Raw genomic sequence first — 54,891 nt, 5'->3', positions numbered from 1 at the left:
CCCATGCTGGGCAAACATGGTGGCGATGGCGGCTCCGATACCGTCGCCCCCACCCGTGATCACCGCCACCTTGCCGAGGAGCAACGCCGTCCACTCGTCGATCGGTGGGACGTCGGCGGGTCGTTGGGTCATGGAGGTTTGGTAGCACATGACGATGGCATCAGCGGGATCCACGAAGGAGGCCCAGAAGGATGAAGAGCGAGAGCGAACAGATCCGTTCGTTGGCCATTGAGTACGCCGAGGGCGTGGACCGTCGTCGCTTCGATGCGGTGGCGGAACTGTTCTTGGAGTCGGGCACCCTGGAGCCTCCGGGGGCGTTGCGCAGCGGCCGGCGCGACATCGCAGCGGCGCTGGAGGGGCTGCGTCGCTACTCCGGCACGTTCCACCATCTCGGCCAGCGCCGAGTGGACCTCGATGGCGACGAAGCGACCGGAGAGGTCTACTGCCAGGCGCATCATTTCGTTGAGACCGATGGTCGACGCGAAGATCGAGTGGTGTTCATTCGGTATCAGGACGCCTACGTGCGCCGCCTTGAAGGGTGGCGGTTTGCGTCCAGGCGCCTCGAGGTCGACTGGGTGGAGGAGCGCATGAGCGGCTGACGGCGACGGAACCGTGAAATTCGTGCAGACTGATCCCCATGATCACGGTGGTTGCAGGAGACCTCACCCGACAGGACACCCAGGTGGTGGTTAACGCCGCCAACCGGCAGCTGGCGCACGGCGGGGGAGTGGCAGCCGCACTCGTCCGGGCGGGCGGGCCGTCCGTTCAGTCCGAGTCTGATTCGTGGGTGGCCGAACACGGACCGCTGGCCGACGGTCAGGCGGCGGTCACCACCGCCGGGGACATGGTCGCCACCTGGATCGTGCATGTTGCCGGGCCGATCTACTCGGGATCCGACGACGACCCGACCAAGCTGGCCGCAACGGTCACGGCAGCGTTGGACGCGGTTGTGTCGCTCGACGCCCGTTCGGTGGCCATGCCCGCCATCTCGGCCGGGATCTACGGCTATCCGATCGATGAGGCGCTGGCGGTCATCACCGATGCTGCAACCAGGTGGGAGGCCGATCACCCCGAGTGGGGTGGGGAAATCCGCTTCGTGGCCTTTGAGGCCGAAGTCGCCGAGCGCTGGCACAAGCTGGTTGGAGCGGCGTCGTGACGCTGTTGCCCTTCGACGTCGAGCTCAGCCGGGCCATCGAGCGGAACACCTCCCACTCCCGCCTCAAGGTGCTCGCTGCGACCGGTGTCGTCCGGCTGCGGAACGCGCCGGACGTCTGTCCAGAGGGGGAGTGGCTCGCACTGGACTATCTCGACTGGAAGTCCGGGGGCGACACGCACTTCGCCCCGCTGGCCTCGGTGGACGGCGAAATGAACTGCGTCGGTTTCTCCAGCCGTCGACGAGCCGACAAGGACGGTCTCTGGACGGCCAACGCGAGGAAGGCGCCGGCCCTCAAGCGCTACGTCGAAGGCGTGGGTGCCAACTTCGGTCGTGTTCGGGTGATTCGCCTCGAACCGCAGGACAGGCGAGTGGCCAAAGCCATGCTGCACCGTGACCAGAACAACCGCTACAACCCCGACGGTGCCGGATGGATCGTGCGGTCCTGGCTCGAGCTCAGCGACAATCCCGACAGCTACATGATGCTGATGGACAGCGACGCTGACGGGTACCCCGATCCGACCACCGAGATCCGGATTCCCTTGCACCGCGGATCGCGCTTCGTTGTGGACACGCAGCGGCTGTGGCACGTGGTGGTGCACCGGGGCGATCAACCCCGCCACGCGTTGATCTCCAGTTTCGAGTCCGGGCCGGCACTCGATTCTTGGATCCGTCGAAACCGTTCACTGCCGGCTCGCGTTGCGACCGCCTACCCGGGGATGGGAGAGCCGCTCAAGGCGCTGCGCTCGGTCGCTCGCCGAAGAGTGGGAAGCTGAGCTTTCGACACTACTTGACATAACGAGGATTTCCGGCGGTCGGGGCGAGGATGCCGAGAGGCCACACCACCGAATCGCCCCTGTCGTTCTTCTCACACCCACCGACCGGTAGGTTGGGCCGTTACGACGAGTAGGTGGCACCTTCCAGGTGGCGCGGCCGGTGTCGCCGCAATTGCCTGGAGAACCTATGCGTAAGCCCAACCTCGAAGATGTGGTCGCTCACGGAAGCGACTACCCGGTGCCGCAGGTGGCGGTGCCCGACCATCACGACCGGCGTCGCCCGTTGACCGTGTGCCTCTGGGATGCGCCCAACATGGACGCGTCGCTGTTCTCGGTGACCGGAGCCGACCATCACACCATCGTGCGACCCCAATACGACGCGTTCAGTCGCTGGTTGGTCAACCAGAGGCCGCCGTCACCTTCGAAAAATGAACCTGGCTCGCCCTACGATGTCGAGGCGCTGCTGTTCCTTTCGGTGGTGTCCGCTCGTTCCACCCAGGTCGCCCCGTTCGTGACCGCCGCCCGGCAGAGCGGCTTCACCGTGTTCTGCCGGGACCGGGACGAGGGCGACATCGACGACGCGATCGTCGCCGTGGCCGGGCAGCGGCTCGCCGAGCGGAACCGGCCGGGAACGCTGCTCGTGTGCTCGGCCGACCAGGACCTGGCACGGGTGGCCGGCGACCCGGCCAAGGCCGCCGGCTGGCGCGTGATCGTTGTCGCCTATCGCGAGCTGTGCGGGTGGACCGAGGAGGCCGGCTACGACTTCATCGACCCAGAAGACATCCCCAACCTGTTCCCGAAGCCGCTCGACCGTTTCGACCTGTCCCACCTCCCCACCGGCGGCGTCTTCGCACCCTCGCTTCGCCCGCTTTCCCCCGGCAGCGGCACCGGTCGCTGAGCATCGGCCCACGTCCCTTACAGGGCGGACGCGAACATGCCCTCCAGGATGATCCTGGAGGGCATGTCCGATTGCACTTCTCGGTTGTGAACCTGGCTCCTCGATGAGGAGCCGTCGTCAGGGGCTATTAGCTGCCCGGCTGAGCGAAGCTCACCAGGACCCGACCGGCGTCCTGGGCTGCCGTGCCGAAGAGCGTGCTCCCCGAATTGGCGATCCACGACGAGCCGCCACCGCCGCCGCCGCCTGCGTGACACAGGGCCGAGGCAGTGAGGAAGTCGTACTGGAACATGCCGCCGGGCGAGCCGCCTCGGTAGCCGGCGCCGCCGCCGCCGCCGGAACTCGACGTTCCGATGCCGCTCTGGCTGGTGTCAGGGCTCGACACGCCGTTCGGGCCAGGAGTCGAGTTGGTGTTGGCGCCACCTGCACCGCCACCTGGGGTGGGGCCAATGCCCGTCTTCGATCCGACACCACCGTCGGCCCCGGACGGACCTGAACCTCCGCCGGCAGCGGTCGAGCCGGCGTTGCCGCCGGCGCCGCCAATGCCGCCGTTCTGGAAGGCACACGTGGACATGCCGCCGCCGCCGCCGCCGCCGGCAACCACGAGGGTCGACGCCACAGCGCTGGAGTCACAGGTATCCCCGATGCACACACCCGAGGAGGCGCCGCCGCCACCGCTGGCCGCACCACCACCGGTTGCCCGGTGGCCACGACCAGCGCCACCACCGCTGCTCCAGCCGGCTGAGGGATCCACCTTGGGCGCAGGAGCGTTCTCGCCGTTACCGCCCTCGCAGCCCACCGTGGCCGAGATGGTTTGGCCCGGCGTGACCGTAAACGTCGACGTTGCGGAGCCGCCGCGGGAACCAAGGCCGGAGTCGGGTGAGCCACCCTGTGCCCCAGCATTGCCACCCTTCGCACCCTCGACCGTGACGGTCATCGAGGTCACGCCGGCAGGCACCACCGTGGAATCGGTCGTCCCGCACGGACCGGTCGGCGACCAGTACTCCGCCGGGGCGGCCGTACACGAGAGCGTCGCCGCCCCCAAGGGTGCAGCGACCAGAGCGAACAGCGCCGCCCGGCGAAGCGGCAGGCGCTTTGCGTTGGGCCGACGTGACGTACCAGGACTTAATGACATGTGGTGCTCCTCCAAGAGTTTGCGGCTCTCCCCGCTGAGGAGCCGTATTCCACGAGGGGCAACCTAGTACACGGTCCCGACACATACGCCATTCAACTTCGTTCGGGTCAACTCTGTTCGGGACCGGGCAGTTCCTGGTCGTCCTCGATCACCTCGGCCTCCCACACCCGCCCGCCAGCGGGCGCCCCCGACCCGAATGACGATTCACCTTGGCCACCCATGGATCCTCCCATGGAGGTGGAGGAGGAGACAAACTGAAACCCTCGGCCCATCCGAACGGTGAAGCGGCGCTTCAGCGCGGCGCGTAGTGGAGCCCGGGTGAACGGCAACAGCAGGAGGAAGCCGGCGGCGTCGGTGATGAAGCCGGGCGTGAGCATGAGCGCACCGGCAAACAGGATCAGCACGCCGTCGACCAGCTCGTCGGTGGGCAACTGATTCGCCCTCAGCCGTGCGTCCACCTTGGCGAGCACTCCCCTGCCCTGGCGCTTCAGCAACCAGGCGCCGAGCAGGCTGTCGAACAACAACAGCCCGATCGTCGGCCAGCCACCGATGATGTCGGACACGGCGATGATGGCCCACAGCTCGGCCAACGGCACCACGATGAAAAGCACGACGAACAGCCAGAGCATGTCGGCCCATCGTACCGGCGTCGGCGTCGGCGCTGGTGCGGCGCCGCGCCCGGTCAGGCCTCCCCGGCGGCGATCAGCTTGCCCAGAGCGACCAGGCTGCGGCTGGTGCCGCCCAGTTGCAGCTCGTGCTCCTTCATCTGAAGGAAGTAGCGGTGCACCGGATAGTCGCGGTCGACGCCCATGCCCCCGTGCAGGTGCATGGCGGCATGCACCACCCGCTGGCCGGCGTCGGCTGCCCAGTACTTGGCGATCGCCACCTCGGCCGCTGCGGGCATGCCCGCTTCAAGGCGCCACAGCGCCTGGGCGGCGGTCAGGCGGATGCCCTCTGTGTCGACGAACGCGTCGGCGGCCCGGTGGGCCACCGCCTGAAAGGCGGCGATCGGCTGGTCGAACTGCTTGCGATCCTTGGTGTACTGCGCGGTGACTGCCATGGCCTGTGCCACCCCGCCGGTGATCAGGGCGCACTGGGTTGCCAGCGCCCGCTGCCAGGCCCAGGTGAGGGCTTCGTCGCCGCTTGCGATCAGCTCGGCCGGGGTATCTGCGAAGTCCAGGTTGGCGTCCGGGCTGGCCGCCGTCGTTTGCAACGACGTGCGGGTGACCGATGGGTGGTCGAGCTCGACGAGGACCAGCGCCACCCCGCCGTCCTCGGCGGTCACCGGCACGACGGCGGCATCGGCGATCCACCCGGCGGGCACGGCCACTTTCGACCCGCTGATCAGCGGCGCCTCGTCCCTGCCGGTGAGGGCACACCCCGGGGCGTCGGGTTCGCCGCCGTCCTCGTGCCAGGCGGCGGTCAGCACCGCGTCGCCGGCGGCCACGCGATCCAACCAACGGTCGCGCGCCTCGCCCTCGGCCAGCCCGGCCAGCGGCAGTGCGCCCAGCGCCATCGTCTCCCACAGCGGAACAGCCGCCGCAGTGGCACCCTGGGCTTCACAGATGCGGCCGAGCGCCACCAAACCGAGCCCCGCTCCCCCGCCGCCGGGCAGGTCGTCGGGCAGGCAGGCGCCCAGGATGCCGGTGTCGGCCAGCGTGGCCCACAGGGCCCGGTCGAAGCGCGGGCCGGGCGCGGTTCCGTCCGTTGGTCGCTCCAGCTCCCGCAGCTGGGCCGGATCACTGCCATCGGTCAGCACCTGTAGCGCCAGGTCGCCGATCGCCTGTTCGGATTCGTCGTAGGCAAAGTCCACGTGGGTACCCCTTCCCTAGGCCCGCAGCGGCCGGGGCATCCCCAGGCCGAACATGGCGATCAGGTCTCGTTGGATCTCGTTGGTGCCGCCCCCGAACGTGAGGATGAGCAACGATCGGTAGTTCATCTCCAGGCGTCCGGCCAACAGGTCGCCGGCGGAACCTCGGGCAACGTACCCACGCGGCCCGAGCACCTCCATCAGCAGCCGGAACGACTCGAGGTACCACTCGGTGCCGAACACCTTGATCGTCGAAGCGTCGGCCACGTCGAGGGTGCCCTGGGTGCCGGTCCAGGCCACCTTCCAGTTGATCAGCCGCAGATAGTCGAGGCCGGCCCGCACCCGGGCGAGGTTCATCTGCACCCATTCGTCGTCGACCACCCGGCGCCCGTCGGCGTTGCGGGTGGACAGCGCCCAGTCCCGCACCTCGGTGTAGGCCTGCTCGAGCAACCCGGAGGAGCACAGCGTGACCCGCTCGTGGTTCAACTGGTCGACGATCAGCGACCAGCCGTTGTTCTCACCGCCGACCAGGTTGTCGGCCCGGACTCTCACGTCGTCGTAATACACCTGGTTGATGTCGTGCTGGCTGAGCAGGTGCAACGGCTCGATCGTGATGCCGTCGGCGTCCATCGGCACGACGACCATCGAGATGCCCTTGTGTTTGGCCGCCTCGGCGTTGGTGCGAACCGCCAGCCAGCAGTAGTCGGCATCCGATGCCAGCGACGTCCACATCTTCTGCCCGGAAATCACGTACTCGTCGCCGTCACGGGTGGCCTTGGTCGTCAGCGATGCCAGGTCGGTCCCGGCCTCGGACTCGCTGTAGCCGATGCAGAACAGGATCTCCCCCGCCAGGATGCGGGGCAGGAAGCGTCGCTTCTGCTCGTCGGTGCCGTTCTTCATGATCGTCGGCCCGACCGTGTTGATCGTGAGCATCGGCACGGGGGCACCCGAGCGCATCGACTCGTCGTAGAAGATGAACTGCTCGATCTGGCTTCGACCCTGTCCGCCGTACTCGGTGGGCCAACCGATGCCCATCCAGCCGTCCCGGGCCATCTGGCCGATGATCTCGCGGTGGACCCGACCGACGCCCTCCTCCTCGTGGAGCGCCTCGCGCACCTCGGGGGTGAGGAGCCGGTCGTAGTAGTCGCGCAGCTCCGAGCGAAGCGCTTCCTGCTCGTCGGTGTAGGCCAGCTGCATCAATCCCCCCAGAGGTACCGTCACGGTGCAAGTGCGAGCACGATAACGCGTTCTCGTTCGCGCACCGCCTGGTTGGTCGGGATCAGGAGGCGAGCGCCCCGGCGAACACCTGCCAGGCCAGCAACGACTTGGCCACGAGCGACAACACCACATAGGCCGTCTCGCCGAACAGGTAGCTGCGCCAGCGGCCCACCCGGCGGTACTGGAGCCAGAAGTTGACGGCGAAGCTATCGAAGAAGACGAAGATCGTGACGAAGATGACGTACACGAACGTCGGTGCGGACGAATCCTGGCCCGGCGCCCACAGATTTATGGCGATGATGATCCACGGCACGGCACCGAACAGCGTGCCCAGCCAGAAGGGCAGCTGCCAGCCCGAGCCGCCGGGCTGGCCCGATCGTTCGGCGATCAGCCCAAAGAGGATCATGGCGGCATTGACCCCAAACAGCCCGAGCAGCGCAGCGAAGTCGCTGGCGCCGGTGAGCATGGCGATCAGCACGATCATCCACGAGGCGCTCAGCGCATATTCAATCCATCGGAAGTCGTTGCGTCCCTGGCGAAGCTGGCGGGAGTAGGCACCGAACAGCGGCCCGGCGATCAGGAAGTGGGCGATCGCCGAGAGGAACACAAAGGCGGCGACGCCCCAACCGAACGGGATGGAGAACAGCTCGGTCAATTGCGTCGGTGTACCGGGCGGTCCGTCGAGAAACGAGCCGGTGACCGGGGCCCGGAAGTTGTTGGACAGCGCGACGATGGCGATGCCCTGGAGAAGGTGAAGCCCACCCATCGCCAGGTTGAACCACCGCAGCTTGGCGATCGACTCGTCCGGGTGGGGGCCGAGGTCGAGCGACGAAGCCTTCGGTTGATCGTGCGCATTGGTCATGGGTGGTTCCTGTCGTCGGGCCGGGTCGGCAGCCAGGCGGTACCCGTCGCTGGCCGCGCTCAACCCACCAGGTGATCGCCGATCGCCGGAGATCACCTGGCAGGATGAGGGGGTGACCCCCGATGCCCCCTCAACCGCCTCCGCGCCGAACCACCACGACCTGATGGTGATCGGCTCCGGGTCGGGCAACACGTTTCTCGACGAGCGCTTCGAACACCTCTCGGTAGCGATGGTCGAGCGAGACGCGTTCGGCGGCACCTGCTTGAACCGGGGCTGCATCCCCTCGAAGATGCTGATCTACCCGGCGACGGTGATCCGCCTGGCCGAGGAGGCCAAGGCGCTCGGGGTCGACCTCAGCCTGGATGGGGTGCGGTGGCGTGAGATCCGCGACCGCACCTTCGGCCGCATCGACCCGATCGCCGCCGGCGGTGAGGAGTACCGCCGGGGGCAGAACCACGTCACCGTCTACGGCGGCACCGCCACCTTCGTCGGCGACCGCACCGTCGAGGTGACCGACCCGTCGGGATTGAGCCAACTGGTCAGCGCCGACCGGGTGGTTCTCGCCGCCGGGGCTCGCCCGCGTAGGCCACGGGTCGAGGGCCTCGACGGCGTGCCCTTCCACACCTCGGACACGATCATGCGGATCGACGAGGTGCCCGAGCACCTCGTGATCATCGGGGGCGGGTTCATCGCCGCCGAGATGGCTCACGCCTTCGGCACGTTCGGCGCCAGGGTGACGATCATCGGACGGTCGCCGCGCCTGCTGGGGCACGAGGACTGGGAGATCGGCAGGCGCTTCACCCAGGCGCTCGGTCACCGCTACGACCTCCGGCTGAACGTGACCGTCCAGTCGGTGCGCCGCAGCGACGCCGGCATCGCCGTCGAGTGTTCCGACGGGCAAACGGTCGAGGGGGACGTGGTGTTGGTGGCCGCTGGGCGCGTGCCCAACGCTGACGAACTGTGCGTCGAGCGCACCGGGGTGACCGTCGATCCCTACGGGTATGTCATCACCGACGACACCCTGGCGACCGAGGCGGAGGGCATCTGGGCGCTGGGCGACATCCGCAACCCGCTGCAGCTCAAGCACCTGGCCAACCGGGAGGCCGACATCGTCGGGCACAACCTCACCCACCCCGACGACCTGCGCCGCATCGACGAGTCGGCGGTGCCCCACGTGGTGTTCAGCCATCCGGAGGTGGCCCAGGTGGGCCGTTCCGAAGAAGCGCTTCAGGCGCTTGGCCATCCCTATCTGGTCGGCCGCCGCGACTACGGCGCCACCGCCTACGGCTGGGCGATGGAGGACCAAGTCGGGTTTGCCAAGGTGCTGGTCGACCCGGACACACGCCTGATCCTGGGCGCCCACATCATCGGCCATGAGGCCTCGCTGCTGATCCAGCCGCTCGCTCAGGCGATGGCGCTGGGCAACACCGCCGACGACGTGGCCCGCACGGTGATCTATCCCCATCCGGCGCTCAGCGAGGTCGTCGAACAGTTGCTGCTCGAGGTGCCGTACACGCCGAGCAGGGGCGGCGAGTTCGAACCCTGGGAGTAGGCGGTCACGCCACGTCTTCAGTGCTGATCTGCTGGTCCGATACGCTGCTTTGTCGGCTCTGGGCCCCGTACAGAGCGACGACCCCGAGCAACCCATCCCGTGTGGATGTGCTCCGTCGACCGGATGATCTGCGTCCGGCACCCCCAACCCCGTGGGTTCGCCCCACCGCCACGAGAGGCCACGCCATGTCACGCCGACTCGACATCGAGATCACCAGCCTGAGCGACGAACGCTTTACCTGGAGGGTCTCCGGCGCCAAGCAACCAAAGGGCGAAGCTGCGGCGTCGCTGCTGCCCGAGGGCACGAAGATCGGCGATGAGCTGAAGGCCGACGCCGACTTCACGATCGACGGCATCGACGTGCTGGCGATCGCTACCCCCAAGCGCGATCGCAAGGAGCCACAGCGTTTGGAGCTGATCGCCAAGGATCCCACCGACCTGGTCACCACCAAGCTGGCAGCCAAGGGCGGTGGCGGCCGACGCGACCGGGACGAGCGCGGCGGGGGCCGACGCCGTGACCGCGACGGTCGGGGCGCCAGGCGCGAGGGCGGACGCGACGGCGAGGGCCCACGCGGCCGAGGGCGTGGCGATCGCCCGCACCGTCCGGCGCCCCCGGAGGTGCCGACCCGTCCCAAGGCCAAACGGCTTCGCGCCGGCAAGACGCATCGCAACGCGGTGCTGGCCGCTCTCCCCGACGAGCAGCGACCCGTCGCCGACCAGCTGGTCGCCGGTGGCCTCCCTGCCGTTCGCACTGCGATCAAGGAACAGAACGAGACCAACAAGGCCGAGGGACGCCCCGAGGTGAAGCCCGGACCGCTGATCGGTCTGGCCGAACAGCTCCAGGAGCAACTGCGCACCGCGGAGTGGCGAGACCGTGCCGAGGCTGCCGTGGCCCAGGCCGACGAGGTCGATCTGCGTGATCTGCGATCGGTCGTCGTCGCCGGCGACACCGCCGCCAACGACGAGGAGACCCGTGCGCTCGCCGGGCAGCTGCGCGACGCGCTCAACAGCCGGGTGGAGACAGAGCAGGCCGCCTGGGCCGAAGAGATCTCGGCGCTGATACAGGCCGGGCGCGTGATCCGTGCGCTGCGGGTGTCGAGCAGGTCGCCGAAGGCCGGCGCACCCCTTCCCGGTGACTTGGCCACCCGTCTCGCCACCGCTGTCGTCGACTCGGTCGACGAGAACATGACCGACGACCGTTGGGGCGCCCTGCTCGACGCGCTGGCGTTCTCGCCGGTTCGCGCGCTGGTCGAGCTCGACCACATCCCGGAGAAGCCCAGCGAGGAACTGCTCAACACCCTTCGTGCGGTGGCAGCCCGCCTGCCCGAGCTGGCACGGAAGTTCGGCGTTGATCCGTCCACTGCGCCGAAGAACCCGCCCCGGCGGCGCCGTCCCGGCGGCGACAAGCCCAAGAAGGGCCCCCGCGACGGCGGCGGTCGCGGCGACCAGCCCAAGGGCGGGCGGCCAACGGGCGACCAGGCGAAGGGCGGCCAGCCGAAGCGGGATGCGTCGAAGGGCGCCAAGCCCGCCCCGGCAACCGGCGAGACGGCTACCGCTCCCGAGCCGACCCCCAAGGATGGTCCTGAAGCGGCTCCCGAGGCGGCGACTACCGAGATGTCTACGCCCAGCGAGACGGCTGCGGCAGCATCCGAGGCGGCAGCATCCGAGGCGGCAGCACCCGAAGCGGCGACACCCGAAGCTCCTACTTCCGAGGCCCCGGCATCAGAGCCGTCCGCCGCTGATTCGCCCACCGAGGACACCGCAGGCGATCCGTCACCTGCCCCGGATACCGCCGCCAACGAGTAACTCGCCTCGAGCGTCGCGCACCCCCTAACTTGGGCTGATGACGAACGAGGAAACAACAGCCGCTCCGGTGATCGAGGGCAACGAGAAGGTGCTCCTGGAGCGCCGCGGCCATGTGGCGATCATCACGATCAACCGCCCCGAGGCCCGCAACGCGGTCAACGGTGACGTCGCCCAAGGCGTCGAGGCGGCGATCGACCTGTTGGAGTCCGACGACGACCTGTGGGTGGGCGTGCTCACCGGCGCCCGCACCGAAAAGGGCTGGATCTTTTCGGCCGGTGCCGACCTGAAGGCGATGAGCACCGACCCCGGTGCCATGATGACCGAAAAGGGCGGCTTCGCCGGGTTCGCCGCCCGTGAACGCACCAAGCCGGTGATCGCTGCGGTCGACGGACCGGCGCTGGCCGGTGGCACCGAGATCGTCCTGGCCTGCGACCTGGTCGTCGCCTCGAAGACCGCCGTGTTCGGCGTCCCCGAGGTGTTGCGCAACCTGGTCGCCGCCGGCGGCGGGCTGTTCCGCCTGCCCCGTGTGTTGCCCCGCAACATCGCCATGGAGCTGGTGCTGACCGGCCGTCTCGACTTCTCCGCCGAGCGAGCTCATCACTTCGGCTGGGTCAACGCCCTCACCGAGGAGAGCGGGGCCCTCGAAGGCGCCGTTGCGCTGGCCGCCCAGATCGAAAAGGCGGCCCCGCTGGCCGTTCGCGAGAGCCGCAAGATCGTTCTGGAGGCCGCCGAGGCCGACGAGGCGACCGGTTGGAAGCTGTCCAACGACGGCATCGCCAAGATGTTTGGCGCCGAGGACTTCGGCGAGGGCCTCACGGCCTTCTTCGAGAAGCGCGACCCGGTCTGGAAGGGCCGCTAAGGCTCCCCGTTCGTTTTGACGGTCCCCGTTCGGCGGTCGACCTTCGGGTGGGCCGCCGGGCGGGTGATCGTCGGATCAGGCGATCGTGTCAATGATGCGGTGCTCGGAGAGAAACTCCGCCAGTCCGGGTGTCAGGTCCATCTCGGCGACATCCCACACCGGCACCCAGGCGACGTCGGACGCGTCCGAGCCGGCGATCGGGCGCTGATCCGGGTCGAGCAACGTGATCACGAAGTTGGCGACCACAAAGTGGTTGTTTCCCGGTCGGGCAACACCCTGCTGATCGTCGTGAGGATCATCGTCGTTTCCAAACCCGGGGAGCAGCTCGGCGAGACCCAACAGGTCGCTACACACACCGACCACTCCGGTTTCCTCGCGAAGCTCTCGGATCACCGCTTCGGCCAAGAGCTCGCCCCGCTCCACCCGTCCCCCCGGCAGGGTCCAACGCCCGATGTGAGGCTCGGTTCCCCGACGAACCAACAACAGCTCATCGCTGCTCTGCACAACGGCGCCGACGGCCAGCTGGGGGCGGCCGACAGGATCGACAACTCCGTCGCCCGCAGCCAGGCCGATCATCGGGTTGGTTCGAAGCTGCGGTGCACCACGATTGCGCGAGCGATCAGCCCGGCCGCTTCGAAGAAGTTTTTGGTGTCACGATCGCCGGGCAGCGCCATCGATTCAATGCCTATGCAACCCGTGGCTCTCGCCCAGAGCTCCACCGCCTGAATCAGCCGACGACCGACGCCCACCCCTCTGGCCTCGGGTTCGGTGTACAGCTCTTCGATCAGCGCCAGGCGTTTGTCCGACACGACCTCGTGGCGCGCCACAACGACGCCGACCGGGACGCCGAGGACCGTACCGACCAGCACCAGGCCGTGCTCCGCCCGGTGACGAACGCGTTCCTCGGTCACCGGAACGGCGTTGACCGTGGCCCACATCTCGCCGTCGCGCTGTTCGAGTTGATGGCGATGGGCCTGCTCGAGCAGATCGACAACCCCGGCGACGTCGGCGTCACCGATGGGACGGACCTGGAGCGCGTCGGTCACTGGGTGGACTGCAGCTGTCGGATCCGGGTCAGGATCGTTCGCCGTCCACGGTGCGCGCGCTCGTAGGTGCCTATCGCTGCCAGCTCGGCGGCGTCGAGGCCCGGAAGTCGCTTGACCACCTGGGAGGCCGCCAGCTCGTCGTAGGACGGGATGGCCAGCTCGTCGCTCGTCGGGACCGGCGGCTGTTCCGACGCTGCAGGCTCCTCGGCGACGGCGACCTGGGCAGCGCCCACGTCCGAGGAGGGACCAACCGCCGAGAGGCGATCGGTAGGCCGCAACGGGGTGACGTTCGAGCTGCGGGCCATCGAGCGCACCGGGTGCAGGCGGGGACGGTCGAGCATGGCCACCACCGGGGCATGCACGGGCAACCCCGCCTTGGCCCCGACCAGGCGTCCCAACGTCAACCCGAGCGCCACCTGGCCCTGGGTGCGCGTGATCAGCCGGTCGACGACGCCGGCGGAGCCGATCGCCAGCCGGGCGAGCGGAGTGTCGAAGAGCACGTCGCCGGAGCTGTCCTCCGAGCCGGACGGTCCCACCGGGCTCACGACGTCCCGAAGGCGATCTCGATACCGGGGCAGTCCTCCTCGCCGGACGGACACACCGGATTGGACCGGCGGCCGAACTGGCGGGGGTGGACGACCATGAAACAGCCGGGGCAGGAAAACTCCCCTTCCTGTCGGGCGGTGACGCCATCGGCCTGTTCGGCGACCGTCTTCTTCACCGGGACGACGAGGGCTTCGTCCTCATCCTCGTCGTCGTCGTCGAGGTCGTCCTCCGAGGCGATCTTACCCTTGAGGATCGTGTCGAGGTCGGCCTCAACGTCGTCGGGCCCGAGATCCTCCTCGTCCTCCTCGTCATCGTCGGTCGAAGGCTTGGCCGCCTTCGAGGCGCCCTCGGCCTTCTCGTCCTCGTCATCGATTTCGTCGTCGACGGTGCCGATGACGGCATCGTCATCCTCGTCGACATGGAGGTCGTCGCTCAGGTCTTCTTCGTCGAGTTCCTCTTCGTCAACGTCGTCGACGGCGCCGGCGTCGTCGTCAAGCTCGTCGATTTCATCGATGTCATCGGCAGCCATGGGGATTGCATCCTCGAAACGTCAGCGGGTCATCGGGCGGCATACTAGACAGCTCTGGCGTCGTCGCCGACCCGGGCTCCGGTCGGAGCCGCTGCATTGCCTACAACCTGGGAACGGCGGCGTCCACCTCAGCGGGAAAAATCCGCCCTGCGGCAATCCTGCGACGCTCAGGATGTGGGCCGTTCGCGCCGTGCCTCGGCCCGACGTTCGGCCTCCAAGCGCTCCAGCTCCACGCCCGAACCGTGATCGACAAAGCTCATCATGTCGGCGACGAGGCGGTGGCCGGCGACCTCCGCGATCGCCCGATGCATGTCCTGGGCCACCGTTCGGTAACTGGCATGCCCCTGGGGAGCCGAACGCAGCTCGGTGAGGTGCATCGCCTCGCGTGCGTTCAGGTTCATCGTGAAGCGGACCCGGTAACCCAGCGCCACCGCATAGCTGGCCCGATCCGGAAACTGGCGTGCGAGCACATCGTGGAGGCCGGCCGACGTCGCCATCGCCTGGTCGTAGGCCGCAGCCGCACCGGCGTCATCCACCTCGGTCGGGCGGAGGTACCCGTGATGGGGCGTGAGGTTCTGCCACTCGATCGTCATCATCCGGTGCCGCTGGAGGTCCCGGAACGCTCCGTAGTCGGCGACGATCTCGAAGCGATAGTTGACCCGTTCCAGGCCTCGGCCGGGTTTGTGACGACGGTTGGAGCGCTGACCGACATAGGCGGCGACGACCGACTTACGGTCGGCGGCACCCATCGCCGCCACCTCGTCGAGCAGGGTGGTGTCGCTCAGGTGGGTGTGGGGCGCCAGCATGGCGGCGATCATCTTCACCTCGGCGTCGGGGTCCCAGTCCACCAGCCGCACCGATGCCTCTGGCACGGCGTCCACGCGCCCGTCGAAGAGCCGCTGGGCCACCCCGCTCATCGCTGAGCGGTTGGTGGACAGGTAGTCGCTCCAGGCCCCGCCCCGATCCGGCACGTCCACACGCTTGAGGAACGACGGGATCACCTTGCGCAGCTCGAAGAGCATCTCGTCCGCATAGGCCCGCGCCTCGGGCAGAGGGTGGGCCCGCATGCGCAACAACATCGCTTCGTAGGCCTGGCCGCTGCCGTAGATCCCCACGTTGGACTGTGCTGCGGCCGGCAACAGGCCGCGCAGCGCGTCGAACGACTTGGCCCGGATCGATTGGCGGTAGACGAAATCCGAATCGTCGGCGTCCTTGGGGTGGACCCGGCGAAAATGGTCGCCGAGCACCGGCAGCAGCGACGAGTAGGCGTCGAACATCTCGTCCATGTCGCCCACGTACCGGGCGCCGAGCCGGGAGGTGAGGATGCCGGGGTCCCGGTAGTAGCGAAAACGGCCGTTTGCCCGGACGTCATAGGGGATGTACCGGGTGGACTGCTCCAGATAGCTGGCCAGGCGCCCCCATTCGAGCAGCTTGGTGAGAAGGTTGGACGCCTGCTCACAGGCCAGGTGGACGCCGCCCAGCTGGGCGACCGAGTCGTCGCCGTACTCGACGAAGACCTTCTCGTAGAGCCGTTCGGCACGATCGAGACCGACATCGCCTTCCTCGCCGTCACCGCCCCCGGCGGCAGGCAGGGCGAGAGCGCCGGCGAACTCGTCGAGGAACAACCGGCGCAGCGACTTCGATGAGCGGCTGTAGCGCGCGAACAGTGCCCCCTTCACCACCTCGGGGAGGTTGATGAGCGCGAACACCGGGCGATCGAGGTTGGTGAAGTGCCGGTTCAGAACGGCGATCTCATCGCCGGTGAACTCCTCGGACTGGTAGGTGAACACGGGCCGAGACTATTTCAAACCCGCCACCCGCCGAGGGACCATGGGACCCACCACCTACTTCGCTCGTTCACTTTGGTCCGCCGGTCCGTGATCCGGTTGCCGACCGATGGTCGGCGCGGGCCGACGCCAGCACGGCCGGGTCGCTCCACAGGTCGACGGCGACAGCAGCGAGCGCCTTGGCGCCGTCGAGCACCGCCCGATCGCCCGCCGGCGAGGCGGCCGACGCAGCGAACGCCTCGGTGTGGATCGAGCTGCCGGGCGGCCCGACGGCGATCGTCGGGTGGATGCTGGGCACTTCGAGGCTGACGTTGCCCATGTCGGTCGAACCGATGGTGAGCGAGGCATCCTCGACGCCGGCGACCGTGCGGCCGAGAGCGGCGGCGTGCAGCGCATAGCGGGCCCCCAGGGTGGGATTGTGCAACAGCTCGGCGTAGGGGGCATCGACCCAGGCGACCTCGAGCTCGCAGCCGGCGCTCTGGGCGCCGCCGGCCAGGGCGGCCAGCACCCGGGGCTTCAGCTCCTCGAGGCGTGCCAGCGTGCCCGAACGTACGTAGTAATGCGCCGCTGCCCGGCGCGGCACGATGTTGGGCTGCTCGCCCGCTTCGGTGAAGATGCCGTGGACCCGCTCGTCGGGGGCGATGTGCTGGCGCAGCGCAGCGACGGCGTTGTACCCGAGGACGGCGGCGTCGAGGGCATTGCGGCCCAGCTCGGGATGGGCGGCTGCGTGGGACGCCTTGCCGTGATAGGTCACCCTCAGCTGTTGGATCGCAATGGCATACATCGACTCGACGTCGGCCGACGAGGGGTGCAACATCATCGCTGCGTCGACCCCCTCAAGCGCCCCGGCGTCGATCATGGCGATCTTGCCGCCACCGCCCTCCTCGGCGGGCGTGCCGAGGATCACCAGGTTGCCGTTGAGTTCGTCGACCACCGCTGCTGCGGCCAGGCCGGCACCCAGGCCGGCGGCGGCGATGATGTTGTGGCCGCAGGCGTGACCGATGCCGGGCAGGGCGTCGTACTCGCAGATCACCGCCACCGTGGGGCCCGCTCCCCCGCCGGCGCGGGCCTCGAACGCGGTGTCCAGCCCGTAGGCGCCCCGGGTGACCGCCAGGTTGGCCTCCTCGAGGACATCGCAGAGCAGGTCGTGGGCACGATGTTCGGCGTAGGCCAGTTCGGGATCGGCATGGATGCGATGTGAGACGTCCACCAACCGATCGGCCAGGCGGTCGACCTCGTCGAACACCCGCTGCCGTGCCTCGGCGGCATCGGGTTGGCCGCCATGCCCACCCGTTGCGCTCGGGTCCACAGAATCGTCGTTGCGCAGGTCCGCCATCGTCTCAATGTAGGCCAGGCCGCCCACGATCGAACCTGGGGTCCGACGGGCCCCTGCCGCTACATGACCGCCGTGAAGGCGTCGGGGATCAGTTCGACGCCGAAGTCGTCGACCATGCCGGTGTCGACCCCGTCGACATAGAGGCGCCACGGCCCCATGCCGGCGTCGAGCGCCTTCGGCCTGGAGGTCGTCAGGCCGGGATGGGGCAGGTGCGTTCCGGCGGCCAGCCGACCGGGGAGCTGGCGGCGATCGCGGGCACCGAGGCGCCCCTGGGTCACCTCGAGTCGGCCGTCGTTGGGATGCCCTCGCGGCGCGATGTTCCAGTCGCCGACGAAGGCGGCATTGGCGATGATCAGCGTCTCGTCGACGAACCAGGGTGCCCGTCGCAGCTTCGGCGAGTGGCGACGGCCTCGCAAGGCGCCGACCAATCGGTCGCTCGGTCGGCCGGCCTCGGGCGCGCGGAACGCAACGACGTGGGCCACCGCCACCGCAGGCTCGCTCGAGACACCGTCGGTGGTCGAGCGCACCACCAGCGCGTCGAGCGGATACCGCCAGGCGTCCTCATCGGTCGGCCGCCGCCCCGACGGTTTCCCGCCCAGGGTGGAGAACAGGTCGCCGCCGATCAGCCCGGTCGGTTCCGGCACGTCGCCGGCCAACACCGCTGCTGCGACGACCCGGGCCAGCTCGGCGTCGGTGGCGGCCACCGGTCCAGCCGCCTCGAGCGGGCCCTGCCGCCCCCACGGTTGTCCCTTGGCGATCGTCACCGGCGAGGCCGCTCCCCCGCCGAATCGGGGGCGTCATCGTCATCGTCGACGACGGGGTCGTCGTCGAACTCCAGGTCGGTCATCGTCGACACCACCCCTCGGTGGAGACCATCCACCGCCGTCCGGGCGGTGGCTGCCAGCGCATGGCGATCGGTCACGTCGGCGATCTGGCGGGTCAGGTCGATCAGCTGACGAATCCAGCGCACGAAGTCACCGCCGGACAGGTCCTCGCCGACCACGTCGGACAGGCCGGCGCCGGCCACCCAGGAATAGGCGACCTCGACCATACCCGGATCGGGCGAACGGCTGAGCGGCAGCCCCGCCGCCTCCTCGGCCTCGTTGACCTGCCGGGCCGCCCGCTCGATCTGGGAGAAGCGACGGCGCAGGGTCGAGTTGGGAAACCTCGGCTCGGGTGGCGGTTCGGAGCTGCGGTGCTCGTAGGTGAAGGTTGAGATCAGCCCGGCCAGCTCGGGGGCATCCAACCCGTCGAACAACCCGGTCTCCATCGCATGGGTGATCACCAGGTCGGCCTCGTGATACAGCCGGGCCAGCCGCCGCCCGCGCTGTGTGAGCTGCCAGCCCTCCAGGTAGCCACGGGCTTCGAGCACCGCCAACCGGGCGATCAGGCCCTGCTCGAGCGCGGTGTTTCGGCCGGCGATGCGGCGTCGCAGCGCCTCGGCGTCCCGCTTCAGGGTGGTTGCCTCCTCCAGCCCCGCCAGGTGGTCCTCGGCGTGCGGACAGCCCGCCACCGGATGCTCCTCTGCACGGGGGCGATCCGGAACGGCCGAAGCCAGCGAGGGGGGCGAGGGGGGTGCCGTGCTCGAAGGCATAGCGGAGCGGCCTTCGTGTGTGGTGCCGCCCTCGTCGCCCAGCCCCAGGCGCTGCTTCTTGGACGAGCGACGGCGGGGGTTGCGACGGCGGAGTGCGAGCCCCGCCTCCTCGGCGAAACGGTCGGTCTCCGGCCGGTACGGCACCGGCAGGTCCACCCGACCCACCACGACCGGTTCGCCGATGAAATCCATGTGGGTCAGCCGTTCCGGCTTTCCGCCGACGTCGGAGACGCGGAGGCGCACCCGGTTGCGGGAGCGGTGGGCGACGGACAACACGACCACCGGCTCCCCGCCAACAGGATGCTCGATCACCTCGCCGGGGACCAGGTCGCCCACCGCCTCGCTCACCACGAGGTCGGTGTCGCCGTCGGGGCGACGCACCGCCCCCGGCCTCGCCGGCGTGGCTGCGCGCTCGGCCGCCGTGATCGCTGCGTACTCGACGACGTCGCCGAGCTCGCAGGTCGCCCGCTGCTCCGCCCCGGCGATGCGCTCCTCGAGCCGATCGAGCCGTGCCCGCAGCCGCACCAGGTCGGCGTCGGCCTGAAACTGGGCGAAGCTCCGCTGAAGCACGCCCAACGCCTCGTCCCGCTGGTAGCGGGCCACCAGGTTGACCACCATGTTGTAGGTGGGGTGAAAGGCCGAGTTGAGCGGGTACTCGCGGCTGCCCGCCAGCGCAGCCGCCTGGTCGAAGGTGACGAACGGCGACCAGGCGACGACGGCGAAGCCCAGCTCGTCGATGCCCCGACGGCCCGCCCGGCCGGTGAGCTGGGTGAACTGGGCCGGGGTCAAAAAGTCGTGCCCGTCGCCGGTGTACTTGGTCAGCTTGTCGATCACCACGGTGCGGGCGGGCATGTTGATGCCGAGGGCCAGCGTCTCGGTGGCGAACACCACCTTGATCAGCCCCAGGGTGAAGGCCTCCTCGACCGCCTCCTTGAAGGCGGGCACCATCCCGGCATGGTGGGCGGCCACTCCGGCCTCCAGCGCCGCCACCCAGCGGTCGTAGCGCAGCACCTTCAGGTCGGCTGCGCTTAACGACGCGGTGTGGGTCTCGGCGATCGTACGGATGAGCGCCCGGTCCTCCTGACTGGTCAGGCGGACCCCGGCGTCGCGACAGGCGGCCATCGCCTCGTCGCAGCCGTTGCGGCTGAAGATGAACCAGATCGCCGGCAGCAGGCCCTCGGCATCGAGGCGCTCAACCGTCTCCACCTTGCGCGGCATGGCAAAACGCCCCCGCCGGCGTCGCTGCCCACCAGGTCCCCGGTGACCGGTGTTGGGGGCCGCATCGAAGCGGTGGCCCTCCGGGTTGGGGCGGCCGTCGACGAGCAGCGGCAGAAGGTGGTCCTCCGGGGCGCTGCGGTCGGCGACCAGGTACAGCGGGCGCAACTCCACCGGGCGCTCGTGCTCGATCACCGTGCGAGTGGGCCCCCGCAATGCCCGAATCCACTCGCCGAGCTGTTCGGAGTTGGACACCGTGGCCGACAGCCCCACCAACTGGGCGCCCGCCGGCGCGTGGATGATCACCTCCTCCCAGGTCGGCCCCCGCTGGGGGTCGGCCAGGTAGTGCACCTCGTCCATGACGACCACGCCCAGACCCGCCAGGTTTGGGCTGGTCACGTAAATCATGTTGCGCAGCACTTCGGTGGTCATGACGATCAGGTCGGCCGAGCCGTTGACCGCGTTGTCGCCGGTGAGCAGGCCGACCCGGCCAGCGCCCCAGCGGGCCGAAAAGTCACGGAACTTCTGGTTGGACAGCGCCTTGATCGGGGTGGTGTAGAACGCCCGACGACCTTGGGCGAGGGCCCGGTCAATGGCGTGCTCGGCCACGAAGGTCTTGCCGGCGCCGGTCGGAGCCGCCACCAGGACCGACTCGCCGTCGTCGATCGCCTCGATCGCCCTCAGCTGGAACTCATCGGGGACGATCGGGTCGCCGGCGTCGCTCACGACAGACGTGCCTTCTCCCGACGTCGAACGATCAGACGCCCGGCGAGGATCGACGCCTCGTAGAACACGTACAACGGGATGGCGAGCGCAAACATCGAGATCGGGTCGACGCTGGGGGTGATGATCGCCGCCAGCGCAGTGATGCCGACGATCGCCTCGCGCCGCCACTTGGACAGCGTCGAAGGCTGGACGACGCCGACGAACTGCAGCGCGATCAACAGGATCGGGAACTCGAAACCCACGCCGAACGCCGCCATCGTGAACAACACCAGCGTGGTGTACTTCGTCACGTTGGTGAGGTTGTCGATGCCCTCGCCGCCGATGGTCAACAGAAATTCAAGCGCCTTGGGCAGGGTCAGGTAGGCAACGGCCGCCCCGGAGACAAACAGCGTTGTCGACAGGGCGACGAAGGTCGCTGCGTACGCCTTCTCCTTGCGGTACAGGCCCGGGGCGATGAAACGCCACAGCTGGTAAAAGATCACCGGAAGTGCGATGAAGATGCCCGAATAGCCCGCCACCTGGGCGCGGAAGCCGAACGGTTCGAGCGGGTCGAAGCTGGTCAGGGCACAGGTTTGACGCTTCGCTTCGACCACGTCGCAGTACGGCACCGTCAGAAAGCTGAAGATCTTCTCGTAGAAGATCCAGCCGACCACGGCGCCGATAACGATCGCCACCGCGGCGCGCAACAGACGGTTGCGCAGTTCCTTCAGGTGCTCGATCAGGCTCATGTCGCCCTTGGCGGGGGCGTCGGTGGTCTCCGTGCTCACGAAGTCGGTCCGTCGGGACGGTCGGGTTCGGCGGTGTCGGCTAGAGCTGATGGGTTGGCCGAAGCCTGGTCGTCCTCAGCGGGCTCAACTCGCTGCCCGAGCGGCCCCCCTCGAGCGGTGAACGCAGTTGACGCCACCGGGGTCGACATGGAGGTGGGCGGCCCCTCCTGCTCGGCGACCCTCCCAGGCACCCCTTCGGGGGCGCCCGCGCCAAGGGGGGCGGCGCGTGTGGTGAACGCAGCGTTGTCGGGCACCCCGGCGTCGAGTCGACGCTGGGCGGCCACCTCGGAATCGACGGGCACCCGTCGCCCACCCAGCTTGTCGTCCATCGTGGTCGGGTACTGCGGCCCGTTGCCCGGGGGTAGGCCCGGCTCGGGCAGGTCGGCGATCGTTGGAGAGGCCTCCGGCTGAACGGGCGCGTCCAAGAGCGCCTTGACCTGAGCTGCCTCCTCGTGCAGATCGAACTCGGCCATGCGGACGATCTCTGAGAGCTTCTGGCGCGGCCGCATGGCGAACTCGCCGATCTCCCGCAGCGGTTGCATCGCCGGGTCGTCGACCACACCGCGTACCTCGTCGGACATCGACGACATCTGAGCCCTTGCCTGGGCGATGCCGCGGCCGATCTTGCGCGCCATCTCGGGAAGCCGGTCCGGGCCGACGACGACCATGAGTAGGACGAGAACGGCAAGAATCTCCCACCCACCGATGTTGTCGACGATCAGGCCGAACATTGAGGTTGTGAGATCAAGAGGGGCCTGCACCACCCGCCCAGTCTAGGGGCCGCTCGGCACCTCGCCTTGGAGCCCCAGCAGCTGAACATGACTCACTCGTGTGGCGCGGACGAGCGCCGGTGCAACACGATGGGGTGATGTCTCATCCCACGCTCGGCGAGCCGGTGCGCTACCTGGCGGACGGCGGCGCCCCGGAACGGGAGGCCGATCACTCGCTGGCCGGGTTTCGTCTCGCCCGGCGGCTGGGCGCCGACGGCTGGGAGGTGACCGGACATCGCAGCGCCGATGATGTCGTCGTGCTTGCCCGAAACCCCACCGTCGGGTGGCGTCGGCGGTCCCGCTCGGCGATCCCCGCCGCCGACAGCGAGGCCCCACCGCTGGCCGATCTATTGGCGATCGACGCCGATCAGGCCCCGCTGGTGTCGATCGCGGTGGCCGACCGGGAGACGCTGGACGCGGTGATACTTGCCGCCGCCGGCGCCGGGGCGACCGGGCGGATGTGGATCCGCTGCGGCGACCTCGAGGTGCTGGCAGCAGCGGCCGCCGACCTGGGCCCCACCCGACCGATGCTGATCCACGAGGCTCCGCTCGCCGCCATGGCAAAGGGACCCGAGCGCCATGCCTCTCAGCTGCGGGCGGTCGGCGTCGACGGACAGGCGATGGCCTTCGGCCAGTGGACCGGCGGCCTGACCGCACTGTTCCATCGCTTCGATCGACTGTGCGTCGGTCGCAGCGCAACGCACGTTCGCATGATCAAGGAGTTCGTCGAGATGGGCGTCGACAGCGCCAGCAGCCTCAACCCGGAACGCCTCGACGAGGCCCGCGGCAAACTGCCCTAAGCGCTACAGCCCGCCGATTCGGCCGGGCGGCCACACGCGGGTGGTCGCCCGACCCACGATCGCATCCTCGGTGATCGGCCCAAAGCACCGGCCGTCCTTCGACGCCCCTCGGTTGTCGCCGAGCATCAGCACCCGCCCCTCGGGCACGTCGATCGGTTCGGCCATGTCGGTACGGGTGCCCGGGGGCAGATAGCTCTCGTCGATGGGTTCGCCGTCGACGAGCACCTCACCCTCGGGGCTGGTGATCTCCTCGCCCGGCAACCCGATGACCCGCTTGATCAGGTCCTGAGGGTCGGCGGAGGCAAACGGACACTCGTCCACGTTGGGGCGCTTGAACACGATGACATCGCCCCGGTCGAGATCGGCGATCGAATCGCTGGGCTTCCACACCACCACCCGGTCGCCCTGCTCCAGGGTGGGGACCATCGAGTCCGACGGGATCGAGAATGCCTGGAGGACAAACGCCCGAACCACGAGGGCGAGCACCAGGCCGACGGCGAAAACGGCGATGGTCTCCGCCCAGCTGCGGATCCGTTGGGCGGTGGTCGGGCTGGACTGGTCCATCTGCTTCTCCGTGACCTTCGGCTCGTCGGTGCCCCGCGTCGGTCGACCCGAGACCGACCCGGGCGCCTCAGCCGACCCAGGCGACGCCGACGGGCTGGATGGGTAGGCGGCCCGGCGGCGCAACGGTTGCCCGTCGTCGTCCAGCTGGGGGGCGGGAACAACCCACGGGTCCGCCTGCGGGGTGTCGGGTCCACCCTCGTCGGCGGTCACGACCCCGGATCCATGACGCCATAGCGTTGGAGCACAGCGGTCGCCGCACGCACGCCGGCGTCGATCAGTTCGGGGGGCGCAGCCAGAACCTCGACGTCGGGACCCAGCCGCAACAGCAACCGGCTGAGCCAGGCCTCCCCTGACACGGCCAAGGTGATCCGTTGCGACCCGTCCGCCTCATCGACCACGGACTCGACCGGGTACGTCTCGGCCACCCAGCGATAGCCCTCGGCAACCCGCAGCTCGACGAGCGGCGCCGCCTCATCGGGGCGGAGTGCCAGGTCGGACTCGGCCGGCGGTCGATGCCGGCGATCGGTCTCGAGCACCTCGGCGTCGAGGATTCTGTCGAGTCGAAAGGTGCGGGGGGCGTCAGCCGAGTGACAGTAGGCCGAGAGGTACCAGTGCCCATCCCGGTTGCGCAACAGCCAGGGATCGACCACCCGTTCCTCGGCCCGGTCCCGACCAAGCGTGTAGTAGCGCAACCGCACCTGGTGGTCAGCCTCCAAGGCCGACGCCAGCAGCTCCCGTTGCCCACCGGCCGCTGCATCGCCCAGATCGACGCTGAGGCTGCGTCCGGGGTCGGCCCCGACCGTGCGGGCCAACTTGGCCAGGCCGCGGGCCAGGGGGCCGTCCGGGTCGGTGCCCGGCGTGGTCAGCAGCGCGGAACCAGCTGCGAGCAGCGCCAGGTTCTGGGCGGGCGTCAGTGCCAAGGGCCGACGGAAGGCTTCGCCGAGGCGCACCTCGATCTGGTCCTCCTCGTCAATCGAGACGTCGACCAGTGCGTCGGGCGTATAGGGGTACACCCCGACCATGAACACGACGTTGAGGTCGGCGAGCAGGTCGTCACGGTCGATGCCGAAGCGTTCGGTCACCTCACCGACGGTGACACCTGGCCGCTCCGCCACCCACGGCAGAACGGCCAGGATGCGCCTCAGCCGATCGCCGGCGGTGACGCGGGCACTCATCGGCGAACCTTCGGGGCCGCCACCGCTGCGGCCCAGGCGATCAGATCGTTGCGTGCCCACTCGGGCGCGATGATCTCGACGCGGTCGAGATGGCTCAGCACATAGCTGCGGAACGGCTCCCATCGGGTCAGCCGAACGCCGAGCACCAGCGAACCGCCGTCGCGCTCCTCGATGACCTCGGCATCGGGCAACTCGAGACGCACCACCGGGGCGACCAGGGCGTCGACGACCAGGGAGATGACCTCCTCGGGCCCGTCGTCGAACGTCCAGGGTTGGCGTCGGCTCACCCCTTCTGCCGACTCGTGAGTTTCCGCCGACCCGGCGGTGCCCAGCTCGATCCGGTCGCCCATTCGGTCGACCCGAAACGACCGGGGTTCGCCCTTCGACCGGTCGAACGCCGCCAGATACCAGCGCCCCTGTCGATACTCGAGCCGCTCGGGGTCGACCGATCGCTCGGTCCCCCGATAGCTGAACGCCGCGGTTGCCCGCTCGCTGACCGCGCTGAACAGCGGGAGCAGCGCCGCCGGGGTGGGCACGTCGGCCGACAGCGAGACGGGCGAGCCGGTTCCCTCGCCGAGGGCTCCGCCCAGCTTCCACAGCCCCGAGTCGTCATCGAGGCCCTTCAGCCGGACGATCGATGTCGCCAGATGCAGGGCGGCGAGCTCGTCGGTGTCGAGCTCCGGATCGTCCATGCCGTAATCGGCGTCGGTCATCCGGTAGCCGACCACCGGCGGGTCGACGCTGCCCAGATCCTGCATCAGGATGGGCAGGCCCATCGCCCGCAGGTCGTCCTTGTCGCGTTCGAAGGCCCGATGGAAGGCGATGTCACCCTCCGGGTAGCCCTCCACCCGCTGATGGATCTCTTCGGCGCGCAGCGGGCGCGGGCTGTCGATCAGTGCAGCGATCAGGTTGAGCTGTCGTTCGAGCTTCTTCGTTGACACCGGAGTGTCACTCTAGATCAGGGCGCACGCCCAGCCGACCGTCAGCCGAGCAGCTCGGCGACCACCGCTGCCGCTGCCGCCGCCGCCTGAAAGAACAGCGGGTCGGCGTCGGGGCCCCGTCCCATCGTCGTCACCCGCAGCCCCAGGCCGTCCAGTGTCTCGGCCGGGTCGGGCACCTCTCCCACCGCTCGTGATTCCACGCCGGAGAGCGTCGCCGCCTCGGGGGGGACCGGCGCCACCATCGGTCGAGCCGAGCACAACCGGGCAGCGGTCGCCGTGTGGTGGCTGACCCCCTGATGGCGTCCACGAGCGTCGCCGTCGGAGGCCCGCACCGCCAGCACCGGGGTGCCGCCCAGCTTGCGGGCCAGGTCCAGCACATGGGCGACCTCCACCGAGGTGGTGCCCAGCGACGTGCCGGTGCCGACCACGCCCGGCCCCATTGACACGACGATCGCATCGGCGTCGAACACGTGACGGGCCAGGCCGAGCGCCGACGCCACCGACACCGCCTCCAGGTCACCGCCGAAGGCGTGGCCGGCGCTGACCGTGCCGCACAGCACGCCGGCGTCGACCAGCTCGACGACCAGGTCCGACATCACCAGCGGCAGCGCGGCTCCGTCGGTCATGACGTAGGCGATGCGCGCCTGGGGCCGCAGGCGCGCGATCGTCGCGGCGACGACCGCCATCTGGCTGTGCAGCGAGCAGGCGACCACCGGCACCCCGCCCAGCGGACGGTCGGCCGCGGCTGGATGCACCAACTCGTCGGTACCGACATCGACCTGCAGGCTGGTGTAGCGCAGCTTCATCACATGGTCGGGACCGGGCTGGGACAACGAGCGACGTGACAGGTTCCAGTGCACGAAGTGCCAGCCGCCCGTGCCCAGTCCGAGCTCGACGGCTGTCGTGTTGCACACCACCTCGTCCCCCAGGTCCACCGGACCGGTGAGTTCGGTGAGGACGTAGGCCCGGGCCTCTTCGACGTGTCCCGGATCGCTCTCGGACTGGGCCTCGTGTTCGCCGAGGCGAACCCACACTCGCTGGAGCCCGGGGCGCTCGGCGATCATGGCGGTCACCAGGCCGGTGCGAAACGTCGGCAACCTATACTCCCGCCTCGATCAGCTGAACGCTCGGACACAACAGGTTCACCGGTCCCACACTGCCTGCCTACAGGCTGTCGATCAGGTGCTCGACCCGCTCGTCGTGGGCGAGGAACGGGTCCTTGCACAACACCGAACGTTGGGTCTGGTCGTTCAACTTCAGGTGGACCCAATCCACCGTGTAGTCGCGTTTGCGCTCCTTGGCCCGTCGGATGAACTCGCCCCGCAGGCGTGCCCGAGTGGTTTGGGGCGCCAGGTCGACCGCCTCGGCGATGGCGTAATCGTCGACCATGCGCTCGACGAGGCCCCTGCGCTGCAGCTTGTAGAACACCGAGCGGGTGCGGTCGATGTCGTGGTACTGCAGGTCGAGCAGGGCCAGCCGGGCGTCGCCCGGATCGAGGCCGTGGCGCTCCCGGTAGGCCTCGACCAGCTGGTACTTGATCACCCAGTCGAGCTCGGTGTTGAGCGTCATCGGATCGTCCTCGAGGCCGACCATGACGTGCTCCCACATCGCCAGCGCCTGCTTTTCCTGCGGGTTGAGCTCGTGGCTGGCGGCGTACCGAAGGGCCCGGTTGAGATACTCCCCTTGGATGTCGAGCGCTGAGGCCTCGCGCCCGTTGGCCAGACGCACCCGGGTGCGGCCGGTGAGGTCGTGGCTGATCTCGCGAATCGCCCGGATCGGATTCTCCAGGGTCATGTCACGCAGCACCACCGTCGGGTCCTCGAGCATGCGCAACATCAACATCGTTGCCCCCACCTTCAAATAGGTGGAGTATTCCGACATGTTGGTGTCGCCGACGATGACGTGAAGGCGTCGAAACCGCTCGGCGTCCGCGTGCGGCTCATCGCGGGTGTTGATGATCGGGCGGCTGCGGGTGGTGGCTGAGCTGACCCCCTCCCAGATGTGCTCGGCCCGCTGGGACACCGAGAAGTGTGATCCCCGACTGGTCGTGATCACCTTGCCAGCACCGGCATAGATCTGCCGGCTGACCAGGAACGGGATGAGCACCTCGGTGTAATGGGCCAGGTCCTCCGAGCGGTTGGTCAGGTAGTTCTCGTGGCAGCCGTAGGAGTTGCCGGCCGAGTCGGTGTTGTTGCGGAACAGATAGACGTCACCGCGGATGCCCTCGTCGTGCAGGCGCTGTTCGGCCGAACCCAGGAGCTGTTCGAGGATGCGCTCGCCGGCCTTGTCATGGGCGATCAGGTCGTTCAACGAGTCGCACTCGGGCGTGGCGTACTCGGGGTGCGAGCCGACGTCGAGGTACAGGCGGGCGCCGTTGGCCAGAAAGACATTGGAGGAGCGGCCCCAGCTGACCACCCGCCGGAACAGGTAGCGGGCCACCTCGTCCGGACTGAGCCGTCGTTGGCCGCGCAGGGTGCAGGTCACGCCGTACTCGGTCTCGATCCCCATGATCCGGCGCTGCATCGACCGCAGGCTACTCAGGCCCAGCCGTTTTTGGAGCCGGTCTTCAGGTGCCGTCGTCCGAGTCGGCCTCCGGGGCCTTCTCGTCGTCGTTCTCGGCCTCCGCCGATGCGTCGGTTTCGGCGGTCGACAGGTCGGTGGCACCGGTATCGGTGGTGACCGTTGCAGCGAGGGGTATCTCCTCGACGTCGGACGCCCCATTACCGGAACCGGACTGGTCGCTCCCGCCCACCTCACCGCCGAGCAGTTCGGCGACCTCGTCAACGGTCAGCCGGCGAAATGCCCGATGCTCGACGTTGCGGTCCAGCACCGCCACCTCCAGGTCGCCCGCCGACAGGCTGCGGTCGGGCCCGGCCAGGGCCAAAGCGGCCAGTCGCAGGCCGTCCGCCAAGCTCGGCGTGGCTTCGAACTCGCTGGCCACCCGGTTCCGAACCGCCTCGGCGTCACCGCCCAACACGGTGAAGCTGGCCTCGTCGATCAGTGTGCCGTCGTAGAGGATGTGGAACAGCCGGTCATCGTCGGGCCCGTTCGACACCTCGGCGATCAGGATCTCCACCTCCATCGGCTTCATCTCGTGGGTGAAGACGTTGCCCAGGCTCTGGGCATAGCCGTTGGCCAGGCTCCGCCCGTCCACGTCCTCACGGCTGTAGGCGTAGCCCTTGAGGTCGGCGCTGCGCACCCCGGCGATGCGGAGCTGGTCGAACTCGTTGTATTTGCCGACGCCGGCAAAGGCGATGCGGTCGTAAATCTCGTAGATCTTGCGCAGCAGGCGGCTGGGGTTCTCCGCACAGATCAGGATGGCCTCGTCACAGGACATGCCGATCAGGCTGCGACCGCGGGCGATCCCCTTGCGGGCGTAATCGGCCCGGTCCTTCATCACCTGCTCGGGGGCGACGTAGAACGGCTGGGTCATGGTGCTCCGATCGAAGACAAACGTAGGGAGGGTGCGGGGGACATGGGTCAGCGGCGCCGGGCGGCGCTAGCGCCGTTCCCGCAGGCGCTCGATGAGTGCCTCGGTGCGCTCGGCCAGGCCCGAGTCGTCGATGCGTTCGAAGCCGCGGGCGGTGATGGTGGCCACGATCGGGTAGATACCCCGCAACAGGTCGGGGCCCCCGGTGGCCGAGTCCTCCTCGGCCGCCTGGTAGAGCGCTTCGAGCACGAGGTCGACGGCGGCGGCCTCGCTCAGGTCCCGCCTCCATCCCATCTTGACGACGGTGCCGGCGTGCAGGCTGCCCGACCCGGTGGCCGTATGATCGGCCTCCTCGTAGCGCCCGCCGGTCACGTCGTACTGGAACAGCCGGCCCTCGCCTCGCTTCAGGTCGTAACCGGCGAAGATCGGTACGACCGCCAGGCCCTGCATGGCCATCGGCAGGTGCTGGGCCACCATCTGGCTCAGCTGGTTGGCCTTGCCCTCCAGTGACAGGTGATCGCCTTCCACCTTCTCGTAGTGCTCGAGTTGCAGCTGGAACAGCCGGACCATCTGCACGGCCGGACCTGCCGCACCGGCGATGGCGACGCCGCTGTAGCGGTCGCCGGGGAAGACCTTCTCGATGTTGCGGTGGCTGATCAGGTTGCCCGAGGTGGCCCGACGATCACCGGCCATGATCACGCCGTCTGCGAAGCGGACCGCCAGACACGTCGTACCGTGCGGGACGGCAAGGGTGGCGTCGCCCGAGGGGACGGGTGCGCTCAGGCCGCTGTTGCGCACCAGTCGGGCAAAGTCGGGGCCTGGGTCGTCACCCGGCGAGAAGGTGGGGAGGTTCATCGCCAGTCAGCGTAGCGGCGAGGACCCGACGCCCGGTTAGACCGACGGCAGCGGGCCCTCGACCAGCCAGGTCACCCCGATCGAGTCCTTGCGCCCCCGTTGGCTGGACAGGGTCATGAACTTGCGGTCGGGTGACACGGTGGGGCCGGTGATCTCCGAGCCATCGTGACCCTCGACCCGCAGGATCGGGACGGCGGAGCCATCGAGGCCGAGTGCAACCAGCTCCATATTGCCGCCGTCCTCGGCGGTCAACAGCGTTGCCGACGGACCGTCCCACCACAGGTTGTCGACGCCGGTCAGCACGTCCCCGTCTCCGGTGGCGCCGTCTCCGCTTGCCCGGTAAACGATCGACATCTCGTTGCTGGCCGGGTCGTAGGCCCACACCGTGTTGTCCAGCTTGGTCGAGAAGAAGATCTTGCCGTCGCCGAGCGCGATGCCCTCCCCGCCCGCATACGGGGTGGAGTCGGCCACCTGGGTTCGCGTGGCCATTTCCGCCGCCGACGGGTCGGGCACCTCCGCCCACGTCACCGCTCCGGTGCCGTCGATGCTTCCGCCCTTCACCACCGCAACCTCGAGGGTGCCGGCGCCCAGATCGGGCCACGACGACGGAGTGAAGCGGTAGAAGCGACCGTCGGGCTGGTCCTCGGTCAGGTAGACCGCCTTGCCGGCCTCGTCCACCCCTGCGGCCTCGTGCTTGAACACGCCCAACGCCGGCCGAGCCTCGCCGCTGTTCTCGACGGTCGGATCGGCCTCCCACACACGACCCTGGTCAAACTCCTCGCCCGACAGCCAGGTGCCCCAAGGGGTGGGGCCGCCGGCGCAGTTGAGGGTGGTGCCACCGAGGATGCGATGGGCGGCGATCACCTTGCCGTCGTCGGACAGATGGATGGCGCTTGCGCCGCCACCGTTGTCGGAGGCGGCCTCGTGGTTGATGGCCACCCACCAACCGTCGTCGTCCGGGTCGGCGAACGTGGCGGCGCCGTCGGGCGCCGGCGACCAGACGTAGTTGGTCGAGCCGACCTTCTCGCCGGTACGGGCCAGCACGGTGGCGCTCCACCCGGCGGGCACCAACAGGCCGTCGGCACCGGAGTCGATCGTCGGCTTGGACCACGACGCCGGGGTCGACGGCGCGGACGTTGGCACTCCGTTCGTCGAGGTGGACGTCGTCGTCTTCTTCTTTGAACCGGACGTGGACGCGGTGTCGCCGCCATCGGAGCTGCAGCCGGCGCCGACGAGCAAGGCGCCGATCGGCGCTCCGGCCAAGGCGGCCAGCAGCCGACGCCGGGACGAATCGGGTGGGTGCTGCGAACTCATCGCTCCCCCACCTGTGCTTACTCGCCGCCTTTTTGCACGTAGGACTTCACGAAGTCCTCGGCGTTGGTCTCGAGGACTTCGTCGATCTCGTCGAGAAGATCATCGAGCTCGGCCTTCAGCCGCTCGCCGGTCTCGGCCGCCTGGCCACCGGGCACTGCCTCATCGACCTGTTCATCCTCCGCCTGACGGGATGGTGTCGCCTTGCGCTGTGTTTCTCGTTCGGCCATCAGCCCTCCTGGGTCAGGCCGCAACTTAGTCCAGCCGTGTGACTTTTTAGCGCGGGTAAGCGGCCTCCCCCGCTTATCTCGCCCACACGCGTCTGGCGGAACGCGCCGACCAACTCGAAGCCTCGTCGTCAGGCCGACGTGGCGGCGCAGTTCCCGTCCCGGGTCAGCGCGACGGGAAGGCGCCCTCGACCAGCCAGGTCACCCCAATCGAGTTGGCGCTCCCCCGCTGGCTGGACAGCGTCATGAACCGGCGATTCGGTGAGACGGTGGGGCCGGTGATCTCCGAGCCACCATGACCCTCGGCCCGCAGGATCGGAACGGCCGAGCCATCGAGGCCTAGCGCAACCAACTCCATGTTGCCGCCGTCCTCGGCGGTCAACAGCGTGGAGGACAGGTCGTCCCACCACAGGTTGTCCACCCCGGTCAACACGGCGCCGGCGCCGGCCCGGTACACGATCGTCATCACACTGCTGGCCGGGTCATAGGCCCACACCGTGTTGTCGTGCTTGGTCGAGAAGAAGATCTTGCCGTGGCCGAATGCGATGCCCTCCCCGCCCGCATACGGGGTGGACTCGGCCACCTGAGCACGGGTGTCGGTCGTCGCCGCTGACGGGTCGGGCACCTCGGCCCAGGCGACCGACCCCGTGCCACCGATGGTGCCACCGCTCACGACGGCCACCTCGAGGGTTCCAGCGTTCAGGTTGGGCCACGACCTTGGTGTGAAGCGGTAGAGGCGACCGTCGGGCTGGTCCTCGGTCATGTAGATCCCCTTACGGGCTTCGTCCACCGCCGCCGCCTCGTGGGCGAAGACGCCCATCGCTGGTCGCAGCTCACCGCTGTTCGCGATCGTCGGGTTGGCCTCCCAGATACGCCCCCGAACAACCTCCTCCCCCGAGAGCCAGGTGCCCCACGGGGTGGCGCCACCGGCGCAGTTGTAGGAGCTGCCGCCGATGATGCGATGTGCGGCGATCACTTCGCCGTCCTCGGAAAGATGGATGGCGCTCGCCCCACCGCCGCTGCGGGAGCTGGCCTCGTGGTTGATCGCCACCCACCACCCCACGCCACCCGGATCGACGAACGAGGCGGCGCCATCGGGGGCGGCCGACCACACGTAGTTGGTGGAGCCCACCTTCTCACCGGTACGGGCCAACACCTTGGTGCTCCAGCCCTGGGGCACCCACAGGCCGTCAGCGCCGGAATTGACCACCGGCTGGGTCCACGAGACGGGGGGCACAACCGTCGTCGGTGTCGCCGTCGTCGCTGTGCCCGTCGTCGACGTGGTCGACCCGGGGGGTGGGGTGGTGACGGCGTTGCAATCAGCGGCGACGAGCAGAGCGCCAGCGGGCAATCCAGCCAAGGCGGCCAGCAGACGACGCCGGGAGGTGTCGGGCGGGTGTTGATGCTTCATTGGTCCCCCTCAGAGATCTATTCCCACCTAATGGAACGCACTATTCACCCCAGGCGCCAGCCACCGTGACGCTGCCATCGCAGCTCTTCATCGCCATCGCATCGCTCCGCTGCAGGCCCGATATCAATCCCGCTACGGATAGCCCCCGACACGTTCGCCAGATGCCCGAACGTCGTACACAGTGTCGCAGAACCCTGTTTGCTTGTCACTGGTCCTCTTCATACTGGGGTACATGAGTTCGATGGTGTGGGCGCTTGACGCGAGGACGGTGATCGACCGGATCAACCTGGGTCTTGATGGGTTGTTTGCTGCCGGTGTGGCGCCGGTTGACGGCCCCGATGCCATCGTGTGGTTGCGTGAGGTTGAGGTGTTACGTCGGCAGGTTGACGCTGCGGCCACGGCGTTGGTGGGTGCGATCGACCGGGCCGGGCTGTATGTGGATGACGGGCACGCGTCGGCCATGGTGATGGCCAAGCATCACGCCAAGCTGTCCGGGGCGGAGGCATCGGCACGTGAGAAGACCGCTAGGGCGTGCCGCTCGCTGCCGAAGCTGGCCGACGCGTGGGCCGATGGTGAGATCGGAACCGATCAGATGCACCTGTTGGGCCGGGTGCATACCAATCCTCGGGTCGCACCCGCGATGGAAGCCCGCCAACACCAGTTCCTTGCCGATGCCAACATCCTGTCGGCCAGGCAGTTCGAGTTGACGACCCGCCAGTGGGAACGCCTGATCGACGAGGACGGCCCCGAACCGGCCAACGAACGCAACCACACCAACCGCAACACCAAACTGGTCCAGAACCCGTGGGACAACTCCTGGGACCTCACCGGGTTCTTCGCGTCGATCCAGGGTGCTGAGATGCGCGAGATCCTCGATCGGTACATCGACGCCGAATTCCGGGCGGACTGGGCCGGAGCCAAAACCCGCCTCGGTGACGCCGTCACGAACGCCGATTTGGAACGCACCCCGCCCCAACGTCGTGCCGACGCGTTGCACCGGCTGTTCCAAGACCCAGCATCAGCACCCGACGGTGCCGTCCCGCCCGGGTTCGTCCACAACATCCACTGGACAGCAACCGCCTACGAGGAAATGCTCGACGCGATCGACGCCGACCGGGCACCCAAGTTCGACCCCGACAGCTACATGTGTCGCACCGGTGACAGTCACGGCGTTGACCCGACCGAAGCGGCCACCAACAGCCTCGACGGTCTCGCCGCCCAGATCCGCCGCATGATCGTCGATGCCGCCGGTGTGGTCATCGACCTCGGCCGGGCCCGACGGTTCACCGGTTCGGCCCGCACCGCCGCCACCGCCGGCCACACCTGTTGTGTCTGGCCCGGCTGCACCGTCCCGGCCAGCGCCTGTGAGGTCGACCACCTCCACGAACACGGCCGTGGTGGCCCAACCAGCCCGTCAAACGCGGCACCGTTGTGCGGCAAACACAACCGCTGGAAACAACAGTCACTTCAAGGGCGCGGCTTCCGGATCCACCGCAAGCCCGACGGCACCTGGCACACCACCCGCCCCGACGGCTCCCAACTCGAATGAGCGCAGCTGGAAGGACCGGCAACCTGCAGGACCAGGGGGAAAGGTCAGCTCGAATGAGCAGCGACTCGAACCACCCGAAACTGGGTCAGCTCGAAGCGTTCAGCTTGGCCAACAGCTCGGCTGCGTCCGCGCTGGCCGCCACCATCTCGCCCAGGATCGCTTCGGTGCCACGGGTGGGCTCCATCATCGGCACCCGCGACAGCGATGAGGAACCGGTGTCGAACACGATCGAATCCCAGTTGGCCGTCACCACCTGATCGGTGAACCGCGCGAGCACAGTGCCCCGGAACCACGCCCTAGTGTCGGTGGGCGGCAGGTCGACGGCGGCGGCCACCTCCACGGCGCTCACCAGCGTGCGCAGGCCGGCCCGGAGGGCCAGGCAGCGATCGGGGCGCATGTCGTGGTATTGCAAGTCGAGTGCCCGCAGCTTGGGGGCGCCAGGTGGCAACTGGTGCCGCTCGGCGAACCCGCCCAGCAGCCGGCCTTTCGCCACCCAGTCCACCCGGTCGGCGGCACGCTGGCGGTCGTGCTCCAGGTCGTTGAGCACCCGCTCCCACTCGACGAGCACCTCGGCCAGCACGTCGTCGCCACCCACCGCCGAGGTGTCGCACTGCTCGCCCCAACCACGCGCCAGCGCGCACAGCTCCCGCTGGGCCCCCAGCGCCGTGATCGTGCGACCATCGAGCGTCTCGTAGGTTTCGCTCAGGCTCAGGTCCCAGCTGATGTGGCGCAGGGTGGCGACCGGGGTCACCGGCCGAAGCTCGCCCATCGGCCAGTCGTCCTCGATCATCGCCAGCACGATCGAGGTGGTCGCCAGCTTCATCCAGGTGGCCCATTCCGACATGTTGGCATCACCGATGATCACGTGTAGGCGTCGGTAGCGGCGCGGGTCGGCGTGGGGTTCGTCCCGGGTGTTGATGATCGGCCGCTTCAGCGTCGTTTCGAGGCCAACCTCCTCCTCGAAGAAGTCGGCACGTTGGCTGAGCTGGTAGGTGACGTCCTTTCGGCCGGGCAGCTCGCTCCCCACCTTGCCTGCGCCGCAGAACACCTGGCGGGTGACCAGGTGCGGAGTGGCGCGGGCGACGATCCGGTTGAACGGGACGTTGCGGTCCATCACGTAGTTCTCGTGGGTGCCGTAGCTGTTGCCCTTGCCGTCGGAGTTGTTCTTGTGGACGATCACCTCCTGGCCGTCCTCCAAGATGGCGTTGGCGGCGGTCATCGCCCGGCGCAACACCTCCTCCCCGGCCCGGTCCCACACCACGCCATCGCGCGCCGATGCCACCTCGGGCGAGGAATATTCGGGGTGGGCGTGGTCGACGTAGAACCGTGCCCCGTTGGTCAGCACGGCGTTGACCAGGTGAGTTTCCACCTCAGGCGGCTGCACGTACTGCTCGAGCACCCCGCGTGCGTCGTTGGCGGGCATCTCGTCACCGAAGTCCCAGCCGATCCGCGGACCGGTGCCGGCACGGGCCACCTCGCTCACGTAGGCGTTGACCAACAGGCTGGAGGCCGCAATCGGGTTCTGTTCGGGCGCATTGCGCACGATGATGCCGTACTCGGTCTCGATGCCGAGGACCTTGTGAATGGCCATGTCAGCGGGTCACTGTGTTGCGAACGGCCCTGTCACGAACGGCCTTGTCACGAATGGCCATATCAGAGGTAATGGCCGGTCTGAACCCGCTCGATCGCCCGCCCGCCTTCGGGCTCATCCTCCTCGGGATGGCTCACCAGCGTTCGCACGTACACGATCCGCTCTCCCTTTTTGCCCGAGATCTTGGCCCAGTCGTCCGGGTTGGTCGTGTTGGGCAGGTCCTCGTGTTCACGGAACTCCTGGCGCACCGAGGCCACCAGATCGGCGGCGAGCACCCCGCGCGGACCGCCGGCCAGCTCCCGTTTGATGGCCAGCTTCTTTGAGCGGCGCACGATGTTTTCGATCATCGCGCCGGACGAGAAGTCGCGGAAGCCCATGATCTCGCGGTCGCCGTTCTGGTAGGTGACCTCGAGAAACTGGTTGTCCTCGTCGTCGCGGTACATCTCCTCGACGGCGGCCTCGGCCATCGCCTGAAGCGCCTTGGCCGGGTCGCCGCCCCCCAGCTCCTCGACCTCCGATTCGGCGATCGGTACACGGGCGGTGAGGTACACCCCGAAGATGCGGGTGGCCGCCTCGGCATCTGGGCGTTCGATCTTGATCTTCACGTCGAGGCGGCCCGGCCGCAGGATGGCCGGGTCGATCAGGTCCTCGCGGTTGGAGGCGCCGATCACGATCACGTTGCGCAGCGCCTCGACGCCGTCGATCTCCGCCAGCAGCTGGGGCACGATCGTCGATTCCATATCGGAGGAGATGCCGCTTCCCCTGGTGCGGAACAGGCTCTCCATCTCGTCGAAGAACACGATCACCGGCGTGCCCTCGGCCGCCTTCTCGCGGGCCCGTTGGAAGACGAGGCGAATGTGACGTTCGGTCTCGCCGACGTACTTGTTGAGCAGCTCGGGACCCTTGATGCTGAGGAAGAAGCTGCGGGCATCGGCGCCGGTGGTGCGGGCCACCTGCTTGGACAACGAGTTGGCCACGGCCTTGGCGATGAGCGTCTTGCCGCAGCCGGGAGGCCCGTACAAGAGAATGCCCTTGGGCGCAGGCAGGTCGTAGGTGGCGAACAGCTCGCTGTGCAGAAACGGCAGCTCGACCGCGTCCATGATCGATTCGATCTGGCGGTCCAAGCCCCCGATGTCGGTGTAGGCGATGTCGGGCACCTCTTCGAGCACCAACTCCTCGACCTCCGGCCGGGGCAATCGCTCGACGAGCACGCCCGCACGCGGCTCCATCAGCATCGTGTCGCCGGCTCGCAGCGGCGCATCGGCCAGGTGATCGGCCAGCTCGGCGACCCGCTCCTCGTCGGCACGGCCGACAACGAGGGCACGAGCGCCCGCGACGAGGATCTCCTTGATCGTCACAACCTCACCGGTCAGGTCGGGCGGCCGCACCATCACGACGTTGTAGGACTCGTTGAGCACCACTTCGGCACCCCGGCGCAGCTCGGCGACCTCCACGGCGGGCGACACCTCGACCCGCATCTTGCGACCCCCGGACTGCACGTCGACCGTGCCGTCGTCGTTGGAGGCGAGCAGCGTGGCGTAGCCGGCAGGGGGACGGGTGAGCTTGTCGACCTCCTCGCGCAGCGCAGCGATGTGATCGCGGGCTTCGCGCAGCGTGAAGGTGAGCTTCTCGTTCTGCGTGACCGCCTGGGCCAGTTGCGACTTGACCTCGACCAGACGGTCCTCGAGGGTCCGGATGCGTTTGGGCGCCTCGGCGCCGCGACGGGTGAGCATGGCGAGCTCGCGCTCGGCCGCCGCCACGGCGTCGTGGAGTTCCTCGGCCTCGGCCTTCAGTCGTCTCGTCTCGTCGCTGGCCGTCATCCGCCCCTCCCACTGCTCACGGCCAAGCTACCCGCCAGGCCCGGCCCCGCGAGCCACACCCTGCGAGGTTGTCGCCAGAGACAGGCGTCACCTTGTCCCATTATTCCGGCAAATACCGGGTTTATCTGCCGAGGCGTCGTTATGCTGAGCTACGGGAGAAGCACCCGCTGGTGTTTCACCAAATAAGGGCCACAGCGCCGAACCCCCACCCGCGTCGCGGGGCAACGTAAGGAGAAGTCATGGGACTGAAGGTCTGGATCGACCAGGATCTCTGCACCGGTGATGGCCTGTGCGAAGAGATCTCGCCGGCCGTCTTCACGCTCCTCGACGACGGTCTCGCCTACGTCGTCGAGGGCGACAAGGTGTTCAACGATCCAGGTGGCGCCGAGGGCAAGGCCGAGATCCCCGACGCCGAGCTCGAGGGCGTGATCGAGTCCGCCGAAGAGTGTCCCGGCGAGTGCATCTTCATCGAAGCCGAGTGACCCGAGTTCCTCGGCTGCGCTAGGCGCCGTCACGCTCCGGGGGCAGGGTTCGCTCGGAACGGGAGGGCATTCGGGCGTGGCTGAGGAACGCCGTGTGGGCCACCATGCGATGGTCGGGGCGGACGGCGGCACCGTCGACCTTCCACGTGCGGTGCAGCACCTCGAGCGTCTCGGCGAGCACCAGCCCGGCCTCGACGAGCGCTTCGCGGAACTGGCTGGCCTGCATGATGCTGGGCGTGTAGGCCAACACGATGCCGCCCGGCCGCAGCGCACCTTGGAGGTGCGGTACCACTTGCCACGGTTCCGGCAGGTCGAGCACCACCCGGTCGTATCCACCTGATGGACCGACCTCGATACCCTCGTAGACGTCGCGCAGCTCGACGGCGAACCGGGCCGCCGCCTCCGGTCCGACCGCCCGGGCCACGTTCAGCTGAGCCCGTCGGGCGAAGTCCTCGCGCAGCTCGTAGCCGGTGACCCGTGCGCCGGCGCGCAGCATGGCCGACGACAGCGCTCCGGAGCCGATGCCGGACTCGAGCACCTCGACGCCGGGCGCGACGTCGGCCAGCATCAGGATCGGCCCCAAATCCTTTGGGTAGATCACCTGGGCCCCACGGGGCATTTTGAAGACCAGGTCGGACAGCGTGGGCCGAAACACGGTGAAGGTCAGGCCCTTGGTAGTGCGATGGGTCGATCCGGGCTCTGCGCCGATCAGGCGGTCGTGCTCGAGCGGCCCGGCGTGGCTGTGAAACTCCTGGTTCTCGCTCAGCGTCTGCAGGTAGCGGCGACCCTTGTGGTCGATCAGCAGCACCGACTCCCCCTCCTCGAGCAGTCCGTGGTGGCCCGAACGGGCGGCGCCGTCGTTGGGTGGTCCGTGGGTGGTCGGTTCGCTCACGCTCCGCCGTCCCTTCTGGACAGCTGCACCGGTTGAGCCGCCGATGCGCGCTCGGCCAGCCGGCAGAACGCGCACACCTCGGACTCCGACGGCGACCCGCAGCGCTCACAGATGCCCAGCTCGTCGCGCCCGGTCGTCTCGTCGTCGGCAAAGCGGTCGGCCGCCTTGGAGAGGAACTCGTGGTAGAAGGCGAACTTGGCGCCCGGCGAGCGGATTTCGATACCGGTCAGCGCCTCCTTGTAGGCCAGGTGGCGGTTGCCGGCGGCCATCGGGCACTCCTCGACCAGGTAGTCGATGCCCGACACCACGCAGTAGGCGGCCATCTCGCGCTCCCCCAGGCGGATCAGCGGCTTCACCTTGCGGGGAAAGCCGTCGCCGGCGGGCAGCACGGGCCGTTGCCGGCCCAGGTAGGGCATCTGCCAGCGCAACACGTTGCCGAACAGCACCGCAGCTTCGTCATCGAGGTTGTGGCCGGTCACCAGAGCGTCGTAGCCGCCGTTGCGGGCGGCTTCGTCGAAGACGTGGCGCTTCGACATGCCACAGGCCGAGCACGGCGTGCGCTTGGCGGCCCGCGATCCGGTGGGGATGTCGTAGCCGTAGGTCTCGACCAGGTCGACCTCGATCAACGTCAACCCGCGCTGCTCGGCGAAGGCCCGCGCTGCGTCGGCCGACGCGTCGGAGTACTCCCCGATGCCCAGTCCGACGTAGAGCCCATCGGCGCTGTAGCCGAGCGCGATGAGGATGTCCCACACCGCCAGCGAGTCCTTGCCGCCCGACACGGCGACCAGCAAGCGGTCGTCGGGTTGCACCATGTCGTGATCGGAAATCGCCTTGGCCGTCTGGTCGCGACAGAACTTCACGAAGTGCTCGGCGCAGAAGTTGGCATTGTGACGCCGTAGGTCGATGACGGCCGGCCCCCGACACACCCGGCACTTCATCGTGTCCACCTCATGGTCACGCCCCGCCGGAGACGACGGGACGGATCTCGATCTCGTCGTTGGCGCCCAGGCGTTCGTCGCCGGGCACGAGCGTCCCGTTGCGGATCACCAGCACCGACTCCCGATTGAGGTCCAGCTTGCCCAGCAAGGCGGTCACGGTCAGGGAGCCGTCGAAGGTGACCTCTCGTGTCGGCTGGCGGAGGTGCACGATCATCAACCCAGTCTGGCATCGACCGGGGGCACGCTCACCAACCGGCGACGTTCAGTCGTCAGCGCGATAGAACCGACGCTTGGTCGTGCCCGACCCGCCGGCCTTGGCCAGTGCGACGGCGCGAACCGCCTCCAGGCTGGCCTCGAGGGCGGCCACCTCGTCGACGGCCTGGCGCCGCTCGTCCCGCCGCACGTCCAAGCGGTCGAAGCGCACCAGGAGGTCGGCCTCCTCGGCGGCGAGCTTGGCCGCCCGTTTCGACCCGTCATGTGCCTTGTCCAGGCGGGTCTGGGTGCGCTCCAGCTTCTTGGCCACCTTCACCTGCTTGGGGCTGGCGCTGCGGGCCTTGGCCAGCCTGGCCTTGGCGGCGTCCAGCTCGGCCTCCAACCTTCGTTCGGCCTTGGTCGGTGCCGGGCGGGCCACGACCTCCAGCCGGTCGCCGGGCTGCATCTTGGCGGTGGTCACCCGCTGCTCGCCCGGTTCCTCCATCCGATCCTGGAACCAGTCGATCGCCTTGCGCGCAACGACGCCCGTCGGGCCGCCTCCTGCCAGGAAGGGTGCGACGAGCTTGAGAAGCTTGAGCAGCATCAGGAGCGGCGGATCTCGATCACGGCAGAACGCTTCAGGCCGTTCTTGCGACCGAGGAAGAAGAACAGGATCAGGGCGAGCAGGCCGATCCCGGCCACCACCGCCACGATCTGGGTCTTCGCCTCTTCGGCCTGGTGGGTCACGCCTTCGCCGATGCCCGCGATCTGATCGCGGATGTCGTTGCGGTCAATCTTGTCGTCGCTCATGTGAACTTCTTCCTTCGAGAGGTGTGGCCGTGGGACGCCGGGAGGGAACCGGCACTACTTCCGACGCTTGTCGCCGCCCCGCTTGGCGGCGTTCGCAGCCACGGCGGTGACGAGCAGCAGCCAGACGAGAGCGCCGACGTAGGGAACCCACGACCAGGTGCCGCCGTGGACCCGGCCGGGTTGGTTGATCGTCTCGATCGTTTGCAATCCTCGCAGCAACGCCAGGGTGAGCAGCACGACGCCGATGCCGATGCAGGTGCCCCCCGCCGCGCCGAAGCCGACGTAGCGGCCGAGCGACTTCAGCGGATCGACGGTCTCCTGCTTGGCATAGCCGACCACCAGGTTCTTCAGCTCGCCGACCTGATCGCCGGTACTCGGAGTTTCGCCTTGCTTCGTTGCCACGTGGCTCCCTCGGCTGCGCTTCGGTCGACCGCTGCGGGCCGACAGGAGGTACTCGGTTTAGTGGGCGGCGCGCCCCCCCGGCAAGCACTGGCGTCGCGTCGAGGTCGGCGGCTCACTCCAGGCGGGCCCGCACCAACTCGATCTGCTCGTCGAGCAGCGCCACCAACCGCGTGGCCCGCTCGACCGATCCGGGCGCGGACAACAGGCGGTAGCGGTCGAGGCTGCCCAGCGGCGAGGCGAGCGCCAGCTGCCAGATCAGCCGGTCCGGGTCCTCGCCGGCATCGGGCACGTCCGAGCCCGCCTCGCCAGGTTCGAGCTCCACACCGAGTTGCACCATCAGCTCGGACAGCTCGGCGTGGCGCTCGAGCAGCGTCGGAATCGACCCGGCGAGAGCGGCGTTGAGGTCGGGCGGGTCCTCGTCGGGCCACAGATCCACCTCGGCCCGTGGATAGGGGTCGTCGTCGAGCCAGTTGAGCACCCGGATGCGCTCGCCGCCGACCGCCACCACCGCCCATCGGCCATCCTCGGCCAGCTGGGCGCCGACGACGGTGGCCAGGGTGCCGACCGCAGCGCGAACCTCCCCACCGCCCACCTCGCTCCCGCGCTCGATCATCGTCACCCCGAAGCGGGGTTCCGATCCGAGGCTCGCCTGGTCGTCCGGCCGGGGCAGCTCCCCCACCAGCTCCTCGAACAGGATGCGGTATCGGGGTTCGAACACGTGCAGCGGCAACAGCATGTGGGGCACCACGACCGACCCCAACGGGAACATCGGAACGATCCCACGCGTCGGCTCCATCGGATCAGGAACCGGATCCGACGGGACGCGGCTCGCTGGGCGCCAGCACCTTGGGGTCGGGAAGCTGGGGGTAGGACAGCAGGGTCTCGGTCAGCTGCTCCTGTCTGGTGAGATCGTCTTGGACGATGTTGGCCCCCGGGCGGTTGATCAGGTACGAGAACGACAGGTCGAACTCCGCCGGGGTGCGCACCCAGCCCGACAGCCCGGTGACGATCGACAGCGTGCCGCTCTTGGCCCGGACCGCCTCCCGGGCCGGGGAGTCGACCCAGCGTTTCAGGAGCGTCCCGTTTTCACCCGGCACCGCCAGCGCTTTGGCCAGCAGTCCGTCGGCCTCGCCGTGGTCGAGCACCCGGCGCAGCAGCGTGCAGGTGACCCGGTCGGCGCCGCTCAGCCCGGAAGCATCGACGATGACGACGCCCTCGGTCGAGATGCCCCACTCCTTGAGCAGCTCGAGTTCCACCTTGATGCCGGCAGCGGTCGACCCCACGCCGCTCCGCTCCCGGCCGACCTCCTTCAGCAGCAGCTCGGCCGTGTTGTTGTCGCTGAACTGCAGCATTTGGGCGACGAGCCCCTTGACGGGGAGCGAGTCGACCGCTGCGATCTGTCGGGCTTGGTCGGGCGCTTCGCCGGAGGCGAAGGCGCCCTCGACGACCACCCCGCGGGCGATCAGCAGCTCGCGCAGCACCTCGGCGGCGTGGGCCGGCGGGTCGGCGGCCGGATCGCTGATCGCTCCGCTGACGATGTCGTCCAGGTCGCCGCCGTTGGTCCGGTCCCGGGCGTCGTTGACCGACAGCGCCGACAACGGCCCCACCTCGCCATTGGACAGGTCGTCGGGATCCCAGGACTCCACCGTTCGCAGGTCGTCGTAGCGGCCATCGTCACCAACCACATTGCCGGTCACCTTGGTCACCCCGGCGGCACGGACGGCATCGGCCAGGCCTTCGAGGGCGGTGTGTGGCTGGGGCGCAAACATCAGGGACGCGTCGTAGTTACCGGTCTCGATGATCGGATCGCCGCCGCCGACGAAGTACAGGTCGCCCTGCACCGTGCCGCCGACCGGATCGGCGTCGGCCACCACCCGGGTGGTCAACGTCGTCTCCGGACCGAGCACCTCGAGGGCCACCGCTCCGACGAGGATCTTTAGGTTGGATGCGGGCAGCAGCGGCGTGTCGGGGCGGAGCTCAAACACGGGACCGCCGGCCTGACCGACGCTGATGCAGCTGTCGGGTGGCGACTGTTGGGCCAGCGGGGCCAGGGCCTTTGCCATCTTGAGGTCTGCGGTCGGGCGCAACACCAGGTCGGGCACGCGCCGGGCCGACAACATCGGGGTGGCCAGCTCCATGCCCGTTCGGGGGGACGTGCCTACCGCCGCGGTACCGTCGCTGACCCAGCCGGCCGCTACCAGCACCCCGCCGACGATGGCGAGCACCAAGGCCGCTCCCCGAAGGAAGCCCAGACGTCGACGCTGCTTGGCGCGGCGGCGCCGCTTGCGGTCCATCGGGGCGCTCACGAGCTGGTCCGCCCGAGGGCTGTCGACGCAGCGACCATCGCATCGAGTGCGGCCACCGCCCGCTCGGCGGACGCACAGGCGTAACGGCCCGTCGCCGCCACCGCGGCCGGTGCCGGGTTGGACGGTTGGGTGACCGCCAGCTCGGTGGCGCAGATCACCGGCTTGTTGGTGCTCGCCGACACCTCGGCCGCCGCCCGTCCGTAGCGCTCGTCCTGGCGCTCGTGGTAGTCGACGATTCGCTCAAGGCCGTGGTCGGGGTAGAAGCCTCCCGAACGCATCAGCGCCGCCTGGTTGGACTGGATGCCCAGCCCGAGCAGCAGCACCGCGTCGGTCGAGGGGTGGGAGGCGACGAGCTCGAGCACGCTGGGCACGGTATCCCGGGTTTCGCCGCCCGCCAGGTCGATCGGGTTGTTGCGGCTCCACCTGGGCGGCAAGAGCTCGTCGATGGCGGCGCTCAGATCGCCGGGCAGCGGGTCGAGCCGCAGGTGGGCGCTGCGCTCGATCGCATCGGCGGCGACCACGCCCCATCCGCCCACCGTCGTGACCACGACGACGCGCCCGCCCCGAACCGGCGGCTGGGTGGCCAGCATCGCGGCGGCGTCGAAACCGGCTTCCACACCCGCTGCACGCACGGCTCCGGCCTGGGCGAGGACGCCGTCGACGATGCGGTCGTCGGAGGCGAGCGAACCGGTGTGGCTGGCCGCCGCCCGGGCTCCGGCGCCGGTCGAGCCGCCTTTGACGACGACGACCGGCATGCGTCGGGTGACGGCGCGCAGCCGCTCATAGAAGGCCCTGCCGTCACCGACGCCCTCCAGGTAGCACAGCCCGACCGAGGTGGCGGGGTCGTCAGCGAAGTACTCGAGGTAATCGATCGGCTCCAACATGGCGGCGTTGCCGGCCGAGATCGCCCGCGACACGCCCACCCCCGAGCTCACCGCATGGTTGAGAAACGCCGACACCAGGTTGCCCGACTGGCTGACCACCCCGATCGAACCGGCCGGCGGGTTGGGAGCCACGATCTGGGCGCACAGCTTGGCCGGGGTTGAGATCACCCCTTGGCCGTTGGGGCCGGCGATCACCAGGTCGAGTTCCTCAGCGAGCGCCACCAGCTCGGCCTGCTCCGCCCGCCCGGCCTCCCCCGCCTCGCCGTACCCGGCGGTGGTGAGGAACGCACCCCGAACCCCGCGATGGGCAGCCTGCGTGAGCACCTCGCGCACCGACGCCTTCGGCGTGCACACGATGACCAGGTCGGCTTCGCCCTCGGGCACCTCGTCGACCGACGCGAGGGTCGGCCGGCCGAGCACCTCGGCCCGCTCGCGGTTGGTGGCGAACACGGGCCCCTCGTAGCCACCGGCGAGCAGGTTGTGCAGGGTGACGAACCCGAACTTGCCCGGGTGGGTCGACGCCCCGGCGACGATGACCCCCTTCGGGTTGAACAGCGGATCGAGGCGGTGGACGCCGGCGCCACCACCAGGTGTCCCTGGTTCGACCGCTTCGCCGCCACCGACCGCGGGGTCGCCCGCCGACGGGTCCCCGAGCTCGACCAGCGCGTCGACGGCCACGGGCCGACCATTGCAGACGATCAGTGGGTTGAGGTCGACCGAGGCGACATCGCTGCGCTCGACCGCCAGGCGGCCCAGCGCGCACAGCAGGTCGACGAGCACCTCCCGGTCGACCGCCGGCTGGCCGCGAAACGCTCCGAGCACCTCCTGGGTGGCCAGCCGGTCGATCAGCGCCGCGGCGTCGGCCCGGTTGAGCGGTGCGGGGGCGAAGACGACGTCGCCGATCGCCTCGGCGAGCACGCCGCCCAAGCCGAAGGCCACCAGCGGCCCAAACTGTTGGTCGCGGAACATACCGGCGATCAGCTCGCGGTCCCCGGAGATCATCGGGGCGACGAGCAGCTCGACCTTGCCGTCTTCGCTACGGGCCAGCCCGAGCAGGTCGACGGCGGCGGCCTCGACGGCCGAGCGCGTGGCCAGGCCCAGCCGAACCAGGCCGCGTTCGGTCTTGTGGGCGATCGAGTCACCGGCGAGCTTCAGCACCACCGGGTAACCCAGCGCGTCGGCCGCAGCGGCCGCCGCTGGGGCATCCTCGGCCGTCGCCTCGCCGGGCACCGGTACTCCGTAAGCGGCCACCAGGGCCTTGCTGTCGGGCTCGGACAGCGTGCGGGCGATCGGTACCGAGGGGTTGGCCACGGCGTGACACCCTAACGAACGCGCGAACCGGTCACCCCGGCCGGCGGTTCCGACGGATGAGCACCTCCTGGGTGACCGTCGCCACGTGGACGCCCTCGGTGCTGTACACGTGGCCGACCGACAGTCCCCGCCCGTTGCCGAACCCCTGAGAGGTGGCGTCGAAGAGGTGCCACTCGGCCGGGTCGAAGGCCCGGTGGAACCAGATGGCGTGATCGAGGCTGGCCACCATGAACCGCTCGTGGTTCTCGCCGCCGGGCAGCGCCTCCGGGTGCTGGGGCAGCACCGCGTCGGTGGGCACGTCGTCGGACAGGTAGGCGAGCGCTGCGTGGGCGAGGCTCGGTTCCACCGGCCCGGGGGTGCGCATCCACAGCCCGGCCCAGGCACCCGGCTGGTCGGCCGTCCCCCGGGGAAGTGCCGGACGGCGCTCGAACATCGGCGACCAGGAGTCGTCGTCGACGCCCTCGGGTCCGGCGACGTCGGGCATGACGACCGTCTGCAGCACCGACCCCTCCTCGGGTCGCTGGAAGGAGCAGGCCAGGTTCAAGATGGCACCGGTCGCCTGGCGGGCGACGACCCGCCGGGTGCAGAACGAGCGGCCGTTGCGAAGCCGGTCAACCTCGAAGCGCACCGGTTCGGTGTGGTCGCCCATGCGGATGAAGTAGGCGTGAATCGAGTGCAGCACGAACTCGTCGTCGACGGTCAGCTGAGCGGCACGCAGGCCCTGAGCGACGATCTGGCCCCCGTAGAGTCCGCCCCAGGGATATTGGGGTCCGGTGCCGACGAACACGTCCGTGCCGTGGGGTTCGAGCGCCATCATCAGGGCAAAATCCATGCCCAACCCTCGCCCACCGCCGTCCCGGCCGACCAGTTGGGCCCCGACCCACGTCGGGTCCGGTGAGATTGTCACCCGTCCTCCCTAGGGTGGAGGCGTGTCCACACCAAGCTCGATCGGCGCCCGGCGGGGCGCAGCGCTGGAGGCGGTGATCCAGGCGTACTTCGCCCGGCACGGCTACGACACGCAGGCCAACCAGGTGGTGCAGGGCCGGTCGGGCAACGCCCACGAGCTCGACGTCGTCGCCCGGCGCAGCGACGCCCTGACCGAGTACGTCACCGTCGTCGAGGCCAAGTCGTGGGAGGCCCGGGTCGGCAAGGACGTCGTGGCCAAGCTGGCCTACGTGCTGGCCGACCTAGGCCTGCACAAGGGCATCATCGCCGCACCGGGCGGCTTCAGCAGCGGGGCGACGGTTGCGGCCCGCGAGCTGGGGATCGAGCTGTGGGATGGTGCCGAGCTGGAGCGACGCCTCGGCGCCGACGTGCTCGCCGCCGCCGCCCAGGGGCGCTGGGCGCAGCCACCCGGCGCTACCGCCACCGTTCGAGGCTTCGCCCACGCCCGTTCACCGGAGAGCGCTGCGGCCACACTGCGCCAGGCCGGCCGAGGCCGGCTGGGACTGGGCGGCGAGCGCCTGGTGTGGCAGGCCGCCCTGTGGCTGCCGGTGCACATCGTCACCTACCGGGTGGCCGACCCGGCCCCGCCGGCGCGCTTCGGTCGGCGGGCCGGGGCCAGCCGGTCGCGGCTGTTTCAGGTGGCCTACGACGGCCTCGATGGCGCAACGCTCCAGGGCGTGCCACTGGCCGACGACCGGCTGGAGGTGGCCGCCCGGGCGGCGATCGCTCCGCTGAGCGGGGTGGCCGAGATCACCCGGGCCGTGCGCAGCGCGCTCGGCGCGCTGCAACGCGTGTCCAGCGAGAGCGCCGTGCAGCGCCACCGCGCCGTGCTGGACGATGCCGGGCTGCCCGACGACGCTCTCACCATCACCGTCGAGGGCGACGGCCTGCAGCACGTCCCCGTCTACGCCGGCCTGCTCGAGGGAAGCGCCGACCAGCGGGCGGTCGTCATCGACGCACTCGATGGGCGGCCGTGGGACGAGCTGTCCGATTCGGTCACTCGGCGCCTCGGCGAGGTTCGGGCGCACCTCAACGGCTGAGGGCGCGGGTTAGCCGGCGGTGGGACGCTCGCCTTCGGAGCTCTCCTGAGTGGCCCGCAGCAGCTCGCCCACACCGGCGATCGAGCTGAGCAGCCCCGACGTGTCGGTCGGCAGGTAGATCTTGGTCGCCTGACCGTCGGCCATCGTGCCAAGGGTCTCCAGGTACTTGATGGCGATCAGGTCGTTGGTCGGGTCGCCGGCGTGGATGGCCCCGTAGACCTGCTCGATCGCCTTGGCCTCGCCCTCGGCGGTGGTGATCTGGCGGAACCGCTCGGCCTGGGCCAACGTCTGCACGGCTTCGGCCTCACCCTCCGCCTCGAGGATCTGCTGTTGGCGGATGCCCTCGGCCTTCAAGATGGCCGAGGCCTTCTGCCCCTCGGCGGTCTTGATCTCGGCCTCGCGGATGCCATCGGCCTCGAGCACGCGCGCCCGGCGTGTGCGCTCCGCCTTCATCTGCTCGTGCATCGCCGCCATGACGTCACCGGGGGGATCGATGCGCTGGATCTCCACGCGCACCACCCGAACGCCCCACTTGTCGGTGGCGTCGTCCAGGATCAAGCGCAGCTCGGTGTTGAGCGTGTCGCGCGAGGTGAGCGCCTCGTCGAGCGTGAGGTCACCGACGACGTTGCGCATGTTGGTCTGGGCCAGCTTGGTGACCGCCAGGACGAACTGAGCGACGTTGTACAGCAGGCGTCGGGGGTCGGTCGGCTCGTAGTAGATCACCGCATCGACCGACACGACGACGTTGTCGGAGGTGATCACCTCCTGGGGCGGTACGTCGATCACCTGTTCACGCATGTCGACCAAGCGGATCCGCTGGATGAACGGGACGATCAGGCGCAACCCCGAGTCGCGAGTGGCCTTGTATCGGCCCAGCTCCTCGACCACCCCCTGCTGATACGGGTTGATGATCTTGAACGAGGAGGCCACCACCACGAACAACAGGACGGCGATGACGATCAGGACGATGAGCGCTGCTTCCATGCCGGGAAGCCTAGGCCCCGCCCCCACCGCCCCCCGGTTCACCCAACGTCCAGACGGTGACCGGGTGGTAGCCGGTGCCCCGAACCACCAACCGGGTGCCCTCGACCCGCACGACGGTGATCGGGCTGCCCGCCGGCAGCTCGTGGCCATCCTCGCTGATCGCCCGCCACTCCTCGCTGCCCACCCTCGCCATGCCGACCACGTCGCCGCCCGGCCCGGCCGCCTCGGTCAGGACGCCGCTGGCGCCCGACAGCCGGGTGGCGCCCAACGGGGGCGCATCATCGGAGCGACGGTCCATTCGGTGCGCCAGGGGTCGCAGCGCAGCGAACGCTCCCACCGACGCGGCGATGAACAGACCCCACTGAACGACCTCGGCGGCGCCGAGAAAGGCGGCCGACATGGCGAACAGGGCACCGATGGCAAACCCGATCAGAAAGAAGGCGCCGGGCGTGGCCAGCTCGCCAACGAGGAAGACGACGAACGCCACCATCCAGATCCAACCCCAGTCGCCTGCGTCCATGGGGCTCAGGTTACCGGGACGGTGACCGTCCGGCGCGGCCGTCACCCATCCCGGCCTGCACCGGGCCCAGCCCCACCGAACAAGGCGACGGCGGCGCTGTAGGTGTGCACCTTGCTCATGCCGGCGATCGGGCCCAGCTCCGCCGTGCAGAACATGCCGGCGAGCGCGCCCGCACCGCTGATGTCGGCCACCGCTGTCGCGTCGTGATGGGGCTCCCCGAACAGGGCGGCACCGCGACCGACGCAGGTGAATACCAGCGCCGCCGCCGCCGGCCCGGCATCTTTGAGGAGCCTGGCCAGCTCGGCCTCGGCGCTCGCCGGGTCCCGCACCTGAAACTGCACGATGGAGCCAAGCGCCAACTGCTCGCCCACCGCCAACGAGCCGGTGTCGGTCTCGGCGCCGATCACGTTGCGGACGACGAAGTCGCCACGACCGAAGTCCACCCGGTGCTCGTCGACGACCAGCCCCAGGTGCAGCCCTCGAGCGGCCAGCTCGCGATCGTCGGGGTCGAGCTGCTCGGCCAGCTCGCGAATGCGGGTCAGGGGTGAGCGCCCCGCCAGCTCGGTCAGCATCGTCCCCTCGGCCCCGGTGACCACCATCGGCTCACCGATGGGCCGGCAGCCCTGGGCGACCAGCGCCCGCATCGGCACGCTGTCGGCGATGCGCAGGCCAACCGCCCCCCCGGTGCGCAGCTCGGTGCCCTCGAACAACAGCGGCGCCGGCGGAACGCCGACCGGCGGCGCCAGCCCGCCCACCACGACCAGCTCGGGGGCCCGCAGCGCCAGGTTGGCGAGCAGGCCGCTCGTCGGCAGACCATCGGGGTCGCCGACCAACAGCAGGTGGCCGGTGGCGTCGACCAGCTCGGAAGTGCCCCCGATCATCACGCCGTCCGCAACCGAGGCCACGTCGAAGGACACCGGCTCGACGGCCTCGCCCAGCCTGGCCGCCCACACCGACAGCGACGCCCGACCCTCGACCTCGCGTGCGCCGGCCAGCGTGCCGCTGCTGGCGGCACCGAGGCAGATGCGCGGCGACAGCAGAGCGTCGATCGCCCGCAGCGACGCACCGGCTGAGGCGACGTGGTCGCCCGAGCAGAACACGATGACGACGTCGGGGGCCGGGCCCGGACCCAACGTCTCGGAGATCTCGCCGCACACCTCGCCCACCGCATGCGGGGTCAGCGGGTGTTCCGACCCGGCTGCGGCGAAGCGCCTCACCCGTCCGCTACTGGAGCAAGCGCACCGACGTGAGTGTTGGGTTCCACCGCTCAGCCCTCCGCTACTGGAGCAAGCGCACCGACGCGAGTGTTGGGTTCCACCGCTCAGCCCTCCGCTACTGGAGCAAGCAACGTGTAGGGCACGACGACCGGCTCACCGCGGTCGATGCAGCAGCGGGCCTCGACCGTGCCCAGGTCGGGAAACTCGAGTTCGGCACGCACGAGTCGGTAGGCGAACTTGCCCGGCTCGACCCCGACCGGCTGCACGTTGCGGGCGATCTGTTCCGCCGTACCGTCGGGCTGGTCGAGGAGGTGGAAGGTGACCTCGAGCACCCCGTCCGGCGCCCCGTCGGGCTCGTTGCGGACGATCACGACCAGGTGCGGGGTCACCGTCACCGGCGGAGCGGAGGGCGCCGGCGCCGAAAAGTGCACGCCGGTGAGATCGATCCGGGTCGACGGGCCGGGGACCGGACGCAGCTCGATCTCGTCAGTGAACAGGGCGGCGACGATCTGCATATAGGCCACCGTACCGGGCCTGCGGTACCGTCGCTCCCAACCCCCGTCGTCCCGAACCACACTGCCGAGGTGCCCTCCGATGTCAACGATCGATCCCCTGGAAGAGCGCTGCATCTCCGTCGTGCGTGCGCTGGCGATGGACGGCCCTCAGGCGGCCAACTCGGGCCACCAGGGCACCGCGATGGCCCTTGCGCCGTTGGCGCACGTGTTGTGGACCCGCGTGATGTCCTATGACCCGGCGGATCCAACCTGGGCCGATCGCGACCGATTCGTGCTCTCGGCGGGTCACGCGTCGATCCTGCAGTACTCGATGCTGCACCTCACCGGCTACCCCCTGACCCTGGACGATCTCAAGGAGTTCCGCCAGTGGGGCAGCGCCACGCCGGGCCACCCCGAAGCCGGTCACACCGCCGGCATCGAGGTGACGACCGGACCGCTCGGGCAGGGCTTCGGCAACGCTGTCGGCATGGCGCTGGCCGAGCGCAGTCTGCGGGCCCGTCTCGGCGCCGACTTCATCGATCACCACACGTGGACGATCGCGTCCGACGGCGACCTGATGGAGGGCATCAGCCACGAAGCCGCTTCGCTCGCTGGCGCACAGGGCCTCGGCCGGCTGACGGCGATCTACGACGACAACCACATCACGATCGACGGCGTGACCGAGATCGCCTTCTGCGACGACACGCCGCAGCGTTTCGCCGCCTACGGCTGGGAGGTGATCGAGCTCGGCGAGGCCGGCGATGACCTGGACGCCATCCAGGCTGCGCTCGAAGCGTCCAAGACGGACGAGACCCGGCCGACGCTGATCGTGCTGCGCACCCGGGTCGGGACGCCCTCGCCCACCTGGACCGACAACCCCAAGGCCCACGGCAACCCGTTCAACGCCGAGACGATCGCCGAGGCCAAGGAGCAGATGGGCCTGCCCGCCGACAAGTCGTTTTACGTGCCCGACGACGTCGCCGAATTCTACCGCTCGGCAGCCTCCCGCCGCGCTGAGGCCCACGCCGAGTGGACGAAGCGCACCGAGGCCGCCCCGGCGGCGGAACGCGACGCCTTCACAGCCGACTGGTCGGCCCGCCCGACCGTCGATATCGCCGCGGCACTGCCCGTCTTCGGCCCCGACGACTCGCCGGCGACCCGGGTGGCGTCCCAGAAGGTGATCGACGCCCTGGCACCGCTCACGCCGTCGTTGTTCGTCGGCTCCGCCGACCTGTCGGGCAACACCGGCACCAAGCTCGCCGGTGCGGACTTCCAATCGGCCGAGCATCCGGCCGGCATGGCGATGCACTACGGGGTGCGTGAGCATGCGATGGCCGCCGCCTCGGTGGGCATGGCGCTGCACGGTGGCGTGTGGCCGGTCGGCGGGACCTTCCTGGTGTTCAGCGACTACGCCCGGCCCTCGGTGCGCCTGGCCGCGCTGTCCAAGGCCCGCGCGGTGTTCGTGTGGAGCCACGATTCGGTCGGAGTGGGCGAGGACGGCCCCACCCACCAGCCGGTCGAGCAGGTGATGTCACTGCGCACGATCCCCGGGCTCACCGTGTTCCGGCCGGCCGACGGCAACGAGACCGCTGCGGCGTGGGCGGCCGCCGCCCACGTCGACGGCCCCGTGGCGATGATCCTGTCCCGTCAGGGCACCCCCACCCTCAGCACCAGCGCCGATCGGGCCGCCGAGGGTGTGGCCAAGGGCGCCTACGTAGTCGCCGACCCGAGCGAAACGGACAGGGGTGAAGCCCGGGTCACACTCGTCGCCACCGGCACCGAGGTGGCGGTGGCGATCGAGGCGGCCGAGGCGCTCGCCGCCGATGGCATTGGGGCCCGCGTCGTCTCGATGCCCTGCTGGGAACTCTTCGAGGCCGCCGGTCCCGCCTACCGGGCGGAGGTGTTGCCCGATGGTCGGCCGGTCGTTTCGGTCGAGGCCGGGGTCACTTTGGGGTGGCACCGCTGGGCCGATGCCACCGTCGGCATCGACCGCTTCGGCGCCTCGGCGCCCGGCGGAACCGTGCTCGACCGGCTCGGGATCAACCCGACGGCGGTCGCCGAAGCCGCCCGAGGCCTGCTCGACGATCGGTAGGCTCCAACCGGGCGGTACCCGCCCGACCGGGGACTCCCCCACCCCACGCACATGAGCACCGGAGACAACGTGAGCCAGCTGATCAAACTGCACGAAGACTGCGGACAGAGCCCGTGGCTCGACAACATCACCCGAGGGTGGATCACGTCGGGTGAGATGCGTCGCTGGATCGACCGGGGCGTGCGGGGCATCACCTCCAACCCGACGATCTTCCAAAAGGCGATGGCCTCGGCCGACTACGACGACGAGCTGGCGCGCCTCACCCGCAGCGGCGCATCGGTCGAGGAGGCCTACTGGCAGCTGGTCGGCAGCGACATCTCGGCGGCCGCCGACCTGTTGTCAGGCGTGCACGAGAGCTCGGGCGGCGTCGATGGCTGGGTGTCGGTCGAGGTGTCACCTGCGCTGGCCCACGACACCGAGGGCACGATCGAGGCGGCCAGGGAGCTGTCCCGCAACCTCGCCCTGGACAACCTGTACGTCAAGGTGCCGGCGACCGCTGAGGGCATCGAGGCGATCCGGGTGCTCACTTCCGAGGGCATCCCGGTCAACGTCACGCTGATCTTCGGCCTCGAGCGGTACGCCGACGTGATCGAGGCCTACCTGAGCGGGCTCGAGGCCCACAAGGGCACCCTCAGCCACATCTCCAGCGTCGGATCGTTCTTCATCTCCCGGGTCGACACCGAGGTCGACCGGCGCTTGACCGAGGTAGGCACCGACGACGCGCTCGACCTGCTGGGCACAGCGGCGATCACCCAGGGCAAGCTGGCCTACCAGCTGGCGATGACGGCGTTCAGCGGTTCCCGCTGGGATGTCCTTGAGGAGCGCGGCGCCAAGCTGCAGCGACCCCTGTGGGCGTCGACGTCGACCAAGAACCCCGAGTACCCCGACACCTATTACGTCGACTCGCTGATCGGCCCCAACACGGTCAACACCCTGCCGGAGGCCACCCTGGAGGCCTTCGACGATCACGGCAACCTGGTGTCCACCCTCGACGCCAGCCCGGAGGCAGACCAGAAGCGCTGGGAGCAGCTGGGCGAGCTGGTCGACCTCGACGAGGTATCGGCCAAGCTCGAGGCCGAGGGCGTGGCCAGCTTCGCCACGAGCTTCGACGAAGTGCTCGCCACGTTGGCCGAGCGCGTCGGCCCCTCGGTCGACGGATAGACCACCGACAGCGTGACCGATCGACCGGCAGGCTCCGGCGCTCCGGCCGACCGTGCCGTGCCACCCAAAGGATCCGGGCGCCCCGCAACAGGGGTGCTCTCCGACGCCACCGTGCACACCGTGCACACCGTGCACACCGTGCACACCGTGCACACCGTGCACACCG

Annotated in this window: 54 protein-coding genes; 13 read left to right on the top strand and 41 right to left on the bottom strand. The window is 69.2% G+C overall.

Going from position 1 to position 54,891, the window contains the following annotated elements:
* The first annotated feature begins 191 nt into the window (after positions 1-191).
* From PKD89_RS14675 to PKD89_RS14660, 4 genes are all read left to right on the top strand, one after another.
* Positions 192-599, top strand: coding sequence for a nuclear transport factor 2 family protein (locus PKD89_RS14675; RefSeq protein WP_287378148.1), 408 nt, complete (start codon positions 192-194; stop codon positions 597-599).
* Positions 600-637: 38 nt separating this feature from the next.
* Positions 638-1,156 carry a macro domain-containing protein gene (locus PKD89_RS14670; protein ID WP_287391853.1) on the top strand — a complete coding sequence of 173 codons (519 nt, stop codon included), beginning with the start codon at positions 638-640 and terminating at the stop codon, positions 1,154-1,156.
* Positions 1,153-1,929 (top strand): hypothetical protein, encoded by a 777-nt coding sequence (locus PKD89_RS14665; RefSeq protein ID WP_289012112.1) that lies wholly within the window; start codon positions 1,153-1,155, stop codon positions 1,927-1,929. Before PKD89_RS14670 ends, PKD89_RS14665 begins: the two co-directional genes overlap by 4 nt.
* A 187-nt stretch (positions 1,930-2,116) precedes the next feature.
* The gene (locus PKD89_RS14660; RefSeq protein WP_289012111.1) at positions 2,117-2,827 is read left to right on the top strand and encodes a hypothetical protein; all 711 of its coding nucleotides are present in this window, start codon (positions 2,117-2,119) and stop codon (positions 2,825-2,827) included.
* A gap of 127 nt (positions 2,828-2,954) precedes the next feature.
* Here the strand turns inward: PKD89_RS14660 and PKD89_RS14655 are convergent, their stop codons facing one another.
* The 5 genes from PKD89_RS14655 to heR all read right to left on the bottom strand — a co-directional run bounded on the left by PKD89_RS14655 (position 2,955) and on the right by heR (position 7,849).
* The gene (locus tag PKD89_RS14655; RefSeq protein WP_287378139.1) at positions 2,955-3,959 is read right to left on the bottom strand and encodes a hypothetical protein; all 1,005 of its coding nucleotides are present in this window, start codon (positions 3,957-3,959) and stop codon (positions 2,955-2,957) included.
* Positions 3,960-4,066: 107 nt separating this feature from the next.
* A complete protein-coding gene (locus PKD89_RS14650; RefSeq protein ID WP_289012110.1) occupies positions 4,067-4,588 on the bottom strand; it encodes an FxsA family protein in 522 nt (173 codons plus the stop codon).
* A gap of 53 nt (positions 4,589-4,641) precedes the next feature.
* Complete coding sequence (locus PKD89_RS14645) at positions 4,642-5,772, bottom strand: acyl-CoA dehydrogenase family protein (protein ID WP_289012109.1); 1,131 nt, start codon at positions 5,770-5,772, stop codon at positions 4,642-4,644.
* Between the two features lie 15 nt (positions 5,773-5,787).
* On the bottom strand, positions 5,788-6,966 hold the full coding sequence (locus tag PKD89_RS14640) for an acyl-CoA dehydrogenase family protein (protein WP_349257359.1): 1,179 nt from the start codon (positions 6,964-6,966) through the stop codon (positions 5,788-5,790).
* Positions 6,967-7,048: 82 nt separating this feature from the next.
* Entirely contained in the window at positions 7,049-7,849 is an 801-nt protein-coding gene (gene heR, locus PKD89_RS14635; RefSeq protein ID WP_287378128.1) for a heliorhodopsin HeR, read from the bottom strand.
* A gap of 112 nt (positions 7,850-7,961) precedes the next feature.
* Here heR and PKD89_RS14630 point away from each other — a divergent pair, with 112 nt between their 5' ends.
* From PKD89_RS14630 to PKD89_RS14620, 3 genes are all read left to right on the top strand, one after another.
* Positions 7,962-9,401 (top strand): mycothione reductase, encoded by a 1,440-nt coding sequence (locus tag PKD89_RS14630; RefSeq protein ID WP_289012108.1) that lies wholly within the window; start codon positions 7,962-7,964, stop codon positions 9,399-9,401.
* Between the two features lie 185 nt (positions 9,402-9,586).
* Positions 9,587-11,206: a hypothetical protein gene (locus PKD89_RS14625; protein ID WP_289012107.1), complete on the top strand. Its 1,620-nt coding sequence runs from the start codon at positions 9,587-9,589 to the stop codon at positions 11,204-11,206.
* A 37-nt stretch (positions 11,207-11,243) separates the two neighbouring features.
* Positions 11,244-12,065 (top strand): crotonase/enoyl-CoA hydratase family protein, encoded by an 822-nt coding sequence (locus PKD89_RS14620; protein WP_287378114.1) that lies wholly within the window; start codon positions 11,244-11,246, stop codon positions 12,063-12,065.
* A 75-nt stretch (positions 12,066-12,140) separates the two neighbouring features.
* Here PKD89_RS14620 and PKD89_RS14615 read toward each other — a convergent pair whose 3' ends face one another.
* From PKD89_RS14615 to PKD89_RS14570, 10 genes are all read right to left on the bottom strand, one after another.
* Positions 12,141-12,641 carry an NUDIX hydrolase gene (locus PKD89_RS14615; protein WP_289012106.1) on the bottom strand — a complete coding sequence of 167 codons (501 nt, stop codon included), beginning with the start codon at positions 12,639-12,641 and terminating at the stop codon, positions 12,141-12,143.
* Positions 12,638-13,111 (bottom strand): GNAT family N-acetyltransferase, encoded by a 474-nt coding sequence (locus PKD89_RS14610; protein ID WP_287378109.1) that lies wholly within the window; start codon positions 13,109-13,111, stop codon positions 12,638-12,640. The genes PKD89_RS14615 and PKD89_RS14610 overlap by 4 nt, the downstream gene beginning before the upstream one ends.
* Positions 13,108-13,656, bottom strand: a complete 549-nt coding sequence (locus PKD89_RS14605; protein WP_324332512.1) for a hypothetical protein — start codon at positions 13,654-13,656, stop codon at positions 13,108-13,110. The genes PKD89_RS14610 and PKD89_RS14605 overlap by 4 nt, the downstream gene beginning before the upstream one ends.
* A complete protein-coding gene (locus PKD89_RS14600) occupies positions 13,653-14,186 on the bottom strand; it encodes a hypothetical protein (RefSeq protein WP_287391871.1) in 534 nt (177 codons plus the stop codon). The genes PKD89_RS14605 and PKD89_RS14600 overlap by 4 nt, the downstream gene beginning before the upstream one ends.
* Positions 14,187-14,353: 167 nt before the next feature.
* A complete protein-coding gene (locus tag PKD89_RS14595) occupies positions 14,354-15,976 on the bottom strand; it encodes an FAD-dependent thymidylate synthase (protein ID WP_289012104.1) in 1,623 nt (540 codons plus the stop codon).
* 67 nt (positions 15,977-16,043) lie between these two features.
* Positions 16,044-17,309 carry a M20 family metallopeptidase gene (locus PKD89_RS14590; RefSeq protein ID WP_289012103.1) on the bottom strand — a complete coding sequence of 422 codons (1,266 nt, stop codon included), beginning with the start codon at positions 17,307-17,309 and terminating at the stop codon, positions 16,044-16,046.
* Between the two features lie 59 nt (positions 17,310-17,368).
* Entirely contained in the window at positions 17,369-18,073 is a 705-nt protein-coding gene (locus tag PKD89_RS14585; RefSeq protein WP_287391874.1) for a hypothetical protein, read from the bottom strand.
* Positions 18,070-20,844: a DEAD/DEAH box helicase gene (locus PKD89_RS14580; protein ID WP_287378080.1), complete on the bottom strand. Its 2,775-nt coding sequence runs from the start codon at positions 20,842-20,844 to the stop codon at positions 18,070-18,072. Before PKD89_RS14580 ends, PKD89_RS14585 begins: the two co-directional genes overlap by 4 nt.
* Complete coding sequence (tatC, locus tag PKD89_RS14575; RefSeq protein ID WP_287378078.1) at positions 20,841-21,611, bottom strand: twin-arginine translocase subunit TatC; 771 nt, start codon at positions 21,609-21,611, stop codon at positions 20,841-20,843. Before tatC ends, PKD89_RS14580 begins: the two co-directional genes overlap by 4 nt.
* Complete coding sequence (locus tag PKD89_RS14570) at positions 21,608-22,372, bottom strand: Sec-independent protein translocase subunit TatA/TatB (RefSeq protein WP_289012102.1); 765 nt, start codon at positions 22,370-22,372, stop codon at positions 21,608-21,610. The genes tatC and PKD89_RS14570 overlap by 4 nt, the downstream gene beginning before the upstream one ends.
* A 107-nt stretch (positions 22,373-22,479) precedes the next feature.
* Between PKD89_RS14570 and PKD89_RS14565 the strand changes: the two genes are divergently transcribed.
* Positions 22,480-23,181, top strand: a complete 702-nt coding sequence (locus tag PKD89_RS14565) for a hypothetical protein (protein WP_287378073.1) — start codon at positions 22,480-22,482, stop codon at positions 23,179-23,181.
* Positions 23,182-23,184: 3 nt separating this feature from the next.
* Here PKD89_RS14565 and lepB read toward each other — a convergent pair whose 3' ends face one another.
* The 10 genes from lepB to PKD89_RS14515 form a co-directional block, all read right to left on the bottom strand.
* Complete coding sequence (gene lepB / locus PKD89_RS14560) at positions 23,185-23,955, bottom strand: signal peptidase I (protein WP_287378071.1); 771 nt, start codon at positions 23,953-23,955, stop codon at positions 23,185-23,187.
* A complete protein-coding gene (locus PKD89_RS14555; protein ID WP_287378069.1) occupies positions 23,952-24,920 on the bottom strand; it encodes a WYL domain-containing protein in 969 nt (322 codons plus the stop codon). Before PKD89_RS14555 ends, lepB begins: the two co-directional genes overlap by 4 nt.
* The gene (locus PKD89_RS14550) at positions 24,917-25,861 is read right to left on the bottom strand and encodes a WYL domain-containing protein (protein ID WP_287378066.1); all 945 of its coding nucleotides are present in this window, start codon (positions 25,859-25,861) and stop codon (positions 24,917-24,919) included. Before PKD89_RS14550 ends, PKD89_RS14555 begins: the two co-directional genes overlap by 4 nt.
* Before the next feature lie 41 nt (positions 25,862-25,902).
* Positions 25,903-26,958, bottom strand: a complete 1,056-nt coding sequence (locus PKD89_RS14545) for a DUF3866 family protein (protein WP_287378064.1) — start codon at positions 26,956-26,958, stop codon at positions 25,903-25,905.
* A 67-nt stretch (positions 26,959-27,025) separates the two neighbouring features.
* Entirely contained in the window at positions 27,026-28,384 is a 1,359-nt protein-coding gene (gene pafA / locus PKD89_RS14540; RefSeq protein ID WP_287378062.1) for a Pup--protein ligase, read from the bottom strand.
* 43 nt (positions 28,385-28,427) lie between these two features.
* A complete protein-coding gene (prcA, locus tag PKD89_RS14535; RefSeq protein WP_287378060.1) occupies positions 28,428-29,294 on the bottom strand; it encodes a proteasome subunit alpha in 867 nt (288 codons plus the stop codon).
* A 66-nt stretch (positions 29,295-29,360) separates the two neighbouring features.
* Complete coding sequence (gene prcB, locus PKD89_RS14530; RefSeq protein WP_287378057.1) at positions 29,361-30,146, bottom strand: proteasome subunit beta; 786 nt, start codon at positions 30,144-30,146, stop codon at positions 29,361-29,363.
* 36 nt (positions 30,147-30,182) lie between these two features.
* A complete protein-coding gene (locus PKD89_RS14525; protein WP_287378054.1) occupies positions 30,183-31,460 on the bottom strand; it encodes an alkaline phosphatase PhoX in 1,278 nt (425 codons plus the stop codon).
* A gap of 17 nt (positions 31,461-31,477) precedes the next feature.
* Complete coding sequence (locus PKD89_RS14520; protein WP_287378023.1) at positions 31,478-31,687, bottom strand: ubiquitin-like protein Pup; 210 nt, start codon at positions 31,685-31,687, stop codon at positions 31,478-31,480.
* Positions 31,688-31,850: 163 nt separating this feature from the next.
* Complete coding sequence (locus tag PKD89_RS14515) at positions 31,851-33,095, bottom strand: alkaline phosphatase PhoX (RefSeq protein ID WP_289011191.1); 1,245 nt, start codon at positions 33,093-33,095, stop codon at positions 31,851-31,853.
* 232 nt (positions 33,096-33,327) lie between these two features.
* On the opposite strand from PKD89_RS14515, the gene PKD89_RS14510 reads away from it, so the two are divergent.
* Entirely contained in the window at positions 33,328-34,644 is a 1,317-nt protein-coding gene (locus PKD89_RS14510) for an HNH endonuclease signature motif containing protein (RefSeq protein WP_287378018.1), read from the top strand.
* Between the two features lie 85 nt (positions 34,645-34,729).
* Here PKD89_RS14510 and dop read toward each other — a convergent pair whose 3' ends face one another.
* Both dop and arc read right to left on the bottom strand, forming a co-directional pair.
* The gene (dop, locus tag PKD89_RS14505; protein ID WP_287378017.1) at positions 34,730-36,235 is read right to left on the bottom strand and encodes a depupylase/deamidase Dop; all 1,506 of its coding nucleotides are present in this window, start codon (positions 36,233-36,235) and stop codon (positions 34,730-34,732) included.
* Between the two features lie 62 nt (positions 36,236-36,297).
* Complete coding sequence (arc, locus tag PKD89_RS14500) at positions 36,298-38,055, bottom strand: proteasome ATPase (RefSeq protein ID WP_289011190.1); 1,758 nt, start codon at positions 38,053-38,055, stop codon at positions 36,298-36,300.
* A gap of 245 nt (positions 38,056-38,300) precedes the next feature.
* On the opposite strand from arc, the gene PKD89_RS14495 reads away from it, so the two are divergent.
* Entirely contained in the window at positions 38,301-38,537 is a 237-nt protein-coding gene (locus PKD89_RS14495) for a ferredoxin (RefSeq protein ID WP_349257358.1), read from the top strand.
* A gap of 19 nt (positions 38,538-38,556) precedes the next feature.
* Here the strand turns inward: PKD89_RS14495 and PKD89_RS14490 are convergent, their stop codons facing one another.
* The 10 genes from PKD89_RS14490 to PKD89_RS14445 all read right to left on the bottom strand — a co-directional run bounded on the left by PKD89_RS14490 (position 38,557) and on the right by PKD89_RS14445 (position 47,179).
* The gene (locus tag PKD89_RS14490; RefSeq protein ID WP_287378010.1) at positions 38,557-39,429 is read right to left on the bottom strand and encodes a tRNA (adenine-N1)-methyltransferase; all 873 of its coding nucleotides are present in this window, start codon (positions 39,427-39,429) and stop codon (positions 38,557-38,559) included.
* Complete coding sequence (locus PKD89_RS14485; RefSeq protein WP_289011189.1) at positions 39,426-40,367, bottom strand: ATP-binding protein; 942 nt, start codon at positions 40,365-40,367, stop codon at positions 39,426-39,428. Before PKD89_RS14485 ends, PKD89_RS14490 begins: the two co-directional genes overlap by 4 nt.
* A gap of 16 nt (positions 40,368-40,383) precedes the next feature.
* Positions 40,384-40,581 (bottom strand): MoaD/ThiS family protein, encoded by a 198-nt coding sequence (locus tag PKD89_RS14480; RefSeq protein WP_289011188.1) that lies wholly within the window; start codon positions 40,579-40,581, stop codon positions 40,384-40,386.
* Positions 40,582-40,629: 48 nt separating this feature from the next.
* Positions 40,630-41,163: a hypothetical protein gene (locus tag PKD89_RS14475; RefSeq protein WP_287378006.1), complete on the bottom strand. Its 534-nt coding sequence runs from the start codon at positions 41,161-41,163 to the stop codon at positions 40,630-40,632.
* Entirely contained in the window at positions 41,163-41,369 is a 207-nt protein-coding gene (locus PKD89_RS14470; protein ID WP_287378005.1) for a hypothetical protein, read from the bottom strand. The genes PKD89_RS14475 and PKD89_RS14470 overlap by 1 nt, the downstream gene beginning before the upstream one ends.
* Before the next feature lie 54 nt (positions 41,370-41,423).
* The gene (locus PKD89_RS14465) at positions 41,424-41,771 is read right to left on the bottom strand and encodes a phage holin family protein (protein ID WP_287378002.1); all 348 of its coding nucleotides are present in this window, start codon (positions 41,769-41,771) and stop codon (positions 41,424-41,426) included.
* 112 nt (positions 41,772-41,883) lie between these two features.
* A complete protein-coding gene (locus tag PKD89_RS14460; protein WP_287377999.1) occupies positions 41,884-42,540 on the bottom strand; it encodes an LON peptidase substrate-binding domain-containing protein in 657 nt (218 codons plus the stop codon).
* A gap of 31 nt (positions 42,541-42,571) precedes the next feature.
* Complete coding sequence (dacB, locus tag PKD89_RS14455; RefSeq protein WP_289011187.1) at positions 42,572-44,077, bottom strand: D-alanyl-D-alanine carboxypeptidase/D-alanyl-D-alanine endopeptidase; 1,506 nt, start codon at positions 44,075-44,077, stop codon at positions 42,572-42,574.
* On the bottom strand, positions 44,074-46,272 hold the full coding sequence (locus tag PKD89_RS14450) for an acetate--CoA ligase family protein (protein ID WP_287377994.1): 2,199 nt from the start codon (positions 46,270-46,272) through the stop codon (positions 44,074-44,076). Before PKD89_RS14450 ends, dacB begins: the two co-directional genes overlap by 4 nt.
* Before the next feature lie 31 nt (positions 46,273-46,303).
* Complete coding sequence (locus PKD89_RS14445) at positions 46,304-47,179, bottom strand: acyl-CoA thioesterase (RefSeq protein ID WP_287377992.1); 876 nt, start codon at positions 47,177-47,179, stop codon at positions 46,304-46,306.
* 22 nt (positions 47,180-47,201) lie between these two features.
* Here PKD89_RS14445 and PKD89_RS14440 point away from each other — a divergent pair, with 22 nt between their 5' ends.
* Positions 47,202-48,257 (top strand): restriction endonuclease, encoded by a 1,056-nt coding sequence (locus PKD89_RS14440; protein WP_287377990.1) that lies wholly within the window; start codon positions 47,202-47,204, stop codon positions 48,255-48,257.
* A gap of 9 nt (positions 48,258-48,266) precedes the next feature.
* Here the strand turns inward: PKD89_RS14440 and PKD89_RS14435 are convergent, their stop codons facing one another.
* The 4 genes from PKD89_RS14435 to PKD89_RS14420 form a co-directional block, all read right to left on the bottom strand.
* Positions 48,267-49,241, bottom strand: a complete 975-nt coding sequence (locus PKD89_RS14435) for an SPFH domain-containing protein (RefSeq protein ID WP_287377988.1) — start codon at positions 49,239-49,241, stop codon at positions 48,267-48,269.
* Positions 49,242-49,251: 10 nt separating this feature from the next.
* A complete protein-coding gene (locus tag PKD89_RS14430; protein ID WP_287377986.1) occupies positions 49,252-49,761 on the bottom strand; it encodes an NfeD family protein in 510 nt (169 codons plus the stop codon).
* A 41-nt stretch (positions 49,762-49,802) separates the two neighbouring features.
* Positions 49,803-50,978, bottom strand: coding sequence for an FIST signal transduction protein (locus PKD89_RS14425; protein ID WP_289011118.1), 1,176 nt, complete (start codon positions 50,976-50,978; stop codon positions 49,803-49,805).
* 104 nt (positions 50,979-51,082) lie between these two features.
* On the bottom strand, positions 51,083-51,493 hold the full coding sequence (locus tag PKD89_RS14420; RefSeq protein WP_287377983.1) for a hypothetical protein: 411 nt from the start codon (positions 51,491-51,493) through the stop codon (positions 51,083-51,085).
* A gap of 79 nt (positions 51,494-51,572) precedes the next feature.
* On the opposite strand from PKD89_RS14420, the gene tkt reads away from it, so the two are divergent.
* A complete protein-coding gene (gene tkt, locus PKD89_RS14415) occupies positions 51,573-53,564 on the top strand; it encodes a transketolase (protein WP_287377980.1) in 1,992 nt (663 codons plus the stop codon).
* A gap of 51 nt (positions 53,565-53,615) precedes the next feature.
* Positions 53,616-54,725: a transaldolase gene (gene tal, locus PKD89_RS14410; RefSeq protein ID WP_289011119.1), complete on the top strand. Its 1,110-nt coding sequence runs from the start codon at positions 53,616-53,618 to the stop codon at positions 54,723-54,725.
* Positions 54,726-54,891 lie beyond the last annotated feature (166 nt).

The sequence above is a fragment of the Candidatus Neomicrothrix sp. genome (assembly GCF_035329545.1).
Taxonomy (GTDB): Bacteria; Actinomycetota; Acidimicrobiia; order Acidimicrobiales; family Microtrichaceae; genus Microthrix; species Microthrix subdominans.
The sequence above is the reverse complement of the archived record's forward strand: the minus strand, read 5'-3'. Positions and strand labels throughout refer to the sequence as shown.

What these genes read in the sequence shown, in the direction of transcription:
- PKD89_RS14660 (WP_289012111.1), top strand. Translation starts at nt 2,117, where the DNA reads ATGCGTAAGCCCAACCTCGAAGATGTGGTCGCTCACGGAAGCGACTAC.
- PKD89_RS14475 (WP_287378006.1), bottom strand. Translation starts at nt 41,163, where the DNA reads ATGCTGCTCAAGCTTCTCAAGCTCGTCGCACCCTTCCTGGCAGGAGGC.
- dop (WP_287378017.1), bottom strand. Translation starts at nt 36,235, where the DNA reads ATGGCCATTCACAAGGTCCTCGGCATCGAGACCGAGTACGGCATCATC.
- prcA (WP_287378060.1), bottom strand. Translation starts at nt 29,294, where the DNA reads ATGACCCAGCCGTTCTACGTCGCCCCCGAGCAGGTGATGAAGGACCGG.
- PKD89_RS14620 (WP_287378114.1), top strand. Translation starts at nt 11,244, where the DNA reads ATGACGAACGAGGAAACAACAGCCGCTCCGGTGATCGAGGGCAACGAG.
- PKD89_RS14640 (WP_349257359.1), bottom strand. Translation starts at nt 6,966, where the DNA reads ATGCAGCTGGCCTACACCGACGAGCAGGAAGCGCTTCGCTCGGAGCTG.
- PKD89_RS14655 (WP_287378139.1), bottom strand. Translation starts at nt 3,959, where the DNA reads ATGTCATTAAGTCCTGGTACGTCACGTCGGCCCAACGCAAAGCGCCTG.
- PKD89_RS14420 (WP_287377983.1), bottom strand. Translation starts at nt 51,493, where the DNA reads ATGCAGATCGTCGCCGCCCTGTTCACTGACGAGATCGAGCTGCGTCCG.
- PKD89_RS14565 (WP_287378073.1), top strand. Translation starts at nt 22,480, where the DNA reads ATGTCTCATCCCACGCTCGGCGAGCCGGTGCGCTACCTGGCGGACGGC.
- PKD89_RS14555 (WP_287378069.1), bottom strand. Translation starts at nt 24,920, where the DNA reads ATGAGTGCCCGCGTCACCGCCGGCGATCGGCTGAGGCGCATCCTGGCC.
- PKD89_RS14480 (WP_289011188.1), bottom strand. Translation starts at nt 40,581, where the DNA reads ATGATCGTGCACCTCCGCCAGCCGACACGAGAGGTCACCTTCGACGGC.
- arc (WP_289011190.1), bottom strand. Translation starts at nt 38,055, where the DNA reads ATGACGGCCAGCGACGAGACGAGACGACTGAAGGCCGAGGCCGAGGAA.
- PKD89_RS14650 (WP_289012110.1), bottom strand. Translation starts at nt 4,588, where the DNA reads ATGCTCTGGCTGTTCGTCGTGCTTTTCATCGTGGTGCCGTTGGCCGAG.
- PKD89_RS14470 (WP_287378005.1), bottom strand. Translation starts at nt 41,369, where the DNA reads ATGAGCGACGACAAGATTGACCGCAACGACATCCGCGATCAGATCGCG.
- tkt (WP_287377980.1), top strand. Translation starts at nt 51,573, where the DNA reads ATGTCAACGATCGATCCCCTGGAAGAGCGCTGCATCTCCGTCGTGCGT.
- PKD89_RS14670 (WP_287391853.1), top strand. Translation starts at nt 638, where the DNA reads ATGATCACGGTGGTTGCAGGAGACCTCACCCGACAGGACACCCAGGTG.
- pafA (WP_287378062.1), bottom strand. Translation starts at nt 28,384, where the DNA reads ATGCAGCGCCGGATCATGGGGATCGAGACCGAGTACGGCGTGACCTGC.
- PKD89_RS14600 (WP_287391871.1), bottom strand. Translation starts at nt 14,186, where the DNA reads ATGGCTGCCGATGACATCGATGAAATCGACGAGCTTGACGACGACGCC.
- PKD89_RS14675 (WP_287378148.1), top strand. Translation starts at nt 192, where the DNA reads ATGAAGAGCGAGAGCGAACAGATCCGTTCGTTGGCCATTGAGTACGCC.
- PKD89_RS14525 (WP_287378054.1), bottom strand. Translation starts at nt 31,460, where the DNA reads ATGAGTTCGCAGCACCCACCCGATTCGTCCCGGCGTCGGCTGCTGGCC.
- PKD89_RS14485 (WP_289011189.1), bottom strand. Translation starts at nt 40,367, where the DNA reads ATGAAGTGCCGGGTGTGTCGGGGGCCGGCCGTCATCGACCTACGGCGT.
- PKD89_RS14510 (WP_287378018.1), top strand. Translation starts at nt 33,328, where the DNA reads ATGAGTTCGATGGTGTGGGCGCTTGACGCGAGGACGGTGATCGACCGG.
- PKD89_RS14435 (WP_287377988.1), bottom strand. Translation starts at nt 49,241, where the DNA reads ATGGAAGCAGCGCTCATCGTCCTGATCGTCATCGCCGTCCTGTTGTTC.
- PKD89_RS14430 (WP_287377986.1), bottom strand. Translation starts at nt 49,761, where the DNA reads ATGGACGCAGGCGACTGGGGTTGGATCTGGATGGTGGCGTTCGTCGTC.
- prcB (WP_287378057.1), bottom strand. Translation starts at nt 30,146, where the DNA reads ATGAACCTCCCCACCTTCTCGCCGGGTGACGACCCAGGCCCCGACTTT.
- PKD89_RS14460 (WP_287377999.1), bottom strand. Translation starts at nt 42,540, where the DNA reads ATGTTCCCGTTGGGGTCGGTCGTGGTGCCCCACATGCTGTTGCCGCTG.
- PKD89_RS14590 (WP_289012103.1), bottom strand. Translation starts at nt 17,309, where the DNA reads ATGGCGGACCTGCGCAACGACGATTCTGTGGACCCGAGCGCAACGGGT.
- PKD89_RS14625 (WP_289012107.1), top strand. Translation starts at nt 9,587, where the DNA reads ATGTCACGCCGACTCGACATCGAGATCACCAGCCTGAGCGACGAACGC.
- PKD89_RS14515 (WP_289011191.1), bottom strand. Translation starts at nt 33,095, where the DNA reads ATGAAGCATCAACACCCGCCCGACACCTCCCGGCGTCGTCTGCTGGCC.
- PKD89_RS14520 (WP_287378023.1), bottom strand. Translation starts at nt 31,687, where the DNA reads ATGGCCGAACGAGAAACACAGCGCAAGGCGACACCATCCCGTCAGGCG.
- tal (WP_289011119.1), top strand. Translation starts at nt 53,616, where the DNA reads ATGAGCACCGGAGACAACGTGAGCCAGCTGATCAAACTGCACGAAGAC.
- heR (WP_287378128.1), bottom strand. Translation starts at nt 7,849, where the DNA reads ATGACCAATGCGCACGATCAACCGAAGGCTTCGTCGCTCGACCTCGGC.
- PKD89_RS14615 (WP_289012106.1), bottom strand. Translation starts at nt 12,641, where the DNA reads ATGATCGGCCTGGCTGCGGGCGACGGAGTTGTCGATCCTGTCGGCCGC.